Below are 49,156 nucleotides of genomic sequence, written 5' to 3'. Positions count from 1 at the left end.
TGTGACGGTTCGTACGTTCCGGTCAACGATTCGTACTCTGCGGTGACGATTGGCACCTAGAGGTACGAACCGTTGTGGGAAGTGCCGAAGCGTTGGTGCCAAGTGACGAACCGTCGTCGTTTATGACGAACCGCCGCGCGGGGTGCACGAGCGAACACACCTGGTCCGCGCCATCGCAGCGGCGCATGCGCGCCCGAAGCACCCGGGCCACGGCACCAGAGGCACTTGAATCACCGGAGGCACCGGCCGACACCGAAAGGGCGTGTCCAACGCCCGACCAGTGTTCATTGCTTGAAGGCGATGCACCCGTGGAAGCGGCGGCTTGCGTCGGTATGGCGAGCCGGACGCCATCAGCGTCCGACATCAGTACCTTCAGGTGTCGGAGCGGGCGCGTCGTCTCGATCGTGTATGGGGGTACCGTCCGGCCCGAGGGTGAGGATCTCGTCTTCGGTGACGATGGACATCAGGCGCGGATACTGGCGTTGCGGAAGAAGACGTATCACTACCCTCCCCCGGCGGGCGGAGTCGATCGCCTCGGCGGCGCGCTCTACCAGAATATCCTTAGTCCGTTGGGAGAGTTGATTGTTTGCTGCGGTGGCGTCACCGTGGTCATCAAGGAGCAAGATTTCGATGCCACGCGCTCTGGCGCAGCGGGCAGAGTTGGTGACCCGAGTGCCAGCGAAGAAGGGAGCACGGCGCTCGTCTCTTAGCTCGGCTTCAAGCGCCCGGGACTTGGTACGTATATCATCTGTAATTGGTTCCCCGTTCGCGAGGGTGGTGAGAATTGGCCTGAGTCGCAGGTAGACCGCGGCCATGGACCGCCGCATCATGTCTTCGTCCTCCTGGTGCGCGTGGCGTTCGGCGGCTAGAGCTGCACTGACGGCTTCGGCGGCGGCGGTGCGTGTGGCCACCTTGATTGACAGGCGCGCGGCCAGATACCAGATCAGGAGCGAGACGAGCTGTCCTGCGCTTAGGGTGAGGATAATCGTCGGGGGTCTGCCGGTGTTGAGGACCCATGCGCTGAACACGGTTAGGAATAGGGCCATACTGCCCCAAGCGTGTCCAAAGCGTTCCCGCCCGAGCAACCCACAGCACAGTATGGTGCCTGCACCTTGGCACCAACTGGCGTACCCGGGCCAGCCCGTGTTGTTGATCTGGAAGAGTACCAGTGCGTTTGCAAGACCTGTTGCCGCCGCAACCAATGTGGCTGCGTGGGACGGCAGCACTGCATGCGGCCAAGTCCTGATCAGGGTGAATGCCGCACCCCCAAGAATTACTAGGCTCGCAATCACAGGAGCGGAGTTGCGGTAGGAGCCGGCCGACACCTCAATAGCGGTGATCAGGATGTAAAGGGCGAACACGCAGCTTGAGACGATCCATGTCGACCGGGTCTCCATGCAAGACGCCAGGGAAAGCGGGGAGGTGCCGGCCGGGCGTGTCTCGGTTCCAGGTAGTGGAGTCGTATCTGCCGTAATCTGAGTCAGGGATGGCTTCGTGGAGCCTGTGGCGGGCCGGCTGATGCTCCAGGTGAGGGTCACCGTGGTGCCGTCACCGGGGACGGACTCGATCCTAGCGCTGCCCCCGACGGCTTGCATGCGGGTGATAATCGAGTCAGTGAGTCCTCGCCTACCGGGGGCAACCCTCGCGGGCTCGAAGCCGCGGCCGTCATCGGACACCGTGACTGTGATGCCTTCGGAATCACTGCGCAGAAATGCTGTGCGCTTGACGAAGGCGCCTGGATGTGGCGCGGCGTGGATGAGAGTGTTGCGTACCGCTTCTGCAGCGGCACCGTTGATCGCCTCCGCAGCCTCTGGCGGAAGTTCCAGATCGTGATCGATCCGGGTGGTTACGGTCACTCCGGATCCGGCCATTCGGTGCAGGTTCCTGCCCAGTTCGCGAAACAACGACGCGGAGCTTGTGGTTGACACTGCTCGCCTCGTAGAGACGAGACCTGCCAGTGCCTCACGTGCGCCGGATCGGAGTAGCGATGAATCGACTTGTTCGATGTGGACCGCCTTGAGAACGGAAAGAACGTGGTCGTGAATGAAGTCGTCGGCACGACGCCTTGCGCGCAAGCGTGACATCGCCGTGTGTAGTCGAAACACCTGGACGCGGTGTTGAGCCTCAGCGTCGTCTAGCGTAGCGGCCCGGTGCTCCAGCCACGTCAACATGCCCATGTTGCCCAGGGAGGGAGCCAGGAAGATCAAGACTTCCTCGATGCGTAGAAGCAAGGGATCTTCCGATGGATAACTTGCGATCAACACCGGAGCAAGCAGCACAATGTACAGGAAACGCATTTTCAGAGGCATGACTAGGGCTGCTGCGATAGTGACGCCGAGGTAGTAATTCACAAGGATGTTGGGGACGTGGATGAACGTGTCTTGTTGATCGTATGACGGAATGACCGGGAGCATCGCGGCGGCGACGACCAGAGAGGAATAGATAACCAGAGACAATGACAATGCCCGATTCCACAGCCGGTCGGGGGCCATCGCCGTCTGACTGTAGGTAAGCGAGGTGGCCTCCCCGCTCGCCTTACGGATTGCAATTGCGGCGGCTGTGCCTGCACAAACCGCAGGGAGAGACAGAAGCGGCAGCAGTATCCAGAATACAGGCTCGGCCGTTGCGCGCACCATGGCATCTATGGTGAACCCAACGTTTACGCCGACCGCTGCGAATACACCTCCCGCGACCACCGCTACAAGCCGCCGCATGTGCAGAGCAAAGGGGCCATAGGTTTGTATTGACAAGAGGCTGCGTCGCAAAAGTGCCTCATGGTCCAAGGGGCGCTCCGAGGTCGTCATTCGTAGTAGCTGATGAGTCCGATCTTTGCGGCCGCCTTGCTGAGTTCTACCCGGCCTCCGTCTTTGAGTAGACCCGCCGCGAGGAACTTGGCCTTGATCTGTGCGATGTAGCGGGTGACGGTGTTCCTGGACAGGTTGAGGCTACGGGCGACCCGGTCGGCCTGCACGCCGTTGGCATACAGGGAAATCACCTCTATCTCGCGGGGAGTGAGCTGCTTCATGAAGTCGTCCTCCATGTCTAAGGCGTTGGCCCAGTCGACACTGCCACTCGGTTCGCCGCGTAGCGCGGCCTTGATGGCGTCAATCAGTTCTTCGAAGGGCGAGGCCTTGTTGACGATCGCCATGACGCCCGCGCTGATCGCCTCCCGTATGCGCTTGGGGTCCTCTCCGGAGGTGTAGATGACGACGGGGATAGACCGGCGTTCCAGCTCTGCAATAACCTCCTCGGGCTGTGAGCCGTCGTTGAGCCGCAGATCGAGAACCGCGACAGCACGTCCTTGGGGCCAGACGACGTCACTCAGGCTTCGTGCCCATGTGACCTCCCAAGAAAGTCCGAATCGGGCGAACTCAGCCTGGCAGCCGGTGGCCACAATCTCGTGGTCATCGATGATGACTATATGACAGTCGATACTCATCATTCCCCCAAGGATTCATAGCCACCCGCCTGCCGAGGGAACAAGCGGGCGCGGGGAGGCCGTCCTCACCACACGAGACGACTGTAGACGCCTTAGCTAGTGGCCGCTCGGCGTGTCGTCAACCCACCAGTTCTTGCAGGCTAGCACTGACGCATCACATATGGAGCTGGTAGCACCTGCTCGCGTTCAGATATCGTCAATAGAGACATCGGGGAGTACCGAGAAAGAACGCCCACGACACCACATAGTCATGAACGGAGGCAAGGCAAGAGGCAAGGCAACGAGACGCAAAGAGAGACCGCATATCGACCATGTCATCCGGCCAGATCGCTGGTTAAGAACGAGGTGTTGTGGTTGGCGGTGGCTGCACACGGTCGGCAAGGAACGCGAACCACGTCATACTGCCCCGACGCGGTCGACCGACTTGCCCACGGTTGTGCTGGCGCCGTGACTGCATGTAACAACATGGGCCGGACGGTCGGGACCTCCCATATCATGCTTGGGAGCAACTCATAGTACGAGTATCTGATTGAATGGAGCATGGACATGGAACCTACCATTAGTATGCTGATTGCGTTGATCGGCACAATAGCAACAGTCTGGGGGGTGCTCAACAAAGCAAAACAACGCGAACAACATAAAGACGTTAACAAAGCGCAGACCGCAGTCACTGTGAAAGTCGGCAATGTGCCAGAGGAGTGCCCCGAGCACCCTCCTATGATAACGTTGCCGACCGTATCGCCATCCAGCATTCAACAAGGCACGGACTATGGGCGCGAACCACCATCAACAGCGGATCTCTTGGATTTTGAGCCGATTGCCAGTGCAGATCGGTACAAAGGTATCACAGACCCCGATCAGCTGGATTCTGCACTACTGGGAGACTTATACGAAGTGTCGTCAAACGGAATGCATTGGGAGGACCCGACTGACGGCGTAATCTCGGCACAAGATAAGGAGCGCAACGAATGATACCTCAGCGGTTCAGCGATAGAGTTCTTCGGCACGCAATGTCGGTCTATACGATTCCGACGTACCCCTTGATACTAGCGATCCAAGGTCCTCCCGGTGTGGGTAAGACGTATCAGACGAACAGGTGCCTTGTGGATGCGCGCTTCAAGGTCTTCCGTGCACCTGCGGCCACACTAAGTGGGCAACATGAGAGGGATAGCGTCGACAGATTCATGGAGCTATATGAAGCCGCTCGGAAGCATATTATTGAAAGAGACGCGCCATCTCCTGCGATTCTTATCGAAGACTTCGACCTAAGCGGGGCTGTGCGACTTGAGAACACCGAGTACACGGTCAATCAACAATTGCTTGTGTCCGCTCTCATGCACCTATGCGACGGAGTGGACTTGAACGGTAGGAACGCAGACCGCATCCCCATCTACTTTACTGGGAACAACTTCACCAAACTCCACCAACCACTCAAGAGGCACGGACGTCTGGATGTGTTTACTTGGCAGCCTGATACAGATGAGCGGGTTGCGATACTATCAGACATGGTGGGAGGTATGGCGGTCGATCCCGATGCCTGCGCACGAGAACTTGCGAGTGAATTGTCGGATGCTCCGATGTCCTTGCTGAGGTTCATTCTCGATGACATGCAAAGCATGTATATGTACCAGCAGATTTCCGCCTCATACGCGCTCGGCAACGTCCGGTGGAATCAAGCTAACTTCGAGACCTATAGAGATGTGCGGACGGAGCGTTTCGTCAACGATTTTCGATTTAGGTACAGGTCTCTCGAAAGTACAGTGGACTTCTTACACTCGGAGAAGGTGAAGGGTGATTCAAAAGGCTGTAAGCGCACCGGAATAGTCACAGATTTTTGCATGATGATACGCAAAAGGAGGGAATCTCGAGGTTTCTCGTTGCTCCCATGAATGACCCTCACAGAATCATATAGGGAGGCATGAACATGAAGGTTGTAGTTCCCGTAAGGCTACATGCTCTTCTCCGTAGGCAAGCGATCGCAGCAATGGCGCGCGAATTTGCGAGGTCCGTTGGTGTCGACTCGGAACACACGCTGAACACTATCAAGAGTGCGATTGTCGACGAACTGCTTCGGAGTGTCGAGATATTAATGTTCGACGCCAATGGAAGGGACCAAGGGTACGTCTTCTTTGAAATAGATTGGGCCGCACATAGAGTAGTGACAAGGTCTAATGGAAGTGAGAGTTCGTTTCATGTGGATATTACGAAGAATATCGCCGAGCAGATTGCGCCCGTGGTTGACTATGTCGCTTCGTATCTGAGGGCTAACATACAACAGCGAGATGTGGTGAGCCACACGGTTGTGTTTCGATGGGCGCCAAACGCTGATCCTTCGCGGCTTGCGGCTCTGCGATCTTCTCGCGGCCTTGTTGCTGTCGGTGCAGCGGATGATGAACTGCTTCGCTATTATCGTTCGAGGGCCAGGCGATGGAGTGACGGCGGGTTCTCGGAGATGTCAGTCGGCGGTTCCTTTCGATCGTTGTGAAACCATTTTTGTGCTGACATGTATGGCTTTCACACGTGATTTCTTCGCCGACGAGCATGCAGGCGCTCGGCAAGGTTGTTGCTGGGTTGAGGGTTGTTAGGAGTTTTCGGCGTGTTGGTGCGGGTCCGGCGCGATCTCCCGGAGACGATGGAGGCGTTCAAACATGCCGTTGCCTGGAAGGTTGCGCCGCTGTGTTGGCATCCCCATTGTCTCCTTGTCGCGTCAGCCCCCGACGAGACTCATCTCAGATGCCCGCGAAAGTGCTTCGGTGCCTCATCCGGGACTGCACGCGAAAGGCCTGGATCGTCGGGTGCATGAGAAGTGGGTTGTCAATGCGGGCCGGGTCGGAGATTATGGGGTGCGGCACCTTTGTCGGTCGGTTAGGGGGGTGTCAGGAGTTTGACGGTATTGGTGGGTCTTCCTGTCGCGGTCCGGTTGGCGCAGGCGATGGATTGTGCGGCGCCGCCTGGCGCTCTTCTTAGGCAGCGCGCATGGTCTTGCCGTCCATCGCGATCACTCCTGTGCCGCCTATCGCGCCGGTGCGGGTGAACAGCCACGTGCGCCACGACGAGTCGATCACGCGGGTCGGGAACAGTGATGAACACCCCCGCAATGGGCCGGCGCTATAGTCCGATGTACCCTGGAGTGCGACTCGTGTTCGCACCTCGATGCCGACGGTGCATCCCGATCACTCAGTGCCGCCAGGCGTCGGAGCGGGCGCGCAGGCCCGTCACCAGGGCGCGTGCACCCATGAACACCCAGGCGAAGGCCACCCACAGCCACACCAGACCGGCGGTCCCGCCTGCCGGTCGGCCCTGGGCGACGATCACGGCCAGCGGCAGATACGGCACCAGGGTCGCCATCTGCGCCCACGCCAGGTAGCGGCCGTCGCCCGCCCCCATCAGCACCCCGTCGAACAGGAACACCGCTCCCGCCAACGGCATAGCCGCGGCCGCCACCAGAAGTGCCGGGCGTGCCGCGCCGACCACCGCCTCCGCAGAGGTGAACAAGTGCGGCAGCCACGGGCTGCCGGCAGCCAGCAAGACGCCGATAACCGCCCCCGCGGCCACGCCCCAAGCCAGGCAGCGCTGCAACACCGCATCGACCGTCGGGCCGCCATGCGGCAGAGTCGGTACGGCGGATGCCTGCGGGGACACAGCGGATGTCGCCGGGTGCTCGGCCGGATCCCTACCGGCACGCAGGGAGTCCGTGTTTGTCGGCGCCGAGGCTTGATCAGCGGGCACCTGTGCCGCCCGCTCGGCGTCGGCCCGACCCAGTGCCGTACCCACCAGCGCCTGGGCGGCGATGGCGAGCGCATCCAGGGCGAAAGCGGTGAAGTTCCACAGAGCATTGACCACCTGATGCGCGGCGAGCGCCGTCGGCCCCAAGGCGGTGGCCGACCACACGGTTGCCAGAATTGCCGCTCGTAGCGACACGGTGCGAACCAACAGGGGCGCACCGGTGCCCAGTGACGCCCGCAGACCCGCCGCCCGCGGCGAGGTCGGCACGCCCGCCGCCCGTGCCGCCTTCACCACCGGACTCAGCAACGCCACCGCCATGGTGGTCTGTGCGATTGCCGTTCCCAGGCCGGAGCCGGCAATCCCCATGCCCACCCCGTACAACAGGGCCGCGTTCAGGGCCACGTTCCCGACCGCCCCGACGGCGGCAACCACAAAGGGAGTACGCGTATTCAGCAGGCCCCGCAACGTGCCCGTGGCGGCGTACACCACCAGCATGCCGGGCAGACCCGGTGCGGAGGCGCGCAGGTAGACGACGGCCGCGGCGGCTACGGCGCCGTCGGCTCCCATGAGCTTGACCACCGACGGTGCGCCGACGACGAGCAGGCCAGCCGCAGTCAGCCCCAGCAGCGCCGCCAACCAGGCGCCGTCCACCCCGGCCCGCAGCCCGCCGACCCGGTCTCCGGCGCCGAAGCGGCGGGCGGTGGTCGCCGTCGTCGCATATGCCAGGAACACGAACAGGCCCACGACCGTGGTCAGCAGACTGGAGGCCAGCGACAACCCGGCCAGGCTGGCCTCGCCCAGGTGCCCCACCATGGCGGAGTCGATGAGTACGAACAGCGGCTCGGCGACAAGCGCCCCCAGGGCCGGGACGGCCAGGGACAGGACCTGCCGATTCAGAGACGGGGCGGGCGGGCCGCCCGCGGGCACGCCGGCACCGGCCGGGGATGACCAGGCGGCCGGGGCTGAAGTCTGAGTTGAGGCGGAGGTTGAAGAGTCGGACAAAGGATACTCCCTGGGTCGGGCGGGCCAGTATTTCACGCCTGGCTCAGGCCGGGCGGGGCGTTGCGGCAAATGCGCCTGTCGGGTCGCTGAGGGATCACCGGGAGGCGGTCCCTCAGGTGGAGGTTCAGGTTCATCCACAGGAATACCCACTTATCCACAGATTCTGATTTCGGCTTTGAGCATACGGGCTGTGGCTTGCGGGCGCTGCGCCCGAAGGGCGGGATTCCGGTGGATTCTTCGGGATCTTGGCGGTGTGGTTTCGATCGGCGGGGGAGCCGGGTCCACATCCAAATCGGCGCGTCGCCCACAGGCGGAAGATGGTTATCCACACCCCAAGGGTCGTTGCCCACAGCCTGCAAGGGGTTGGCGTTTGCCACGGGTCGAACTGGCCGCTAATGTCGCCGCGCGGCCCGTCTGGGCGGGGCGTGGCAGGGAGGGACAGTGACGGACAGATGACCGACGTCGACACCATCGGAACCCGTAGCCGCGGCGAGGAACGACCGGTCGACGCCCGCTATGACGGCGCCTTCGACCGGGTACCGCCGCAGGACCTGGAGGCGGAGATGTCTACGCTCGGCGGCATGCTGCTGAGCAAGGAGGCCATCACCGATGTCATTGAGGTGCTGCGCGGACCCGAGTTCTACAAGCCCGCCCACGAGTCGATCTTCGATGCCATAGTCGAGGTCTACAACCGCTCCGAGCCGGCCGACCCACTGATCGTGGCCGATGAACTGTCCAAGCGGGGCGAACTCGAACGCATCGGTGGCGCCCCCTACCTGGCCACCCTCATAGCGACCGTGCCGACGGCCGCGAACGCCGCCTACTACGCGCGTATCGTCAAGGAGAAGTCGCTACTGCGAGGACTGGTGCAGGCGGGCACCCGCATCGCCCAGCTGGGCTACTCCACCGACGCCGGGGACATCGACGACCTGGTCACCCTGGCGGAGTCGGAGGTGTACGCCATCGCCCACAAGGAGGGTGAACGGGAGGACTATGTGCCCGTCGGGGAGCTGCTCAATGAGGCCAACCTCGAGATCGAGGCCGGTCAGGCCCGCGAGGACGGCCAAATGCGGGGTGTGCCCACGGGATTCGTCGAACTCGATGAGCTGCTGGGTGGTCTGCACGGCGGACAGATGATCATCGTGGCCGCCCGCCCGGCCATGGGCAAGTCCACGCTCGCCGTCGACTTCTGCCGCTCGGCCTCCCTCCACTCCCGTGGCGCCGACGGCAATCTCATCCCCTCCTGCTACTTCTCCCTGGAGATGGGGCGCATGGAGTTGATGATGCGCATCCTGTCCGCCGAGTCCGGAGTGGCCCTGAACAAGCTGCGCGGCGGCAGCCAGATGGATGAGCGCGACTGGCAGGAGGTCGCGTTGGCCTACAACCCCGTCTCCGAGGCGCCGCTGTTCATAGACGACTCCCCGAACCTGACCATGCCGGAGATCCGCTCCAAGGCGCTGCGCCTGAAGCAGCAGCACGGACTGGGGCTGATGGTGGTGGACTATCTGCAGCTGATGAGTTCCGGCAAGCAGGTCGAGTCCCGCCAGCAGGAGGTCTCCGAGTTCTCACGCTCGCTGAAGCTGTTGGCCAAGGAGCTGGACATCCCGGTGGTCGCCGTCGCCCAGCTGAACCGCGGCCCTGAGCAGCGCACCGGCAACAAGCCGCAGATGAGCGACCTGCGTGAGTCCGGCTCCCTCGAACAGGACGCCGATGTCATCATGCTGCTGCACCGGCCCGAGTACTACCAGGAGGAGGAGCGGCCCGGTGAGGCCGACATCATCGTCGCCAAGCACCGCAACGGCCAGACCCGCACCATCCCGGTGGCTTTCCAGGGACACCTGTCGCGCTTCGCCAACATGGCTCGCAACATCACTCCCGAGCCCGCCTACGAATGAGCGCGGGTGCGCGTGCCAGTGAGCGAACGCTGCCACCGTCTTACCCCAACGCCTGCCACCCAATCACGGCCAACATAGCCACCGTTCTTCGACGAACCATGACACCGTTTTACGAAGAAGCTTGCCACCATTTTTCGGTCTACCGTACGCTGGGGGCATGAGTGATCTGCTTACGCGGCATGCGCAGCCACGGGTAGAAGAGCTCCTGGAAGTCTTCCCCGCGGTTGAGTTGGTTGGTGCACGTCAGGTTGGGAAGTCCACGCTCGCATCCATGATCGCGGCGGCATCTGAGCGGCCGACGCGTATCGTGACTCTGGACGATGCTGAGACCCGCGCTGCGGCGACCGCGGATCCGCGCGGTTTCCTTCGTCTGGAACCTGAAGGGTTGCTGGTCATCGATGAGTTCCAGCGCGTTCCCGAACTGGCACTGGCACTCAAGGTGGAGATTGATTCCGATCGGTCCGCCGGACGCTACTTGCTCACCGGCTCAGTGACCACGAGTCCCCTCCAACCGGCGACAGACAGCCTGGCCGGTCGCGTCATCGGCACCCGCGTGTTCGGATTCAGTCAGGGTGAGATTGCCGGGCGAGAGGAAGACTTCGTAGCCGCAGTGCTCCATGGGGCGCTGGATGGCGACTACCGTTCCGCATTTGAGCGTGGCGACTACGTTGATCTGTTGGCTGCCGGCTCCATGCCCGAGGCGTATCGACTGCCTCAGCGCTTCCGTGCCGACTGGCTTGATAGCTACATCTCCCGGCTGCTCGGGCGTGATCTGCGTGAACTCTCCCGCCTGTCCGATCCGCATCGCCTGCGCTCGCTGCTGGTCGGTTTGGCGGCCACACAGGGGTCGGAGACCGTGGTCGCACGGATGGGGAGTGAGATCAACCTGAGCGCATCAACCACCGCCTCCTACCTAGAGCTTCTGCGAGCGCTCTACCTGGTTGAGCGACTGCCGCCTTGGACGCCGAATCTGCTCAAGCGTGAGGTTGGTCGATCGAAGTATCTGCTGACCGACTCTGCGCTGGCTATGTGGCTGACTCGGACTGGGCCCGACATCCTCAAGGATCTGATACGCGGAGGAGCCCTGGGAGGTCAGCTTGAGGCCTTCGTCGTTGCCGAACTAATGCGGCAACGTACATGGTCTGCGGAGCGTTTCACTCTCAGCCACTACCGTTCCCCAGAGGGACGCGAGATCGACCTGATCCTCGAGTTGGACGATGGTGGAGTCATTGCCATTGAGGTGAAGGCGGCGGCTTCGGTGGCAGTTGCGGATACCAAGCATCTGCGTTGGCTGCACGAGCGGATCGGGGATCGACTGAAGGCAGGTGTCGTGCTGACTACCGATGATCGGGCGCGCAGTCTGGGTGGTCCGCTGTGGGCGCTGCCGGTGTCTGCCCTGTGGGAGTTCCGTTGAAGGTGGGTGTCACCGTTGGCCGCCGAAGCCTGATTCGTCCCCGGAATCATGGGGACTGATGACTTCGGGCACCTGTAAAACAACCGGTTTTGGCGTCTAGGTAGAACTTGGTTGAATTCGGTGTCGGCGTTGCTGCTCACGGTGGACCGGAAGCCGGCTCGAGTGAGGGCTGGGCGGCTTTCCGGGTGTGGGACCTGCTGACGTTTTACGACCCTGGGGTACAAAACACGACCCCGGGGTGGTCGTGGAACGTACCCCGAGGTCGTGAATTGCAGGAGGTCGTGTCTCAGGTGCGTGTGCGGCGTTCCGTTCGGTCCGGCCGCGCGTCCGCTGGGCGCCGTCAGCCGCGGTAGAAGCCCTGGTAGACGTAGGTGAAGGGGATGTTGCCGTGCATGCCCGGGTTCACCGACGCGGAGACCACGTTCTTCGCGGTCACGCAGGCGTCCAGCGGGGCGGCGCCCCTGGCCAGCTCGGCGGTGACGGCCGCGGCCAGCGTGCAGCCCGCGCCGTGCATGCGCTCGGTACCGACCGCCGGCACCTCCAGTACCTCCAGGGTCTGGCCGTCGTAGAAGACGTCCAGGGCGGTGCCGGTGCCGAGCGTGGGACCGGCCTTGGCCAGGACGTTGGGCACACCCAGGTCGTAGATGCGCTTGGCGGCGTCCTTGAGCTGCTCGACGCTGGTGATCTCATCCACTCCGGCCAGGGTGGCGGCCTCGAACAGGTTCGGCGTGGTGACCTTGGCGCGGGGGAGGATCTTGGCGCGCAGGGCGTTGTCGACGTCGAGCGCGGCGCCGGGCTCCTGGCCCTTGCAGATCAGCACCGGGTCCACCACCAGATTCGGGAACCGGTACTGCTCCAGGGCGGCGTCCACCGCATCGATGGTGGCGGCGGTGCCGAGCATGCCGATCTTGACGGCGTCGATCCGGGTGTGTACCGAGGCGCAGGCCTCGATCTGGTCGGCAATCACCTGGGGGTCGACGGGCACGAACCGGTGGTCCCAGTTGTTCTTCGGGTCCATGGAGACGATGCAGGTCAGGGCCGTGCAGCCGAATACGCCCAGCTGGTGGAAGGTCTTCAGATCGGTCTGGGCGCCGGCGCCGCCGGAGGCCTCCGAGCCGGCGATGGCCAGGGCGATGGGAGGGGTAGCGGGGACGGTGCTGTTTGCCGTGGTGGTTGCCATGTGGTCAGCATGCCCCGGAGCCCGGGAGGTGTCCACACGGCGGGCCGCATGCTGGAACTCGCCTCGGTTGCCTGGCACCCACCGCACGGCTGACGACGGCGACTGTGCGGCCGCCGTCGTCGTCGGCCGGTGTGGGATCAGGCGGAGGCCACCGCGAAGCGCTCGCCCCGGTGAGCGTCGCGCTCGGCCTCGTCGACCAGTGCGAGGGCGAGGTCCGCGGGGGACAGGTCGGTGCCGACCGGGCTGTCCTTGCCTACTACGTAGGCGCCGGTGGACTGCTCCGAGGGGTAGGCCGGAGCGGGGGAAACCAGGGTCCAGGCCAGGTCGTCCCCGGCGGCGCGGAATGCCTCCAGTACCTCCGCGAAGGCCAGTGCCTCGGGCCTGGAGTCCGCGGGGAAGTCGGGGGAGTCGACCAGCCTGTTGCCGTCCTCGTCCAGCAGCGAGCCGGCGCCGCCGACGATCACCACTCGACCCGTCGGGCGGGCGGCGATCAGCGCCTTGAAGGCGTTGACGGTCGGCTGTACGGGGCCGCCGGTGCGGTCGGGGGAGACCGCGATGACCGTGGCGTCGGCGGCGTTGACCAGGTCGACCACGGCGGCGGTGTCGGCGAACTCGACTGTCACGTCGGTGGCAGCGCCCTCGGCGTGCCGACCGGAACGGGATGCGGAGGTGACGGTGTGGCCGCGGCGGGCGGCCTCGGTCACTACTGCGGCGCCGGTGCTGCCGGTTCCGCCGATGACGGTGATGTTCATGGAGCTCCTTGTGTTTGTGGTTTTGCGGTCGTGCGCCCTCGCACTCGCGGTGCGGCGGCAACGCTGCTACAGTATTAATTTGAAACCAAGTACCTCAAGGTAACTATGGAGTTGCTCGTGTCACATTCGCAGGGTTCTGCTGACCGTACGGACCCGGTTGTCACCGCAACCGCTGATCCTGGAGTCGGCCGCGGCGCCGGCGTGTTGGAAGCGGCGCCGGATCCTGTCTCGTTCCGGCCGCTGTCCGCCTACGATGTGCTGTCGCCCGACTGTCCGTCGCGGACGGTACTGCGGCACGTGGTCGACCGGTGGACGCCGCTGATCGTTGCCGTACTGGCGCGCGGACCGCATCGTTTCGGTGAGTTGCGCCAGGCGGTGGGCGGGGTGACTCCAAAGGTGTTGGCGCAGACGCTGCGTTCTATGGAGCGCGACGGTCTGGTGCTGCGTGAGCAGACGCCGGGTGTGCCGCCGCGCGTGGACTACACGCTTACGGGGCTCGGCGCCGGCCTGGCCGAACCGATCGCCGCACTGCGCGCCTGGGCGGAGGGCAACGCCGAGCAGGTGCTCGCCCACCGCGAGAGCTACGACCGCGCGCATCCCCGGTTAGAGGGGTAGACGGTCGCCGCGGCTTCGCTGTCCGAAAGTCCTCCCGCTCAGCCCTGGAATCGGGGACCATATAGGCATGACTGCTCCCACACATGCCGACCCGACTGGCGCCTACGCATCCTCCACCTGGTCCACCGTATCCGCGGCCGTGGACGTACCCCAGGAGGTACGTGATGCCGTAGACGCCGCATTGGACACCGCAGACATGACCCGCGCCGAGCGTGAGATCTTCACCACCCGCGTCGAGCGCTGGTATCCGGATGTCATTGATGGCCTGCTCACCCTGTACGGTCAGCCCGCCGCCGGGCGCACAGCCGTGCGCCTGCTCGCCGAGGCCGCTCGCAGTTACGCCGAGCGCAGCCCCGAACTGCGCCACCTCGACCTGGCCCGCACCCTCGACCCCGCCTGGGTGCAGGACCCCTCCCGTATCGGCTACTCCGGCTACACCGAGCGCTTCGCCGGCGACCTGCGCGGCGTGGAGAAGCGCATCGGCTACCTGCGGGAGCTGGGGGTCAGCTACCTCCACCTGATGCCGCTGCTCACTCCCCGTCCCGGTGACTCCGACGGCGGCTACGCCGTGGCCGACTACCGCAGCGTGCGTCCTGACCTGGGTGACATGGATGATCTCGCCCACCTGACCGGTGAGCTGCGCAAGGAGGGCATGAGCCTGGTCATCGACCTGGTGCTCAACCACGTCGCCCGGGAGCACGAGTGGGCGCGTCGCGCCCGCGCCGGCGAGCAGCGCTACCGCGACTACTTCCTCATCTACCCCGACCGTACCGAACCCGACGAGTACGAACGCACCCTGCCGGAGATCTTCCCCGACTTCGCCCCCGGCAACTTCACCTGGGACGAGGACCTCGACGGCTGGGTGTGGACCACCTTCAACTCCTTCCAGTGGGACCTGAACTGGCGCAACCCCCAGGTCATGGAGGAGTTTGTCGAGATCGTGATGGAACTGGCCAACCGCGGCGTGGAGGTGCTGCGCCTGGACGCCATCGCCTTCACCATCAAACGCAAGGGCACCGACTGCCAGGGCCAGCCCGAGGTCCACTCCATCACCGAGGTGCTGCGGGCGCTGACCCGAATCGCCTGCCCCGCCATCGCCCTGAAGGCGGAGGCGATCGTGGCCCCCACCGAGTTGCTGCAGTACCTGGGGCAGGGCCGCTACACCGGCAAGGTTTCCGACCTGGCCTACCACAACTCCCTCATGGTGCAGGTCTGGTCCATGCTGGCCAGCCGGAGCGTGAGTCTGGCGGTGCAGACGCTCTCTTCGCTGCCGATCGAGCCCTCCACCGCCACCTGGATCACCTACATCCGCTGCCATGATGATATCGGCTGGGCGATCGATGACGCCGATGCGGAGGCGGTTGGCCTGAACGGCTACCTGCACCGGGTCTTCCTGGCGGACTGGTACACCGGCCAGTACCCGATGAGCGATGCTCGCGGAATCACCTTCCAGTACAACCCCATCACCAACGACCGGCGCACGGCTGGCACCGCCGCCTCCCTGATCGGGATCGAGGCCGCCGCCGAGGCAGTGGCCGGCATTGACGCTAGTACACCGGCCTGGCGGGAGGAGGAGCTGCACGCCTGGTCGGAGCAGCGCTTCAACGCCATGCGCCTGGCCTACGCGATCATCTACGGCTGGGGCGGTATTCCGGTGCTGTGGAGCGGGGATGAATTGGCGCAGTTCAACGACCCGAACTGGGACACCGAGCCCGGCCACGAGTCCGACTCCCGTTGGGCGGGTCGCCCGCGCCTGTCCGAGGCCGCCGTCGCCGAGCGTCATGACCGCTCCACGGTGCCCGGGCGAGTGTTCACCGACCTGGCCCACATGGGCAGGGTGCGTGCCTCACTGCCGCAGCTGAGCGCGGATGTGCGCACCGTTGTCGCCCCCGTCGACGACGACGGCGTGCTGGTCACCTTCCGCGATCACCCGCGCGGCAGTTTTGTGGGTGTGTATAACGTGACCCCGGACTGGCGTTCCGTGCCTGCGGCGCGGCTGGCCGAGTACGGGGTGCTCGGGGCGGTGGACGTGCTCACCGACACGGTGCCCTCGGGCTCCACCAGCCTGGAGGGCGCCGGCGACGGCCAGGTGCCGGTGCCGCCCTACGCCGCCTGGTGGCTGGTGCGCTCCACCGACTGACGCGCGGGCCGGCGAGCGGAGCGCCGAGCGCCTGCTGCATGTTTTCGTGTCAGTGGTCCGCTGTACCGTCCGAGCATCAGGACCCTGACTCGGAAAGGTGGCGATCGACCATGCTCGAGAACCTCAACAACATCGTCTCTATCGTGGCCTCCCTCATGGGAATCGTAGGCACAGTATCTGCGATGGTCATGGGGGGAAGAGGCGCGAAAAAGGCCATGCAGGCAAAAGATGGAAGCGTAGGGACGTCGAATCAAAGTGTCACTATCACAGGTCGCGATAATAGCGTTCACCAGACAATCGACAACCGCGATCAGCGCAAATATATCACGAATGTGGAGTCCACTTCGGGTCAAGGTGCGTCGGGCGACGATGCGGTAGTGGTGCTTATCGGGGCTGGTCTGGCGATGGTTGTTGTTCTTGTTCTGCTCGGGCGGTACGGATTGCTCGTGTTGTGGACAATGCGGGTCGCCTTGCTGGTGATGAGTGCCTGCACGGTGCTTATGTGCGTGATTCCAGCGGTAAGGGTACGGAGTCGATTTCGGTGGCAGGATCTGTCGGGGTCTGGTATCAATATTGTCCTCGCACTTGTCGCCGCGTGGTCGCTTGAGCGGTCAAGTATCAACGAGCAACTTGTTCTCGCCGTCTCTTCAGGAAGCAACGTCTCGTCTTGGGCTTCTCGGGTCATGAGTCTTCCTAGTGAAGTTACATTGCTCGTGATTGCCGCATACGGGTTTCTCGGTATTGGTGCTGCCGGGGCGTTCCTCGCTCTGTGGAATACTACTCGCGGTGCTTTCGCCCGCGTGGGTGGCGGCGAGGTACGCCCGGTCATTTGGTTTGCCGTGTTGGGAAGCGTTTTTTGCGGACTGTCCATGATGGCGACGAGCAACGGGGCGCTCACCCTCTTGTCTGGAGTCCTCAGTTAGACAAGACACCGAAAGCTGGGGTGCCGGCGGTAGGTGTGAGCGGGTGCCGGACGGTCTAATCGGGCGCCGGTGCAGCCCTACACGGCGCGCTCCGGCGACTGACGACGGATCGCCACTCGCGTATGTATCGTAGGTCCGTGGCATGATCGCTATATGGAGAGCACCCAGGCACTGTCGAGCAGCGAGGCCTACACAATCGCCGAGCTACGCGCACTCGTGAAGTCGGGGCGGCTGCGCGTGCCTCAGTTTCAGCGCTCGTTCCGATGGGACGGGAAGGACGTGCTCAGCCTCTTCGACTCGATCCTGCGTGGGTTCCCCTTTGGCAGCCTGCTGCTGTGGCAGCGCGAGGCCGAGGCAGAAGATCTGCTTATCGGTGCCTTGCACGTTAAAGCCCCGCCGCGGTCGGATGCGCTGTGGGTGGTAGATGGCCAGCAGCGCGTCACCAGCCTGGTCAACGCGATCGATCCCGAAGGTGCGCAGGATCAGCGCTTCGCCCTGGGATACTCGCTGCGGCAGAAGGCCGTGGTGGGCGGCCGTTCGCTCGAGGAGCCGCTGGTGATCCCATTGCCTGACCTGTTCGACTTCTCCCGGGCTCTGGCCTGGCTCGCGGACAACCCCGACGCCGCCGATCAGGCAACACACGTTCAGGAAATGGCGGGCAGGCTCAACCGCGTGACCGTGCCGGCCACGGTTATGAAGCAGGCAGACGAGCAGACTCTCCGTGAGGTATTCGACCGGATCAACTCCCGTGGCAAGCGCCTGAATGCGGCGGAGATCTTCAACGCCATACACGGCGGGCCCGAGGCGGCAAACACCACCTCTGGCATTGCCGCCGGCGTGGATGCGCAGACCCGTTTCGGTCTGCTGGATGACAAGGTCGTGGTTCAGGCGATCCTGGTGCGTAGGCATACGGACATCACCAGGGACGTCCACGGAGAGTTCTCCGAAAGTCGGCGCCGCGTGAGCGACTTCCGCGAGGAGAGCGAAGCGGAGGCCTACCAGGCCACGGAGCGTGCGCTCGTGCAAGCGGCGCGCTTCTTGCAGGAGCGCTGCGGGATTCCGCACCTGGTGTTTCTGCCCTTCCGCTTCCAACTGCTGGTTCTCACCCGGTTCTTTGCTCTCTTCCCCGAGCCGGCCGACCGTAACCTGGAATTGCTGTCCCGTTGGCTGTGGCGCACAAGTGCGGGAGCCGATGCGCTGGGTATCAGTGGCTCGCAGGCGGACCTGCGTGACATGGCGGCGCGGGTGAAACAAGGCCAAGAGTCCGCCTCGGTGCAGCGGCTCCTCGAGGCGGTCGACCTCAGTGGAAGCCCGCAGCCGCCGGAACTGGCGGTTTTCCGCACGAATCGCTCGGACTCCAAGATGATTCTCGCGGCATTGTGGAGCCTCGGCCCGGTGGATGCGCGCACCAACGAGCCACTCACCATCGAAGCCTTGGCTGAGCAGCTGGAGGGGGAGACGACGCCGCGCGCCGTAGTAGCCGACCTTGTGCCTCCATCGGAGTTTAAGGAGCAGGATCCGGTGGCGGCGTCGAAGCTCATCTGCGTGCTGGATCGGCGCGAGTTGCTGACGGCCCTGGATGTACAACTGGACCTGGACTCCCTGCTGCTGGACGAGATCATGCTGGAGCGGCTGCAAAACAATGACTTCACTGAGTTCCTGCGGCTGCGCGCCGAGGCGTTGCGAACCTATCTGACCGAGTTCCTGATGGTGCGCACCGCCTGGGGACAGGAGGACACGCCTCCGCTGTCAGACTACGTGTTTGACGAGGAGGCGTAGCCGTGAGTGATTCAGTGTATGCGGTGCTTCTGCACGGCGAGCACGTGGCCTCAATTCACAGGCGCGACCAGCCTGATGGAGGGCCGTTCACGAAGTTCGTCTTTGACCGGGACTATTGGGATCGTCCCGGACGAATGGTCCTCGGGCGCTGGTTCGAGGACCATCCGCGCAAGCAGCCGCGCGCCACCAACCGGGTGCCGGCCTGGTTCTCCAACCTGCTCCCCGAGGGGCGCCTCCGCGACCTGATTGCGAAGGAGCAGGGTGTAAGTATGCACCGCGAGATAGACCTGCTCGAAAGGATCGGCACAGATCTACCCGGGGCGGTTGAAGTTGTGCCGGACGCGGATGGGAATAATGACGCCTCCCTTGAGGATGCGGAATTGATCCCGCCTCCGGAGTTCAAGCCGGCGGGCGCTATACGACGTGCATCTTTGGCGGGCATGACCATGAAGTACTCCATGAGTATGAGGGGTGAGCGTTTAGTTCTTCCGGCTCATGGGGAGGATGGGGACTGGATTCTTAAGATCCCCGATCCAACGTATCCGGGACTTGCCTCCAACGAACTGTCAGTCATGGAGCTGGCAGGCCAGGTGGGGATCGAGGTCCCTCAGGCCGTGCTGTGGCCTCGGGAGAGTATTGACGATCTGGGGCCGGGCGCCTGGCTCTCAGAAGAAACCGACGCCTACGCCGTACGCCGCTTCGACCGGTCGCCTGAGGGCCGCATACATATCGAGGACTTCGCGCAGGTCCTGAACCAGTACGGTACGGGCGAGGGGAAATACCGGTCCAGTGTGGAGACGGTCGCCGGTTTGGCATACCGCGGGCGGGACCACGCCTCCCTGCAGGAGATGGTCCGTCGCACGGTATTCAACCTGCTTGCCGGCAACGGGGACGCCCACCTGAAGAACTGGTCCTTGATCTACCCCGACGGGCGGCGCGCGCGGCTCTCACCCGCCTATGACCTTGTGTGTACCGCAGCGTATCCGAATCATGCGGAGCTCGGCCTGCCCTTCTTCGGCGCCACCAGGCTCGCCGAGGTCACCCGGGAGCACTTCGTCCGGCTCCAGGACAGGCTTGCCGTTGGCGATGAGGATGTGCTCGACGTCGTCGATGACACGGTGGACCGATTCTTCTCCAGCTGGGAGAGCATCGACGCCGCACCAGTGCCGGTGCGCGAGTGGATCACCGGCCACATGGAGCAGACGGCGAGCCGGCTGCGTCACTGACCGCTGAAGGCATGCACGCCAAAGTGAAGACGTCGGGCGAGCCAGGGGTCGGTGATGGCGTGGAAGCGGTCGGGGTAGGTGCGGCGCACGCAGTGAGGCGCGCCCTCAATCACGACGGTCTCGATCGAGGGATTGGCCCGGCGGGTGATATTGGTGAGGTTGTCGCCGCGCAACACCACGCGCTCGGTGCCGGTGACGATCAACGTCGGCACTGTCAGGGAGTCGACGACCTCCTGCCAGGGTGTCGGCGGTGAGACGCAGCCCTGCGCGATGAAGGCCAGGTCGACGCCGCAGGCGGCCTCCACGCTGGCGCGGGTCTCCCGCGGCGACCAGGTGGGGTTGTTGCGCATCTCCAACTCGAAGCGCGCCTGCGGATCGGAGGCGATCTGCTGCATCTCCCGCACCTGCCGGACGCCGTTCATCGCCATCAAGTGCCGCCAGATCGGCGTGACAAAGGCGGGGTCCTCCGCGACGACGGCGTCCACCAGATCGGGTCGGTGCGCGGCCACGTCCAGGCTGGTCACCCCGCCCATGGAATGCCCGACCACGGCCAGCGGCGAGCGCAATGGCCCCTCACCGCGCAGGCCGTGCGCGCGCAGATCCTCCAACACTGTCTCCAGGTCGGCGGCCAGGCGCGCGCCGGTGGCCGTCAGGCTGGCCAGGTCCGGCTCGTCCCAGCGTGGGGAGTCGCCGTGGCCGCGGGCGTCCAGGGCGACGATCCGGTAGCCGGTGGCCGTCCAGCGGTCGATCGCCTCCACCCAGCAGGCCGCGGAGTCGGTGATGCCGTGGGAAAGGACGAGCACCGGCGCGGCCTCGTCCTCCAGTGGCCCGGCCAGGTGACGGGCGAGCGGGGCGACGGCGGATGCCTCAACGATGGTCATACCCGGAGCTTATGCCGCCGCCGCTGGTGGTCCCGAACTCATCTGCCACGCCCGCTCACCGTCTACTACGACGGTTAGCGGGCGGTTCGTGTTTGTGGGTGTAGTTGGAGTCGGGAGTTCGCTCGTCGGCGTGCTTTGCGCTGACGTCGTCTACTACTCCGGTTCGGGGTTTACTACTCGGGTTTGGTGTCTGCTGAAGGGTTCTTGACCCTTCAGCGAAGGTCAAACTGGCGTAGTAGACGCCGAAGGGGCGTACCAACGATCTGTCCCTTCCCTTGACCCAACTCGCTCTACGCCCGCGACGCCGCCCGGAGGACGTCCCCGCCGGCCACAAGTCCTCGTCAGCCCCAGAACGTCCGTGCAGGCCCCACGCAGAGCCCGCCCGGACGCTCGCCCACGACCTCGCGCACCCAAGCACGACCTCCTAGTCCCGAGCATGACCACCCGCGGGCCCGAACCACCACACCCACAAACGCGAAAAGCCTGAAAAGCTCTGGAACCTACTTTCCGGTTGCTGTGCGGCGTTGAGCCGGTCGCGACGGCACAAGGCGGCGAGCACTGTCCTTCCTGCAACGATGGCGTACGGCATCCCCGGGGGAGGCATGATGGATTGTGCCGCGGCCGACGCCGTCCTACTGACATGGAGCACGCCATGACCGACTTCCTATTCACCCCGCCCCGGTCCCACACTCCGCCGGAGCTTGTTGAACCGGCTGATTTCCCCGCCTCCGAGCTGGCCGTGCCCGGTATGCGCACGCTGCCCGCGGTGGACGAACCCCGCTACGGGGAGGTCCACCTGAACGTGCCCTACGCAGAGAAGTCCGGCCGCACGCTCCACCTGCAGATCATCATGCCGCCGCGTCGGGCCGCCTTCCCCGACACCGCAACCGACGTCTACCCCACCATCCTGTATGTACAGGGCTCGGCCTTCCACACCCAGCAGCTCGGCCATGAACTGGGCAACCTGGTGGCCTTCGCCGCCCGCGGGTACGTGATCGCCATCGTCGAGTACCGCGGCAGTGAGGTGGCGCCCTTCCCCGCCCAGGCCAAGGACGCCAAGACGGCGGTGCGCTGGCTGCGCGCCCACGCCGCCGAATATCACGTCGACGTCAATCGCATGGCCATGTGGGGCGACTCCTCCGGCGGTCACACCACCCTGATGACCTGGGCCACCGGTACGGGCGGCGCCGACGACGATCCCGCCTTCTCCGACGAGCCCGTCACCGAGGCGCTGGGCCTGCGCGCCTTCGTCGACTACTACGGCCCCACCCACATCGGGCGGATGAACGAGTACCCATCCATTCAGGACCATTTGGAGGCCGACTCTCCCGAGGGCTGGCTCATTGGCCGAGTGCGGGTGGATGAGCATCCCGAACTCGTCGCCCCCACCATCATCATGGATCACGTGCCGCACGCCTCGCGGCGCGCTCTGCCGCCGCTGTTGGTGGTCCATGGGGACAAGGACCGTCTCGTCAACTTCTCCCAGTCGGTCTGGTTGGTGCAGGACCTGCAGGCCAAGGGCCAAGACGTCATCTTCTACCGGCTGGCCGGCGCCGACCACGGCGGCGCCCCCTTCTGGCAGGACGACGTGCTCGACGTCGTCGACGCCTTCCTCAAGGAGCACCTGAGCTGATCGGCGGCTCGCGGCTCCTTCGAGAACCCGAGGCCGTCTATTACGCCGGTCAGCGGTCTGCTGTGAATACCTGGTGGCTGTTCAGCAGACCGCTAACCGGTGTTGTTAGCGCCGAAGCGCCGTAGCAGACGGGGACGGTGGCCGCAGTGCGTCAGCCCTGCTCGGCGGTGGCACCGTCGGCGGGTGTCTGGCCGGGAGCGCCCATGCCCGTATCGCCCGAAGGCGCGGCGGGAGCGTCCTGGCCGCCCGGTCCGCCCGCGCCGCCCTGGCCGCCGGGGCCTCCCATGCCGCCCATGCCGGAGCTGAGCGCCGCGGCGGTGCCGGTGGCCGAACCACCCGAGGTGGTGGCCACCGTGTACTCCTCGCCCTCGGTAAGACCCAGCACGGTGAGATACTGGGAGGTGAATACGCTGGTCATCCCCCAGGAGGTGCCGTCGGCGCCGGTGACGGTGATCGTGTCTCCCGCCGACACGCTCGGGGAGCCGGTCACGCCGATCAGCTGGCTCTCGCCGTTGACGTCCACCGCCCCGTCCATGGAGCCGGCCTGGCCGGAGATGACGACCTGCCCGCCGGTCACATAGGCCGACCCGTTGGAGTCGATACCGTCGGAGTAGGTGAAGGACACCTGCACCTGCCCGCCGGAGATGGTCAACACCGAGCCGTCGTCGGACTCGGAATCGACGTTCTCATGGCCCTCAATCACATAGTCGCCGTTGGTGGCGTTGATGCCGTCGTCGCCGGAGGTGATAGTCAGCGCCCCGCCCGCGATGTTGATGAAGGCCCCCTGGAGCCCCTCGTCCGCGGCGTCCAGGGTCACGGTGCCGGAAGCCTGCGTGTAGCTGACACCCGCATTAACGCCCTTGGGCTTGTCGGCGTCGTCGACGGCGGACTCGTCCTCGTCGTCGGTAGCGGTGTCAGTAGCGGCCTGCTGGTCCTGCTGCCCGGGAGTCCCGCCGAAGTCCGCCTCCGGGGTGGCGTTGGCGTGGCCGCCGCCTGCGGCCACGCTGAGCGTGGTGCCCTCGACAGTGACGTCGGTGGTGGCGGAAACCCCGTCGTCGCCGGAGGTAATGGTGATGTCGGCGCCGCCCAGGGCGATGAAGCCCATGGTCTCGTCGTCGTCCTCGGTGGACTTCAGCCCGTCCCCGTCGGCGGTGATCGTGATGGTTCCGCCGGAGATGACCAGGTAGTCCTTGCCGCGGATGCCGTCGTCGACGGCGTCAACCGTGAGTGTGGGCGCGCCCTGGATCACCAGGCCGTTCTTGGAGGAGATGGCGTCATTGTGGCGGCCGGTCACGTTCAGCGAGCCGGTGCCGGTGAGCACCACCGTGTCTGAGGAGAACAGGGCCGCCGTGGGGGCGTCGGCGTAGGTCTCGCCGTCAACCAGCGTGTTCTCAGAGCCCGCTGCCAGCACGACGACGGCGCTGCCCGCGTCCTGAATGTCGATGGCCGGGCCGTCCGCATTGGTGATGGAGGCACCGCCCAGCACCAGGCGCACCTCGGCGTCGTCGGCGTTCACGATCACCTCGCCGTCCGTCAGTTCGCCGGTCAGGACGTAGGTGCCGGCGGCGGTGATCGTGATGGTGCCGCCGTCTACGTGCACGCCGGCGGCGCCGGCGCCGCCGACCTTGGCCGAGTCGCCGGACAGTGTGATCGTGGTGGCGGAGGCGGAGTCATAGGTGCCGGCGTCGTCATCCGCCGTGACGGCCGCCGTGGCCGCGGAGGTGTCGGCGTTGGCCGCCAGGATGTCGGACACGCTCGCCCCGGTGGAGGCCGCGGCCACCTTCGCGGTGATCGTGGTCCAGGCCGCGCCGGAGGAGTCGGCGGCGTCCGCCCCCGAGGAGGCGACGCCGGAGGTACTGCCGGTGGAGCAGCCGGCAACCAGCGTGATCGCCGCGAGGGGCAGCAGGAGTCCTGCCCGAATGCGGCGGGCACGCTTCGCATCTGGGCTGATGCGGCCGCTTCTGAATCCGGTTCTGAATCCGGTTCGGAACTCGGTGTGGTGCAGGTGCTTGAGCGGGTTGTTCATATGCGGTGTCCTTGTGAGTTCTTGTGAATTCTTCTGGGTTCTTCTTGGTCACTGTGAGTACTTGTGAATCCGTATGAGTGCGGGACGCTTGGAGGCTCCGCCGGCTGGGTCTTCCGGTTCTGCGTCAAGCGGCGAAGCCCAGGCGGTCGGGCGGAGCGGACCGGCGCGCACCGAGTTCGTGGGTGAGCACTCGGTGCCACTTGTTGGCGGGCAGCATTGGATGCAGCAGTGCCATGCCGGTGGCGTACTTGGAGATCCGCGCAGGCCGATGCCCCTGCGCCCATAGTCGCCGGTCGGCGGGCGAGGGCGTGGCCGGATTCTTCGTCTCGACGATCACCAGGCCGTCCGCCGACGCCGTCTCATCGTCCCGGCCTTCGGAGTCCAACGGCCCAACGGGGCTCCAGTGCAGACCGGTGTCGACCGTCATGCGGGCCTTGGCGAACGGCAGGTGCAGGGTGGTGCGCTCATAGGATGTCTCCATCACCGGTACCAGGTCCTCGGCGAGGATCGCCGCATGCGCCGGAGAACAGGTATCGGCGCGGGTCAGGCATCGGGTCACGAAGTCACGCCCCTCTGCGGTGAGCAGATCGGCCTCATCAAGTTCGTAGGGCATCCTCTCCTTGACGGTGGTGCCCCGTGAGCCCCGGGTCTTGACCTCCAGGAAGCACAGGCCGGAGTCCAGGTAGGAGCGGGTGCGCACCTTGAACCGACGACGACGTTTGCGGGCCGTCAGCAGGTAGGAGTCCAGTTCGGGGGTGTCGAAGTAGGTGGAGGCGTAGGTGAAGCATTGCCGACCATCGATCTGCAGCACCCTGGTCTGCCCGCTCAGGTGGTCGACGACCTCCTGAGCGGCCTCCAGGGGAAGCAGGTATTTGCGGTCCACACGGGTGAGCAGGCCGGAGGCGGCGTTGAGTTCCTCCAAGGTGGTCGTGGACAGCCCGCCGGTGTGCAGGTGCTGATTCATGACGGGTGACTCCTGTGGTACTGCGGTCTGAATATGCGGTGCGTGCGCCGTGGTGTGCTCAGCGGCCGACGGGCTCGGCCGCGGGCCGCACCACGGGCGGGAGGATGTGGCCGGCGGTTTGCGTCGAGGTGGCGGTGGACAGGCCCGCGGAGTGCCGGGGGCGGGAGGCGCGCGCCGACGTCGGGGCCGTGCGGGAGTGGACCGTCGCCCGCGATGCCCGGGGCGAGGAGGCCTGAGTCGGGGCGTCGACGGCGGCCCGGCCGGATGCGGGCGTCGTCACCTTTGAGTGGCCCGCGGGGTGCAGGCGGAAGCGGACGTCGACGAGCGTGGTGTCGTCCACCAGGTCCAGTTGCTGCACCTCCACCGAGCGCACCTGCGCGTCCAGCAGCTGCTCCAGATGGGCGATCAGGGTGTCCTCGTCGGTGATGGCGTGGTCCAGCATGATGATCTGGTGGCGGTTTCGGCGCAGTAGTGCCGGATGGTCGGCGATCCACAGCGAGGCGACGACCAGAGCCATGAGCAGCGCCGTCATCGCCGGCGGCGACGCCGTGATGCCTCCCAGCAGTCCCAGGGCCAGGGCCGCGAAGAAGTAGGCGACCTCGTGCTGGGCCAGCTCATTGGAACGCAGGCGGATGATCGACAGCACACCGAACAGGCCCAGGCCCAGACCGGCGCCGACCGACGCCGTCGACAACAGCAGTGTGACGGCCAGGACACCGACGTTGACGCCCGCATAGGCGGCCACCAGATCCTTGCGGGCATGACGCCGGGTGTACAGGGCCCCGACCAGCAAGACCAGGGCGATCAGGTCGATGATGATATAGGCGAGTGTGCTGACAGACATGGGTTTCTTCCTACTGGGGAGGACGGCGTGCGCCGTCTCGGACCGGTTCTGAGTCAAGGCGATGGCTCTATGCGAGGCCTGTGAAAGTCGTGTTGTGGGTGTATGTGACCGGAATCGCGCCGGGGCCCGCAGGGTGGCAGTGGCGGCGGTACCCGCGGGGTCGGCGGTGCCGTCAGGGCCGGGAGCGCACCGGAGCATGGCCGCAGCCGGTGGGTGCGGCCTCGGGAGAGGCTTAGACTGGCGCCCCGGCAGGACTCTGCCGGGCCCTGCCGCTCCGGCATACGGGGAGCCCTCCCCGCGGGCCGGTTCCCGTTACCCATGCGACAGGAGCCCAAGTGCCCAGCAAGCAGCCCTCTACCCAGCCCTCCGACCGCAAAGGCCGCCTGCGCGGCTGGAGCCTTCACGGTGACGGACGTTCGATCGCCCCCGGTGAGGTCGTCACCCCCGCCGAGCGCCTGAGCTGGCCCCGCACCGTCGGCATTGGTGTGCAGCACGTCGTCGCCATGTTCGGTGCGACCTTCCTGGTTCCGCTGCTGACGGGCTTCAATCCGTCCACCACCTTGTTCTTCACCGGGCTGGGCACCCTGCTGTTCATCCTGGTCACCTCCGGCCGCCTGCCCAGCTACCTCGGCTCATCCTTCGCGCTGATCGCCCCCATCGGTGCCGTCACTGGGTATGCCGCGGATACGGGAGTGCCGCTGGATGAGGCCAGGGCGTCCCTCGCGCAGGGCGGGATCATCTCCGTCGGCGTGCTGCTGGCCCTGATCGGCGTGATCGTGCACGTGGCCGGCACGGGCTGGATCGACCGCCTCATGCCGCCGATAGTCACTGGCGCGATCGTCTCCCTGATCGGCTTCAACCTCGCCCCGAGTGCCTGGAGCAATGTGAGGACCGCCCCGGTTACGGCACTGGTGACGATCGTGTCGATCCTGGTGATCACCGTGCTGTTCAAGGGCATCGTCGGGCGGCTGTCGATCCTGATCGGTGTGCTGATCGGTTACGCCACCGCCTGCGTGCGCGGCGAGGTCGACTTTACTCAGGTCTCCCAGACGGGCTGGATCGGAATCCCGGACTTCCGCGCGCCCGCCTTCGATCTCAGCCTGCTCGGCCTGTTCATCCCGGTGGTGCTGGTGCTGGTCGCGGAGAACATCGGACACGTCAAGTCCGTGGCCGCCATGACCGGGGAGAACCTCGACGACGTGACCGGCCGCGCCCTTCTGGCCGACGGACTGTCGACGGCGCTCGCGGGCGTGGGCGGCGGTTCGGGTACGACCACCTACGCGGAGAACATCGGCGTCATGGCAGCCACACGCGTGTACTCCACGGCCGCCTACGTGATCGCCGCGGCCACGGCCCTGGGACTGTCTCTGCTGCCGAAGTTCGGCGTCATCATCGCCACGATCCCCGCCGGCGTCCTGGGCGGGGCGGCGACGGTCCTGTACGGCATGATCGGCATGCTCGGGGTGCGCATCTGGGTGCAGAACCGCGTGGACTTCTCCGACCCGGTCAATCTCAACACGGCGGCGGTCGCCATGGTGATCGCGATCGCCGACTACACCTTCGTCTGGGGCGACATGACCTTTGCGGGCATTGCGCTGGGCTCCCTGGCTGCGATCGTCGTCTACCACGTCATGCGCGCGATCTCCCGCGCCCGGGGCACGAACCTGGAGGGGGCCTCACCGGCGTCGGCGCCTGCGGGCACCGAACTCGAGGGACCGGCCTACGCCAAGCGCGCCCGTCGCCTGTAGGCGGCGGGTGTCGGCCCGGGAGCGGCGGACCGTCGCCGACGACGAGTTGGGACGCCGGGCTGCGCGCGTCGCGGTCTGTGGGGGGAACCCGCGCGCGGAACGAATCATGCGCGGAGACCGGGGTTGTCGTGGTGGTCGATGGGTGGAGCCCGCGCGCGGAACGAGCCATGTACACGAGTTCGCCCCTCATACACGGGTTCATCTCAAAGACACGTGTTTTGGAGCTTTGCAGGTGTTTAACACGTGCAAAACTCCAAAACGCGTGTTCATGGCCGCAAACACGTGTTCGTGACGCCCGGATGGGCCGGTGGCCGCCAACGGAGCCGCGGGTCAACACCCGCCACGCTGAGCCATCTCCGCGGTCATCCCGACCTCGACGCTCCGTTTTGCGCGTCATTGGGGCCGGTCCGGCCGGTTGTTGACCGATTGTGACCGGACGCGGGACCGGCGCATCGACGCCGCGTCGGCGGCACGGTGAGGGAATGGTGAGGGATCAGGCCTCTGGCGGCGGCGGGGCGGGGAGAACGCGGCCGTCATTGGCCAGTTCGAGGACACGGGCGTGGATCGAAGTACGGCCCTGAAGCGCGGCGCGCAGAGCCCGGTGCAAGCCGGTCTCCAGGTACAGGTCACCATTCCAAGCGATCACATGGGCGAACAGGTCGCCGTAGAAGGTCGAGTCGTCGTCGAGCAGGCCGCGCAGATCCAGCTGCGCGCGCGTGGTGACCAACTGGTCGAGGCGGATCTGCCGGGGGGCGATGGCGGCCCAGTCGCGCTGCGCAGTGACCCCATGTACGGGGTAGGGTGCGCAGTCGCCGACGGCCTTGAAGATCACGCCCCCATGCTAACGGGAACGTGTGACATACCGGTATTCGAAACGGTGCGTCTCAGACCGGGGTGTTCAAACGGGTGATCGTGAGACCGTATGCGGGACTGCGGCCCGGGCCGCCAGACCTCGGCAACGCTCAGCGTCGCAGCAGCGGTCCGGTCAGGTAGTGCTGGATCGTGGGGCCGACCACCTCCACCAGGTGATCGACGGAGGCGCCGGCGAGCGGCTCCACCCGGTAGATGTAGCGAATCATCGCCAAACCGACCAACTGGCTGGCGGCCAGGGTGGCGCGTTCACGGGCGTCGGGACCGAGCATGCCGACCTGGCCCAAGGCCTGCATGACCGGGGCGGCGATCTGCTCAGTGGCATATGCCTGAACGGCCTCGGGGGCGCCGTCATCGGTGGCGACCCAACGCAGCAGCGACCGGAAGGTGGCGCCGCCGGAGGAGTCGTCCCACGCGGTCATCGCCAGACGTACCAGCCGTGGCCCCGCGGTGCGAATGTCTCCGGAGACCACCTTGGCGATCTCCTCACTGGCGCGGATGCGCAGATTCATGGAGGCGCCGAACAGGTCGCCCTTGGAGCCGAAGTAGTAGGACACCAGCGCCGGATCGACACCGGCCGCGCGGGCGACGCCGCGGATCGTCGTCTTGGCGTAGCCCTTGGCGAGGAAGGAGGCGCGAGCGGCGTCGAGGATCGCGTCGCGTGTGGGCTGCGCAGCGCCGGTGCCGCTTCTACCCGTGCGCGGGCCGCGGCGCCGCGCCGAAGCGGGGGCGGAGTCAGTGGAGGCGGGCGTGGCGGGCGTGGTGTCCCTTCCGACTGAGGATGCGGGTGCGGAGGGGGGAGCCGGGGCAGTCCGCTCCACGGCTTCCCGGGGTGCGGCCGCGTCTTCCATGCCTAAGAGGCTAAGCGATTGACTCACATCCACGTGCGGTGTTCGCGGCTCAGAAGGCCGAGTGAATAGCGGTTCGTGACCGTGGAGGGTGATTCCGCCGAGCATCTCGAATTAGAAAAGTTCAGGTGCACAATATTCAACGGTGTCCAGGGGTTTCGAGGGTGACTCCGACCCGATGTGCACCATCTCCGGGAAAAGTCGACTAGGACCAAAGGCTGGGGTTGTCATTATTTCAACACCGTTGAACCTGTGATCGAGCCCGATTACGGTTCCAAATGACCCCGGGCCTCGGAAGTCCGTGGACGCCAGCATTCCGCATGGGGTCGAGAGGTGAGCACATGATCGACAACGCCGACCGCAGCAATGACGTCGGGTCGCGCGCCGACGTCGCAGCCGCCGCGCCCGCGGACAATTCACCGGTGGCCAGCGCCGGCCCCTCCCTCATGGCAATCCCCTTGGGCATGCCCTCCTTCCCCGCCCGCCCCGCCACGAGCGCGCCCACGGCCGCAGTCGTCCGCCATGCCGATTCTGCCGACTACTCCGACGCCCCCCTGCGCCTGGGCCTGGACGTCGGCTCCACCACCGTCAAGCTCGTGCTCCTACCCGAACCGGTCGACGGCGAGCCCTTCCCCGCCCCGGTCTTCTCCGAGTACCGCCGCCACAACGCCGACGTGCGCGGCGAGGTCTCCCGCCTACTGGCCGAGGTCGCCGGCGCCTTCCCCGGCGCCCGCGTGCGCGGCGCCGTCACCGGCAGCGCCGGCCTGAACCTGGCCAACCTCATGGACCTGCCCTTCGTGCAGGAGGTCATCGCCGAGACCCGCACCGTCCAGGCCAAGAACCCCGACGCCGACGTCATCATCGAACTCGGCGGCGAGGACGCCAAGATCACCTACCTGCACCCCACCCCCGAACAGCGCATGAACGGCACCTGCGCGGGCGGCACCGGCGCATTCATCGACCAGATGGCGCAGCTGCTGCACACCGACGCACCCGGCCTGAACGCCCTGGCGGAGAACTACCAGACCCTCTACCCGATCGCCTCGCGCTGCGGCGTCTTCGCCAAGTCCGACCTCCAGCCGCTGATCAACCAGGGCGCCGCCAGCGAGGACCTGGCCGCCTCAGTGCTCCAGGCCGTGGTCACCCAGACCATCGCCGGCCTGGCCTGCGGCCGCCCCATCCGCGGCAACGTCATGTTCCTCGGCGGCCCCCTGCACTTCCTGCCCGAGCTGCGCAAGGCCTTCGAACGCACCCTGGCCGACCAGGTCGACTCCTTCACCTGCCCCGACGACGCCCAGCTGTACGTCGCCGTCGGCGCCGCCCTCCTGGCCGACGGGGAGCCGACGCCGCTGACCGAGTTCTCCGACCGCCTCGCCTCCCGCCGCGCCGCCGGCACGGGCGCCGGCCGCATGCGCCCCCTGTTCGCCGACGACGCCGAACTCGCCGCCTTCCGCGCCCGCCACGCCCAGGCCAGCGTGGAGCGGGTCGGCTGGCCCGCCCCGCCCGCCGACGACCAGACCGCCGATGGCGCTCCAACCCGCTACCAGGACTGCTTCCTGGGCATCGACGCCGGCTCCACCACCATTAAGGCCGTCGTCGTCGACGAGCAGGGCCGCATCGTGTGGGAGCACTACGCCGGCAACAAGGGCGACCCCGTCACCGCCGCCGTCGAGATCCTGCGCCGCATCCACCTGGAGATGCCCGAGCACGTGCGCATCGTCCGCTCCTGCGTCACCGGCTACGGCGAGGGCATCGTCAAGGCCGCGCTGCGCATCGACGAGGGCGTGGTGGAGACCATGGCCCACTATCGGGCCGCCGCCCACCTGAACCCCGGCGTCACCAGCGTCATCGACATCGGCGGGCAGGACATGAAATACCTGCGCATCCGCGGCGGCGCCATCGACTCCATCTCCGTCAACGAGGCCTGCTCCGCCGGCTGCGGCTCATTCCTGCAGACCTTCGCCCAGTCCATGGGCCAGTCCATCCAGGAGTTCTCCGCCTCCGCGCTCACGGCGGACAGCCCCGTGGACCTGGGCAGCCGCTGCACCGTGTTCATGAACTCCTCGGTCAAGCAGGCCCAGAAGGAGAACGCCACCCCCGGCGACATCAGCGCCGGACTGTCCTACTCGGTGGTGCGCAACGCCCTGTACAAGGTGATCAAGCTGCGCGACGCCTCCCAGCTGGGCGAGCGCATCAGCGTCCAGGGCGGCACCTTCCTGAACGACGCCGTGCTGCGCGCCTTCGAGCTGCTCACCGGACGCGAAGTGGTCCGCCCCGATATCGCCGGCCTCATGGGCTGCTTCGGCGCCGCCCTGACCGCCCACGAGACCTACGACGGCGTCCCCGGCACGCTGATGAGCCTGGCCGAGCTGTCCCGCTTCGGCTTCACCACCGAGACCGCGGTGTGCAAGCTGTGCCAAAACCACTGCAAGCTGACCATCACCACCTTCAACGACGGCCAGCGGCACGTGTCCGGCAACCGCTGCGAGCGCGGCGCCACCCAGGAGCGCCGCAAGATCAAGTCCGACATGCCCAACCTGTACGACTACAAGTACCGGCGCACCTTCGCCTACCGGCGCCTGCGCCAGGGGCAGGACACCCGCGGTGAGATCGGCGTGCCCCGGGTGCTGGGCATGTACGAGAACTACCCGCTGTGGTTCACGATCCTCACCCAGCTGGGCTTCCGCGTCATGCTGTCGGGCCGCTCCAACCACGAGCTGTTCGAGCAGGGCATGGACTCCATCCCCTCCGAGAACGTGTGCTACCCGGCCAAGCTCGCCCACGGTCACGTCCAGTCATTGATCGACAAGGGCGTGGAGACCATTTGGTTCCCCTGCGTCTTCTACGAGCGCGGACTCGTGGACGGCGCCGACGACCACTACAACTGCCCGATCGTGGCCACCTACCCCGAGGTCATCCGCAACAACGTGGAGGCCATTCGCGACGGCGCGGCGGGCGGGACGGACGCCGCTACCACTCCCGTCCCGCAGGGACCGGCTGCCAAGGGCGCAAAGGCGCCCGCCGGCCCGGGCGGCGTGCGCATGCTCGCGCCCTTCCTGAACCTCGCCGACCCGGCCAAACTGGCCGAGCGGCTGGTGGAGGTGTTCGCCGACTGGAACGTCACCCTCCCCGAGGCGCGCAAGGCCGTCGCGGCGGGCTTCGCCGAGGACGCCGCCTTCAAGGCGGATGTGCGCGCCGAGGGCCGCCGCACCCTGGAGTGGATGCGCGAGAACGGGCGCAAGGGCATCGTCCTGGCCGGCCGCCCGTACCACATCGACCCCGAGATCAACCACGGCGTCCCCGACGTCATCAACACCCTGGGCATGGCCGTCCTCTCCGAGGACTCGATCCTGCCCGAACCCGAGCCGTCCCCCGACGGCGCCGGGGACGGCGTCGAACACCAGGTGGCCGGTGGGGCGCTGTCTCGCGCCGTTGCCAGCATCCGCCGCGGCCTGGGTCGCGGCAAGGATGACCCGCAGGCGCCCGCCGACTGGTCCGACGTCACCGCCGAGGGCCTGGAGGCGCCGACGGCTTCGATCGCCGTCGCCAACGTCTCCCCGAAGCTGCGCGTGCGCGACCAGTGGGCCTACCACTCCCGCCTGTACCGTGCTGCCGAACTGGTCACCCGGGCCGACGACCTCGAACTGGTGCAGCTGAACTCCTTCGGCTGCGGCGTCGACGCCGTCACCACCGACCAGGTGCAGGAGATCCTCGAGTCCGCGGGCGGGGTGTACACCACCCTCAAGATTGACGAGGTCTCCAACCTCGGCGCCGCCACTATCCGCCTACGCTCGCTCGCCGCCGCCAGTGAGGCGCGCCGTCGGCGGCGTGAGGCAGGAGAGTCGGGGGGTGCCGTCGTCGACGAGCACGTACAGGAGCTCGCGGATCAGCCCGTCGAGATCGACACCACCACACCCGCCGCCCGGGAGGCCGTCGCCGTCGGCAAGGAGGAAACACCGACGCCGCGCGAGAACCCGGCATCCGCGGACGATGGTGACCACACGCTCGCCGGGCGCGTGGCCCGCAGCGAACGGACCCTGCCCGCCGCCACCACCCCGACGTTCACCGAGGAGATGCGCCAGACCCACACCATCCTCATGCCGCAGATGAGCCCGATCCACTTCCGGCCGTTGGTGCCACTCATGCGGCGGCTGGGGTACAAGGTCGAGTTGCTGGAGTCCGCCACCAAGTCCGACCTCGAGGTGGGGCTGCGCTACGTCAACAACGACGCCTGCTTCCCCGCCATCATGGTGATCGGCCAGCTCATCGGCGCCTTCGAGGACGGCTCCCACGATCCGGACAAGTGCGTGGTCGCCATCTCCCAGACCGGCGGCATGTGCCGTGCCACCAACTACGCCGCCATGCTCCGCAAGGGCCTGCGCGAGGCCGGCTACCCGCAGATCCCCGTATTAGCCGTCTCCCTGCAGGGCATCGAGGCCAACCCCGGCTTCAAACTCAGCCCCACCATGGCATACAAGATGCTGCAGGGGATCGTCATCGGCGACGCCCTGAGCACCTGCCTGCTGCGGGTGCGCCCCTACGAGGCGGTTCCCGGCTCCGCGCAGGAGCTGTATGAGCGCTGGAATGCCATCATTTGCGAGTTCTTCGAGCACAAGGGGCGTTCGGCCACCTGGGGCGGACGCATCGGCTACCGGCGTCTGCTGCGGGAGATGGTGCGCGAGTTCGACGCGCTGGAACTGGCGGATGTGCCCCGCAAGCCGCGCGTCGGCGTGGTGGGGGAGATCCTGGTCAAGTTCCAACCGGACGCCAACAACCACGTGGTCGATCAGATCGAGGCCGAGGGCTGCGAGGCCGTGGTCCCCGGACTGCTGGGCTTCTTCCTCAACGGCATGTCCACCGCCCAGTGGCGGGCCGACACCTACGGCATTGGCGCGGACACCGTCTACCAGAAGAAGGCGGGTGTGTGGTTCATTGAGCAGGTGCAGGCTCCGGCCCGTGCCGCCCTGGCCGCCGCGGGCGGCAAGTTCGACGTTGAGTCCCCGATCTCCGAAATGGCGGAGAAGGCGAGCCAGATCCTCAGTCTGGGCAACCAGGCGGGGGAGGGCTGGCTGCTGACCGCCGAGATTATTGAGTTGATCGAGCACGGCGCACCCAACATCGTGTGCTGCCAGCCCTTCGCCTGCCTGCCCAACCACGTGGTCGGCAAGGGCATGTTCCGGGAGATCCGCCGCCGCTACCCGCAGGCCAATATCGTCGGCATCGACTACGACCCCGGCGCCAGCGAGGTCAACCAGCTCAACCGCATCAAGCTGATGATCTCCACCGCCTTCATGATGCAGGAGGAGGCGGCTCGGGACGAGGCGTCGAGTACGCGGTCGTCGTCGGCCGCGGACGGTCCGCTCACCGGCATCGACAATGCCTCGGGTGAAGGCCGCACCACCAGGGACCTGATCGCTGACCTCGGCCCCGCCCCGGACGGCACGCCCACCTCGCCGGACGTCGCCGTCCCCGAGCGCGTCGGCGCGGGCAGGGCGTAGACCGAGGCCAAGGCGGGCGGCCGCTGCGGTCAGCTGCCGGTGCCGCGGGCGGAGCCGGTCAACTCGCTGCCGTCCACTGAGGTCAGGATGCAGGAGACCTTGCGGTCGCCCTGCTGCCAGGTGGTCTTCGTTGGACGCAGTGAGGTGACCGCGTAGCGGCCCTGCGAATAGGCGTCGTTGTAGCTGATACCGACGTAGGACTCGAAGGCGTTGTAGCAGATGTCCGCGACGTACTGCTCCATGACGTTGCCAACGGGGAAGCCGTCCGCGGAGATCGTGCCCTCGGCGTAGACCTCATACAGGTGCGGCGAGGCACAGTCGACCAGTGTTGCGCTGGCAACGGTTCCGTCGGATTCCGTGCCCTCGGACGCGCCGGTTGTCGCTGAGGCGGTGGCGGGCGGCGTGCCGGCGGCGCCGGTTGCAGCGGGGGTACCGGCGGAGGTCGAGTTGTCCCCGTAGATGAGGCAGTCGCCCACCTTGATGTCCATGGCGGATACGGTCTGCGCGGTCGGAGTCGCAACGGCAGTCTCGGGCGGTGCGGTCTGACTGGCGGCGGCCGATGCCGATGACGTTGGGGTGGCGGGGGCGGGGTCCGCCGTCGAACCGCCCTGGCAGGCCGCTAATCCCGGCGTCAGCAGCAGGGCGGCGAGGGCGGCGAACGCGGTGAGGGATCTATACATGCATCTAGGCTGTCACATGTAGGCCTGGACTCGAAAAGGCGTCGGATGCGGGTCGTTCACCCGGCATCCGGAGACTATGCCCGGCGCCGGGCGCCGCCATCTTAGCCCAGGCTCCCCTGGGAGCGGCAAAGTCACGCGAATCGGCCACTGCCTGCGGACCTGTCGTGGAATGCAGCACTTTCAGTCGACGGGCGCATCCGGCGCGGTGTGAAACCGCATGACCATGCGCTCGCCCTGGCGGCTGCCGGTGCGTAACCGTGGGAAAGTGCTGCATTTTGTGACAGCTCGGGTGGCTCCGGCGTCTGTGGCCAGCGATGGGGGAGATGCATGTCCGGCCGTGTCCGCGAGCTGAAGGTGCGTTTGCTCACATTCTCCACAGGATCATCCTGTTTGTTGAATATGTGTGAATATGGTTGACGTGATTTACGTATGGACCACGATGTCAGGGAGAGTCGTCTCCTGCTCGAGCTCAGTCGGTCCGGTGCGGTGAGGCGTGCGCGGCTGTGCCGATGAGGTGGACGCCTTAATCGCCCTGGACGCCGCGCTGCGGATCGGCCTGGTCAGCAGGACCATGCTTCTGGCCAGATTGGTCGGTCCGCGCAACGGTCGCCTGCGGGCGCTTTTGGGGCGGGCTGATCCGCGGGCTAGGTCCCTCCTGGAGACTATTGCCCGCTATGACCTGCAAGAGGCCGGACAGGAGCCGGAGGTCGCCGCTGATCTCGGCTTCGAGGTGGATCTGCTCATGGGGCGCCTGGTCATCGAGACTGACGGCTACACCTATCACGGCGATCGGGGGTCCTGGGAGAACGACCGCAGGCGCGACCAGTCGCTGCTGCGACGCGGTTATGTGCCACTCAGGCTGACCGGTGCGCAGGCGTTTGCCAGGCAGACGGTACGGCTCGTCGAGCCGGTGGCGCGTCGCCTGGGCTGTTGGCGCGAGGACTGAAACCGGGGTCCGGCGACGGGACGACCCATCGCCGGACCCCGGCTGTGTTGTGGTGCGGTGCGGTTACGCGTGGTGGCGGCCTGATCTCAGGCGCCGAGAGCGGCGGAGACGACCTGCTTGGCCTCCTCCTGGACCTGTGCCAGGTGCTCGGCTCCCTTGAAGGACTCGGCGTAGATCTTGTACACGTCCTCCGTGCCCGAGGGGCGCGCGGCGAACCAGGCGTTCTCGGTGGTGACCTTGAGCCCGCCAATGGGGGCGTCGTTGCCGGGGGCGCGCACTAGGCGGTCGGTGATCGGCTCCCCGGCCAGCTCGGTGGCGGTGACGTCCTCCGGTGAGAGGGCGGCCAGCTTGGCCTTCTCCTCCTTGGTGGCGGCGGCGTCGATGCGGGCGTAGGCGGAGGCGCCGAAGCGCTCCACCTGCTCCTCGTGCAGCTGGGAGGGGCTCTTGCCGGTGACGGCGATGATCTCGCTGGCCAGCAGGGCCAGGATGATGCCGTCCTTGTCTGTGCTCCAAACGGTGCCGTCCTTGCGCAGGAAGGAGGCGCCGGCACTCTCCTCGCCGCCGAAGCCGACGGAGCCGTCCAGCAGGCCGGGCACGAAGTGCTTGAAGCCGACCGGCACCTCCACGAGCTTGCGGCCCATCGCGGACACCACCCGGTCGATCAGGCTGGAGGACACCAGCGTCTTACCGACCGCGGCGTCCGCGGGCCAGCCGGGCCGGTGGGTGAACAGGTACTCGATCGCGACGGCCAGGTAGTGGTTGGGGTTCATCAGCCCGTCGGGGGTGACGATGCCGTGGCGGTCGGAGTCGGCGTCGTTACCGGTGGCGACGTCGTAGGGGGTGTTGCCCTCGGCGTCGGGGGTCATGGCGCCCCGCAGTGAGGCCATGGCGTTGGGGGAGGAGCAGTCCATGCGGATCTTGCCATCCCAGTCCAGGGTCATGAAGGACCAGGCCGGGTCGACCTTCGGGTTGACCACGGTCAGATCCAGGCCGTAGCGCTCCCCGATGGCGCCCCAGTAGTCCACGGAGGCGCCGCCGAGCGGGTCGGCGCCGATGCGCACGCCGGCGTCGCGGATGGCGTCGAGGTCGATGACGTTCTCGAGGTCGGCCACGTAGGTCTCGAGGTAGTCGTGCTTGATGACGTAGTTGCCGTCCAGGGCCTCGGCAATGGGCACGCGCGGCACGTCCCGCCAGCCGTCGGCCAGCAGCTCGTTGGCGCGTGCGGCGATCCAACTGGTGGCGTCGGAGTCGGCGGGGCCGCCGTGGGGCGGGTTGTACTTGAAGCCGCCGTCGCGGGGCGGGTTGTGTGAGGGGGTGACGACGATGCCGTCGGCCAGGCCCGGGCCGGTGGTGCGCACACCGGACTCGGTGGCGGCGCCATTGGCCAGCAGGATCGAGTGGGAGATGGCGGGCGTGGGCGTGTAGGAGCCGCGGGCGTCGATCGCGGTGGTCACACCGGCGCCGGCAAGCACCTCAATGGCGGTGCGCCAGGCGGGTTCGGACAGGACGTGGGTGTCGCGGCCGATGTAGAGCACGCCGTCGGTGCCCTGGGAACGGCGGTACTCGACGATTGCCGCCGTGGTGGCGACGATGTGGGCCTCGTTGAAGGCGGTGTCCAGGGACGAGCCGCGGTGACCGGAGGTGCCGAAGACGACCTTCTGTGCCGGGATCGCGGGGTCAGGGACGAGTTCGTAGTAGGCGTTGACGACCTCATCGACGTCAATGAGGTCCTCTGGCTGGGCGGGAAGTCCTGCGCGTTCGTGCATGGGTGCAGTGTGTCACGTACCACGGAGCATGTCCTGGGAATCCCGGAGATCGGACGTATTGGTCTTGCTGTGGCGGATGCGAAGGTGACTCGCGGAGGATGAGGACGTGATGAGCGGGGCGCCGGGACGCCGCGGTACGGGCTGCGGGAGCGCGGCTAGGATGTCGGCATGTCGACCGCTGCACAGACCGCCATCGCCACCACCAGCGCCCCGGCCGCCGTCGGCCCGTACTCCCAGGCCGTGTCCACCGGCGCGGGCAGCGGCGCCACCGTCTACATCTCCGGGCAGGTGCCGCTCGACCCGGCCACCGGAAAGCTGGTCGACGGTGACATCGCGGCCCAGGCCGAGCGGGTGCTGACCAACATCGGTGAGATCCTTAAGGCCGCCGGCCTGGGGTACGAGCACGTCGTCAAGACCACCGTGCTGCTGTCCGACATTGCCGACTTCGCTGCCGTCAATGAGGTCTATGCGCGCTTCTTCACCGGCGCGGTGCTGCCCGCCCGGGCGGCCTTTCAGGTGGCGGCGCTGCCGCTCGGCGCGGGTGTGGAGATCGAGGCCGTCGCGGTGCGTCCCTGAGAGGTGCCGCCGCGACGCCTGCTACTGACAAGCTACTGACAACTACTGTTAATTTCTTTACAGTAGATCTGTGGAGACGGCTGCGAGAGAGCCAACAGGCAAGATCGACTTCGATGCGCTGGCGGTGGCAGAACCGCGGCAGCGCGGGGTACTGCTCGTTGGTGCGCCGGAGACCCAATGGTTTGAACGCAAGTCGGTGCGCGTCGACGCCAAGCGGCTCGCTGCCGCGTTGATCGGTATGGCCAATGCCGAAGGAGGCATGGTGGCTGTGGGGGTCAGCGAGGGGCGGATTGAAGGTGTTGACGGCGAGACCCGCAAGGTCAACCGACTGCGCCGGGTCCCGGTTGATCTCATCGATCCTCCGCTCGTGCTCAGGGTGGAGGAGATGCCGGTAGAACGCTCAGACCGCACGCAGGACCATGTCCTGGTGTTTCTGGTGGAGCCGAGTCGTCATGCCCATCAACGCACCGACGAGGAGGCCTTCATGCGGGCGGGCGACTCGACCATTACGTTGAGTCGGACAGCCTGGCAGGAACTCGTCTACGACCGTGAGGCCGATGCCTATGAGGCGCAGCCCGCTCCAGTCGGCCGCGAGGGTGTGGACTCGGCTCGTGTAGATGTGCTGCGGGAGGCTATTGGCGCGGTAGGGGATGACCTGCACGTACTGCGCGCACGCTCTCTGGTAACTCCCGATGATCGATTGACGGTTGCCGGACTGCTCCTGGTGGGGATGCAGCCGCAGCGATTCCTCCCGCAGGCACTCGTGCGCGTGCTGCGGTACCAGGCCGATGAGACCGGTGTGGGAGCACGCCAGACGATGGTTGCCGACGGTGATCGCCGCCTGGAGGGCACGATCCCGGAGATGATCGAGGCCGCCTTCTCCTTGGTCGAGGAGTGGGCCCCACGTCGTCGGGCACTCGGCGTAGATGGCAAATTCGGTCCGGTGGATGTCATTCCTCGCGAGGCGTGGATGGAGGCGATCGTCAACGCAGTCATCCACCGCTCGTACTCGATGGCTGGTGACCACATCCGGGTCTCGATCTTCCCGCATCGTATTGAGGTCTCCTCGCCGGGCCGTTTTCCCGGACTGGTCGACCTGTCCCGGCCGCTTGAGATCGCCAGATATGCGCGTAACCCGCGTATCGCGCGCGTCTGCTCGGACCTGGGATTCGCTCAGGAACTGGGTGAGGGGATTCGTCGCATGGTGGGGCAGATGCGTCAGGCGGGTCTCGGCGATCCGGTGTACCGGCAGACGTCGACGAGCGTAATAGTGAGTCTGGATGCCGCCTCGCGAATATCGACGACGGTTGCCGACCGGCTTGGCCGGCCCGCGCTCGATGTCATGGCGTTGCTGCGCAGCACCGGGCCGCTCGGTACTGCGGACGTTGCTGACGCGATGGGTGTCACTCGCCAAACGGCGCTGAAACGCCTCAAGGCTCTGGAGGCCGAGGGGCTGGTGATGCGCACCGGTAGGTCGCCGCGCGATCCGCGATCTACGTGGATCATCCCCGGGGCCTGACCAGCAGGTGCGTACCGCCGAAGGGGTGGATCCCGCAGGCACCTGCTACTGACAAGCTACTGACAACTACTGTTAAGAAATTAACAGTAGTTGTCAGTAGTTGTCAGTCTCGGTCAGTGGGCGCCGGACCTCAGGCCCACTCCTCGACGTCGGTGGTCACGTCCCGACCGGAGGCGGCGGCCTCGTCGATGGCGCAGGAGAGCAGGTGGTCCTGGCAGGCCTGCGCCAGCGGGTAGGGGGCCGGGCCCTCGCCGCGCGCCCAGCGGCCGGCGTCGGCCAGGATGGTGGCGACGGCGAGGTCGTCCTCGCTCATGCGCGTTCCCACCCATGGGTTGCGGTAAAGGACCCGTCCGTCCAGGCTGGCATGGATCAGATCATTGCCCTCCAGGTTCAGGTCGCGCCCCGTGCGCTGGTACTCGATTCGGCTGGTCATCGCCCCGGCGTCCGGCACCCAGCGGGTGACGACGTCGTCGACGATCTCCCCCAGGGTGCCGCGCACGAGTACGCGACGGGACAGCAGCGGGTTGTGCCACTGGTTGGAGGTGAACTCGTAGACACCGGTGCGGTCGCCGTCGAAGGTGAGGGTGGCGAGCACTGTTTGGCCGGACTCGACCGTAGGCACGGCGCTCCAGCCGTCACGGTCGAGCGGCTGGAGGAGCGGGGCCGGGAAACTGCGGGCGGTGACGGTGACGGGGCCGCCCAGTGGGGCGGCGTCGTCGGCCAGGAAGTGCCGCAGTAGCGAGACGGCGTGGTAGCCGTGCGTGGAGGAGACCTGCGCCCAGGTGGGGGTGCCGATGATGCCGGCGCGGATGGCCGCGAGGCGGGCGGCGTGGCCGGGCATGAGCGGGTACTGCTCGGCGACCTGGACCAGGCCGGAGGCGCCGACGTCGCGCCACAGGGCGCGCAGCGAGTCGGGGTCGGGCGCGGGCGGGGTCTCCGACAGCACCGGGATGCCGTGGTCCACGAATTCGCGAATGAGCTCAGGGATGGCGGCCCAGCTGACCAGTGGCAGGACCAGCTCGGGGGAGCGGGCCAGCAGGCCGTCAAGGGAGTCGGTGGTGACGACGCCGAACTCTTCGGCGAGCGCCTGGCGGGACTCGCCGCGGCGGGCCAGGGCGCCCACGCACTCCAGGCGCTCGGGGGCCATGGCGGCCAGGCGCAGGAAGAAGCGGGCCCGCCAGCCGCCGCCGATGACGCCGAAGCGAACCGGCCCGCCCGGCGGCGGGGCCGGGCTCTGGTCGGGCATGGGGGCGCTGTAAGGGCGGGTCGGTTCGGGCGCGTAGGGGTGGTGCGGGAAGCGCGGCGGCGTGGGGGCTTGGTCGGTGGTGTAGACGGTGGTGTGGGCGTCGCTGCTCACGGCGGTCTCCTCGGGCTGCGGACTTCATCGTCGAGACGGCATCGACGCTATACCCCGGGCGAGGAAGGGGCAACAGGTGCTGAGGCGTGTACGGGGGTGTGCCTATACGAGCAGATCCTGCTCCGCTTGACGCAGCTATTCTTCCTTAAATGTGTATCCTTTGCGATGTCCTGCTTAGGAGGTCAGCATGCTTCGGTACCTGCGGGTGCAGAACTGGAAGTCCTACTACGAGCCGGTCGAATTCTCCATGGTGGCCACTCGTGAACGGCTCCATGGCGAGCGACTTGCCAAGATCGGCCGATCCCGGGTGCTGCCCGTATCGGCGATCTACGGCGCCAACGCGGCGGGCAAGTCCACCTTTGTGGAAGCCGTGGAGGCACTGCGGAATCTGGTACTCGATGCGCGTCCGGCGGGAGCCGCCCTGCGCATGACGCCGCATCTGCTCAAGGGTAAGGATGAGCCCACTGTCTTCGCAGTTGAGTTCGTAGTTCCGGTCCGCGACGGCAACGGTGCCGAACGGGACCAGGTGTTCATCTACGAGGTCGCCGCCGACAGGCGCAGGATTCACCGTGAGTCCCTGGTTCTGGTGCGTACGCGTACGGAGGAGTTCGTCTTCGATCGGAACGGCGACGACGTCGAACTGTATGGCGAGCTCGCCGATAATCCTCGTGCAGGTGCGCATGCGACCGTCGTCGCCGGCAACGAGACCTTCCTCGGGGCGGTCGGCTCCGACGGCGGACCGCTCATCGAGGCCGCTCGAGCCTGGTTCTCCCATCAGCTCACCGTGATCCATCCCGATGACCAGTACGTGTATCTTCCGGCGCGCATCGACGCCGACGACATGTTCGCCTCCGCCATGAACGAGGGACTGACCAGGGCCGACACCGGTATCTCTCGACTGGAGTTGGAGGCCATGGAGATGGCGGCGCTGCCCCTGCCCGCGGAGCGCGTGGACGAATTGGTCGAGATGCTTGAGGATCGGGGCGGCTCCGTGGTGATCGGCATGGAGGATAGGGACTGGGCTTTGCTGTCCCTCGATGAGGGGGAACCGGTGGCGAGACGATTGGTGACGCTCCACGAGGCGGACGAACCGCCGGGTGCAGCGCGGGTGTCCTTCAGACTTCAACTGCGTGAGGAGTCCGACGGGACGCAGCGCTTCATGAATCTTCTGCCGGTGTTCCTCCAGTTGCGCGAGGATGACATGCGCAGTGTTTTCGTCGTCGACGAGCTGGAGAACTCGATGCATCCCAAGCTCACTGAGGATTTTCTCCGTTCGTTTCTCGAAGGTCTTGATGCGGGTGACCGGCGTCAACTCATCTTCACCACCCATGAGGTGCAACTTATGCGCTCCGATGTGCTGCGCAGGGATGAGATCTGGTTGGCGGACAAGATGGATGGACAGTCGCGGTTTACCAGGGTCTCCGACTTCTCCGATGTCGGGGTGCGGAAGGATGCGGACCTGCTCTCCTTCTACATGTCTGGCCGCCTCGGCGGCGTGCCCAAGATCTAGGGCTTAAGGAGTAGCGGTGGGCAAGCGCAGGACACGACCCGCAGGTTGAAGGCGGCAGAACCGGCCGGGATCGGTGCCGCTAAAGGAGCAGTTGTTCTTTTGCGCCGAGGGGCAGATGGAGGAGCGCTATGTGCGCGCTCCGCTGCAGTACCGGTATGAAGGTGCCTTTGTGCCGCGGCCGAGCGCCCTGTCTGGTGGCCACGGCCGACAAGTTCCCGGGGCCGGGCTGCTGCCGGTGTGCCCCATCAACGAACTCGAAGTCGTCATAACCACCGCCGCTCCCGGCACCGCCTCGCTGCCGGACCTGGCGGGTACAGCTACGGAGGCGCTGTTCGCATGAAACTGCTCATCGTCGTCGGCGGCGGGTTCCGCGTGCCCCAGGTGATCGAGGTACTGGCGGCCGCTCGGGCGGGCTCCGGCACCCACGGGCGCGTGCTGGACGAGTTCGTCGCCCTCGAGCAGGGCGTGCTCGGGCAGGAGACCGTGGGCACCGGCGGCTAGGCCTACGCATTCCGCACCATCCCGGCGGCCATGGAGCTGGCCCGCACCGCCCGCGACCTCTCCCCCGAGGCCTGGGTAATCAACTTCACCAACCCCGCCGGCATCATCACCCAGGCCATGCGCACGGTGCTGGGCGGGCGCGTCGTCGGCATCTGCGACACCCCCATCGGGCTGGTGCGGCGGGCGGCGACGGCGGTCGGCGAGGATGCTGCGCGCGCGTCCCGGGTCGGGCCGGGGGCGGGGCTCGACTTCGACTATGTGGGCATGAACCACCTGGGTTGGCTGCGCAGTCTCGTGGTTGACGGCCAGGACCGACTGCCCGGCCTGCTCGCCGACGACGCCGCCCTGGACCGCATGGAGGAGGCGCGCATCATCGGCTTCGACTGGGTGCGCGCGCTCGGGGTGCTGCCCAACGAGTACCTCGACGCCGTGGGGGAGGTGCCGTGCGTCGTCGACGGCGACGGCGTGCACTCGCAGCGGGTGGGGGCGCTCGCGGGCGCCGAGCTCGGGCTGGTGGCCACGGTCAAGGGCTGCGAGGAGCTGGTGATCGACGCCGCCCTCAGCGGGGACGAGACCCTGGCGTGACGGGCGCTGGCCGGTCATCCGCTCATCGACTCCGTCAACGTGGCGCGGCGGGTGCTGGACGGATACCTGGAGCGCAACCCGCTGGTGGCCCGGACCTTCGGGCGGTGAGGGCAGCGGAATCTCCTATGCGTCCTCCTCCCATCGACGAGCGCGGTCAGAAGGCGAGCTATGTTCTCTCCGGTACTACACGGGAGACCAGTGCTGAAGGCGCGTATTGGAGTATCTGAAGTGCTGCTGCTGGTGGGCCTGCAATCTCTAGGAGTGCTCGGACTAAGTTGACACCGGTGGCGTGTCCGTAGGCAGGTGCATGGGGATTGAGCGCCGCGGCAATGTCTCCGAGGTCGGCTTGTGGAACACCCGTGGCGTCCCTGACGACTGTGGCGAGATGCTCCATGTCGGTGTGTTCGGTGGCCAGGTCGGCGATGGTGCGCGGGATGGTGGTGACGACAATTCCGTCGACTGCGGTGACACCACTATCGTCTAGTGTGGCCCGCCGGTAGTGGATATCGGACTGGCGAGTCTGCTTTCGCGTGGGAGCTGCGAAGGTGTGCCGTGCCGGTATGACTTCGCCGATGCCGTGCAGGGCCGCCGCGGACGCGTGGGACACGGCGGGGCTGCTCGGGTCGTGGGCGCGTTCGTCCGCGAAGCGCTTGGGATCGGTGCCGAGCCAGGCGGCGCGAAGATCCTGATGGGGATCGTGATCCGAGCCGGGCAGCGCGTACACGCCGTGGCGAACACGCGTCAGTGCTTCCGAGGTGGCCAGGCGGGTAAGTGTTGTTCGGTCGATGCCGACCCGCGCTGCCTGGGCCGTGGTGATCAAGCCACGTTGCGAACCGGCGACGGAGAACAGCGTACGTAGCGCATACGCGGTTCTCATGCGACCTCCTGCTGCGTTTGCTACATTAGCAGTGTAGCAAACGCAGCTCACGTTCAGGGGTTCGGGGTTGCTTGTAGGAGTCAGTTCTTCGCCTCTGGGCGGAGTTCCGCACCGTCCAGCCTTCTCATGAGGTGCGACAGGATGCTGAGGGCGTCAAGGCAATCCTCGTATGTGAGGGCGCCGGACTCTTGAAGCTCCTTAACCTCTTCATGGCTGATCGGGTGTCTGAATCCCTTGTACAGTCCGAGCGATATTTCGCGGTGTCCGTTTTCAATATTGTCGGCTGTTGTGTCGGTAAAGGCGTGGGTATGCATATACTTTTTGAATATGCTGAGCTTTTTGTTCTTGCCAAAGGCGCCTTCGATGACGTTGTGTTCAAGCTTTCGTGGAATTCCGGCTTTCGCGGATGCGTTGGCGATATATCGCTTGATCCCTTCGACTATCGCTGTATGGTAAGATCCGCCTTCGTAGGCGGTCTTGGACACTTCTTGGATCTCAGGGTGAAGGCGGCGCCAGACGTAGTCAGCGTATGGTGGTGCGAGACGATGGAGGTCTTCGATAAGAACTGCTTCCTGATCCGCTGTCAGGTCGAGGTCCTCGGAGCTCACATGCTCGAGTACGGTTTCAACCGCCGAGCGGCTCTCCTCTGACTTGATTGACGCTGTCCAGTCCTCCGTCGAAATCCCGGTCCTTCGCTGTCCGCGAGCCTTTCGCTCCTGCGACCGCCGGGCCCTCCACTCGCGCCCGACCCTTGTTAGTAGTCTCTCAAGGGATTCGCGAAGTTTCTCCATCTCCGGAGCGTCCCATACGAGTGCGCGGCGGTCGGTGGCGATCACGTCTTCGTCGAGGGTATCGACGAAGTCGACGTCCAGGTAGCCGGTGATGTACGAGTAGGCGTGACTGGACTCGGATGCGCCGAAGAACTCCGGTTCATCAACCATACGGCCGTGGGCGTACAGGGTGACGCCGCGCGGCACATTGCGCAGCGGCTTGGCCGTGGAGATGATGACACCGCTCACCCCCTGGTCCGCCAAGAATATGTCCCCTTCCGTGAATTTGTCGGGGAGCGTCCATTCGAACTCTTTGTCCAGAGACTGGAGGCGGAGTGACCGTGAGACGCTGGTCCGGTTTCCCTGCGCATCGGTCACCATCAACGTGAAATTGTCGTCGGCGTAGTTGAACAGCCGGGAGAGGCTGGAGGCGAGTTTCTCCCCGTCTATTGGGGTCTTTCGGCGTAGCTGCGTCAAGACGACGGTCGTGCCGTGTCGGTCGGCGTCGATTGGCACTACGTCTTCTTCAGGGCGGTAGTCGCCCTCGCTGGTGATCAGGTCGTCGTAAGACATGGTGATCCGCGTGGCCGTCGAGGACCCCATGCGTGTCGTCGTCACTTCAACGACTCGTCCGATGCCGAAGAGGGCGAGTTTGCCGAGCCCCTTCTTGCCGGACACCCAGCGCCTTCCGCTCTCGGTTTTCCCCGACTCAGGTGATTGGCGTCTGTTCCTGCCGATGCGCAGGTACTTGTCGGCGACGTCCTGCCTGGACATGCCATGGCCGTCATCTATGACGGTGATGGAGTGATCGGAGCCGACCTTAACCTCTACCTGGGTCGCGTCGGCATCGTATGCGTTGGCCACGAGCTCCGCCACTGCGTTAGGAACGTGGGAGTACATGCGGATGCCGAGGTGCTCGATCGTTCTCGGGTCGAAACTCAGGGTGAGTGGCGGGACCGCGGTCATGGTTAGAACTCCTTCAGGATCTGGCGGGCGATGGCGGCGCCCAGGGGGATGGGGACGGCGTTGCCGATCTGGCGGGCGATCGCGGTGCGGGAGCCGATGAAGCGGTGCGTGTCGGGGAAGCCCTGCAGGAGGGCGGCCTCGTAGTGGGTGATGGCGCGGTGCTCCACGGGGTGCAGGTAGCGGCCCTTCTCAGGCTTGAAGAACTCGGTGCGGATGGTGACCGAGGGTCTGTCCCAGTGCAGGCGTCCCATGACGTCCATGGAGCCGGTGGTGTGCCGCAGCCAGCAGGGCGCCTTCAGGTCGTCCGGGAGGTCGGCCCGGTTACCGCCCTCGGGGATGTTCTCGAAGCGTTCCAGAGACTTGGGCGTGTAGTGCCGCGACACGTGCAGCTCGCGCGGGGAGAAGGCCCCGGGAACCTCCCGCGACCCCACCTGCGTGCGGACCTCGTCGAAGCGCGCGTCCATGTCCGGTCTCGCGGGCACGCCCCGCAGCGCGTCCCGCACCGTCTCATAGGGCTTCAGATCATCGTTCCCGTTGGGGCTGTGCGTGGGTTCCGGGAAGCCGGGCGCGGTCATGTCCCTGCGGTGCCCGATGAGGACGGCGCGCTTGCGCGTCTGCGGGGCGCCGTAGTCGGCCGCGTTCAGCACGCGGAAGTCGAATGAGTAGTCCTCCAGGAACCCGCCGGGACTGGTGGCGCCCAGGAAGTCCCGGTACTGGGGGGACTTGCCGAAGGCGGGAACGTTCTCCACCACGAAGAACTTGGGCTCGGCCCTCTTGATGACCTGCGCGTACTGCTCCCAGAGCCTATTGCGCTCGTCCTCCGCGTCCTGCTTGCCGAGGGTGCTGAACCCCTGGCACGGCGGGCCGCCGACGACGACGTCGATCCCGCTCGGCACCGCGTCCTCGGCGAGCCAGTCCTGGATCGGGCCGGCGTAGACGTCCGTCTCGGGGAAGGTCGCGTGGTAGGAGGCGGCGGCGTAGGGGTCCATCTCCACCGCGGCGACGCTCCGGAAGCGGTCCGACGCCTCGTGGAGGCCCGCGGTCAGTCCCCCGGCCCCCGCGAAGAGGTCGAGGACGCGGATCGTAGTGGAGCCCATGGAAACAGGTTAGCCGGCGCATCTGACACTTATTCGAGGCGCACCGGTGGGCGGGAACTGTGATTCGTGTCGGAGGTCGGCCATAGAGTACGTACAGTTGTGAACCGCAGGGATGGAGACCCTCCTCCCGGCTCGACGGAAGGACGCCCGTGCCCAGGAAGCTCATCGAGGTGGCGCTGCCGCTCGACGCGATCAACAAGCAGTCCGCGCGGGAGAAGTCCATCCGCAAGGGGCACCCCTCCACCCTGCACCTGTGGTGGTCCCGGAAGCCCACGGCGACGGCCCGCGCCGTGCTGTTCTCCCAGCTGGTCGACGACCCCTCCGAGCGCCGCGAGGAGTTCCTGGATGCGGCCCGTGCGGCGGGTGAGACGGACCCCGATGACGCCGCGGACCGGGCCGTGGAGGCCGAGCGCCGCCGCCTGTTCAACCTCATCACGCGCATGGTCGACTGGGACAACCTCACCGACGAGCACCTCATGCGCGAGGTCAGGGCGGAGATCCGCCGCTCCACCGATGACCGACCACCCGCCCTCCTCGATCCCTTCGCCGGCGGCGGCTCCATCCCGCTGGAGGCCCAGCGCCTCGGGCTGGAGGCCCACGCCT

37 protein-coding genes and 1 pseudogene are annotated in these 49,156 nt (G+C 66.2%); 21 read left to right on the top strand and 17 right to left on the bottom strand.

All coding sequences use genetic code 11. From position 1 onward, the window contains the following. Positions 1-350: 350 nt before the first annotated feature. Together Q4A20_RS06100 and Q4A20_RS06095 are read right to left on the bottom strand one after the other, a co-directional pair. Complete coding sequence (locus tag Q4A20_RS06100; protein ID WP_303121343.1) at positions 351-2,636, bottom strand: ATP-binding protein; 2,286 nt, start codon at positions 2,634-2,636, stop codon at positions 351-353. A gap of 164 nt (positions 2,637-2,800) precedes the next feature. Continuing rightward, entirely contained in the window at positions 2,801-3,439 is a 639-nt protein-coding gene (locus Q4A20_RS06095) for a response regulator transcription factor (protein ID WP_303121341.1), read from the bottom strand. Between the two features lie 546 nt (positions 3,440-3,985). Between Q4A20_RS06095 and Q4A20_RS06090 the strand changes: the two genes are divergently transcribed. Both Q4A20_RS06090 and Q4A20_RS06085 read left to right on the top strand, forming a co-directional pair. Next, positions 3,986-4,411, top strand: a complete 426-nt coding sequence (locus Q4A20_RS06090; RefSeq protein WP_303121339.1) for a hypothetical protein — start codon at positions 3,986-3,988, stop codon at positions 4,409-4,411. Beyond that, positions 4,408-5,328: an AAA family ATPase gene (locus Q4A20_RS06085; RefSeq protein ID WP_303121337.1), complete on the top strand. Its 921-nt coding sequence runs from the start codon at positions 4,408-4,410 to the stop codon at positions 5,326-5,328. The genes Q4A20_RS06090 and Q4A20_RS06085 overlap by 4 nt, the downstream gene beginning before the upstream one ends. A 1,288-nt stretch (positions 5,329-6,616) precedes the next feature. On the opposite strand, the gene Q4A20_RS06080 is transcribed toward Q4A20_RS06085, so the two are convergent. Further along, complete coding sequence (locus tag Q4A20_RS06080) at positions 6,617-8,092, bottom strand: MATE family efflux transporter (protein WP_303121350.1); 1,476 nt, start codon at positions 8,090-8,092, stop codon at positions 6,617-6,619. Positions 8,093-8,619: 527 nt separating this feature from the next. Between Q4A20_RS06080 and dnaB the strand changes: the two genes are divergently transcribed. Next, entirely contained in the window at positions 8,620-10,062 is a 1,443-nt protein-coding gene (gene dnaB, locus Q4A20_RS06075; protein ID WP_303121335.1) for a replicative DNA helicase, read from the top strand. Between the two features lie 157 nt (positions 10,063-10,219). Next, a complete protein-coding gene (locus Q4A20_RS06070; protein WP_303121333.1) occupies positions 10,220-11,476 on the top strand; it encodes an ATP-binding protein in 1,257 nt (418 codons plus the stop codon). Between the two features lie 340 nt (positions 11,477-11,816). Here Q4A20_RS06070 and Q4A20_RS06065 read toward each other — a convergent pair whose 3' ends face one another. Together Q4A20_RS06065 and Q4A20_RS06060 are read right to left on the bottom strand one after the other, a co-directional pair. Then, positions 11,817-12,656, bottom strand: a complete 840-nt coding sequence (locus Q4A20_RS06065) for a hydroxymethylpyrimidine/phosphomethylpyrimidine kinase (RefSeq protein WP_303121331.1) — start codon at positions 12,654-12,656, stop codon at positions 11,817-11,819. Positions 12,657-12,793: 137 nt separating this feature from the next. Beyond that, entirely contained in the window at positions 12,794-13,408 is a 615-nt protein-coding gene (locus Q4A20_RS06060; RefSeq protein WP_303121329.1) for an NAD(P)-dependent oxidoreductase, read from the bottom strand. A gap of 111 nt (positions 13,409-13,519) precedes the next feature. Here Q4A20_RS06060 and Q4A20_RS06055 point away from each other — a divergent pair, with 111 nt between their 5' ends. From Q4A20_RS06055 to Q4A20_RS06035, 5 genes are all read left to right on the top strand, one after another. Beyond that, positions 13,520-14,023, top strand: coding sequence for a winged helix-turn-helix transcriptional regulator (locus tag Q4A20_RS06055; RefSeq protein WP_368502445.1), 504 nt, complete (start codon positions 13,520-13,522; stop codon positions 14,021-14,023). A 67-nt stretch (positions 14,024-14,090) separates the two neighbouring features. Continuing rightward, positions 14,091-16,163 carry an alpha-amylase family protein gene (locus Q4A20_RS06050; protein WP_303121325.1) on the top strand — a complete coding sequence of 691 codons (2,073 nt, stop codon included), beginning with the start codon at positions 14,091-14,093 and terminating at the stop codon, positions 16,161-16,163. Between the two features lie 110 nt (positions 16,164-16,273). Further along, positions 16,274-17,086 carry a hypothetical protein gene (locus tag Q4A20_RS06045; protein ID WP_303121323.1) on the top strand — a complete coding sequence of 271 codons (813 nt, stop codon included), beginning with the start codon at positions 16,274-16,276 and terminating at the stop codon, positions 17,084-17,086. Between the two features lie 153 nt (positions 17,087-17,239). Beyond that, entirely contained in the window at positions 17,240-18,865 is a 1,626-nt protein-coding gene (locus Q4A20_RS06040; protein WP_303121321.1) for a DUF262 domain-containing protein, read from the top strand. A 2-nt stretch (positions 18,866-18,867) separates the two neighbouring features. Beyond that, positions 18,868-20,091: a type II toxin-antitoxin system HipA family toxin gene (locus tag Q4A20_RS06035; RefSeq protein WP_303121319.1), complete on the top strand. Its 1,224-nt coding sequence runs from the start codon at positions 18,868-18,870 to the stop codon at positions 20,089-20,091. On the opposite strand, the gene Q4A20_RS06030 is transcribed toward Q4A20_RS06035, so the two are convergent. Next, positions 20,085-20,972, bottom strand: coding sequence for an alpha/beta fold hydrolase (locus Q4A20_RS06030; RefSeq protein WP_303121317.1), 888 nt, complete (start codon positions 20,970-20,972; stop codon positions 20,085-20,087). The two genes, Q4A20_RS06035 and Q4A20_RS06030, sit on opposite strands and share 7 nt — an antisense overlap. Before the next feature lie 652 nt (positions 20,973-21,624). Here Q4A20_RS06030 and Q4A20_RS06025 point away from each other — a divergent pair. Continuing rightward, the gene (locus Q4A20_RS06025) at positions 21,625-22,605 is read left to right on the top strand and encodes an alpha/beta hydrolase (protein ID WP_303121315.1); all 981 of its coding nucleotides are present in this window, start codon (positions 21,625-21,627) and stop codon (positions 22,603-22,605) included. Between the two features lie 151 nt (positions 22,606-22,756). On the opposite strand, the gene Q4A20_RS06020 is transcribed toward Q4A20_RS06025, so the two are convergent. The 3 genes from Q4A20_RS06020 to Q4A20_RS06010 all read right to left on the bottom strand — a co-directional run bounded on the left by Q4A20_RS06020 (position 22,757) and on the right by Q4A20_RS06010 (position 26,439). Continuing rightward, a complete protein-coding gene (locus tag Q4A20_RS06020; protein ID WP_303121313.1) occupies positions 22,757-24,631 on the bottom strand; it encodes a carbohydrate-binding domain-containing protein in 1,875 nt (624 codons plus the stop codon). A 124-nt stretch (positions 24,632-24,755) separates the two neighbouring features. Next, the gene (locus tag Q4A20_RS06015) at positions 24,756-25,595 is read right to left on the bottom strand and encodes a polyphosphate polymerase domain-containing protein (RefSeq protein ID WP_303121312.1); all 840 of its coding nucleotides are present in this window, start codon (positions 25,593-25,595) and stop codon (positions 24,756-24,758) included. A 58-nt stretch (positions 25,596-25,653) separates the two neighbouring features. Continuing rightward, complete coding sequence (locus tag Q4A20_RS06010; RefSeq protein ID WP_303121310.1) at positions 25,654-26,439, bottom strand: DUF4956 domain-containing protein; 786 nt, start codon at positions 26,437-26,439, stop codon at positions 25,654-25,656. A gap of 383 nt (positions 26,440-26,822) precedes the next feature. Here Q4A20_RS06010 and Q4A20_RS06005 point away from each other — a divergent pair, with 383 nt between their 5' ends. After that, positions 26,823-28,187 (top strand): uracil-xanthine permease family protein, encoded by a 1,365-nt coding sequence (locus Q4A20_RS06005; protein WP_303121348.1) that lies wholly within the window; start codon positions 26,823-26,825, stop codon positions 28,185-28,187. 493 nt (positions 28,188-28,680) lie between these two features. Here the strand turns inward: Q4A20_RS06005 and Q4A20_RS06000 are convergent, their stop codons facing one another. Together Q4A20_RS06000 and Q4A20_RS05995 are read right to left on the bottom strand one after the other, a co-directional pair. Continuing rightward, the gene (locus tag Q4A20_RS06000; protein ID WP_303121308.1) at positions 28,681-29,019 is read right to left on the bottom strand and encodes a type II toxin-antitoxin system VapB family antitoxin; all 339 of its coding nucleotides are present in this window, start codon (positions 29,017-29,019) and stop codon (positions 28,681-28,683) included. A 130-nt stretch (positions 29,020-29,149) separates the two neighbouring features. After that, on the bottom strand, positions 29,150-29,908 hold the full coding sequence (locus Q4A20_RS05995; RefSeq protein ID WP_303121306.1) for a TetR family transcriptional regulator: 759 nt from the start codon (positions 29,906-29,908) through the stop codon (positions 29,150-29,152). 338 nt (positions 29,909-30,246) lie between these two features. Here Q4A20_RS05995 and Q4A20_RS05990 point away from each other — a divergent pair, with 338 nt between their 5' ends. Further along, on the top strand, positions 30,247-35,403 hold the full coding sequence (locus Q4A20_RS05990; RefSeq protein ID WP_303121304.1) for an acyl-CoA dehydratase activase-related protein: 5,157 nt from the start codon (positions 30,247-30,249) through the stop codon (positions 35,401-35,403). 29 nt (positions 35,404-35,432) lie between these two features. Here Q4A20_RS05990 and Q4A20_RS05985 read toward each other — a convergent pair whose 3' ends face one another. Beyond that, a complete protein-coding gene (locus Q4A20_RS05985) occupies positions 35,433-36,083 on the bottom strand; it encodes a septum formation family protein (protein WP_303121302.1) in 651 nt (216 codons plus the stop codon). Positions 36,084-36,597: 514 nt separating this feature from the next. Here Q4A20_RS05985 and Q4A20_RS05980 point away from each other — a divergent pair. Then, on the top strand, positions 36,598-37,029 hold the full coding sequence (locus tag Q4A20_RS05980) for a hypothetical protein (RefSeq protein ID WP_303121301.1): 432 nt from the start codon (positions 36,598-36,600) through the stop codon (positions 37,027-37,029). 86 nt (positions 37,030-37,115) lie between these two features. Here Q4A20_RS05980 and pgm read toward each other — a convergent pair whose 3' ends face one another. Next, positions 37,116-38,795, bottom strand: coding sequence for a phosphoglucomutase (alpha-D-glucose-1,6-bisphosphate-dependent) (gene pgm, locus Q4A20_RS05975; protein WP_303121299.1), 1,680 nt, complete (start codon positions 38,793-38,795; stop codon positions 37,116-37,118). Positions 38,796-38,963: 168 nt separating this feature from the next. Between pgm and Q4A20_RS05970 the strand changes: the two genes are divergently transcribed. Together Q4A20_RS05970 and Q4A20_RS05965 are read left to right on the top strand one after the other, a co-directional pair. Continuing rightward, entirely contained in the window at positions 38,964-39,371 is a 408-nt protein-coding gene (locus Q4A20_RS05970) for a Rid family detoxifying hydrolase (protein WP_303121297.1), read from the top strand. A 70-nt stretch (positions 39,372-39,441) separates the two neighbouring features. Further along, positions 39,442-40,890, top strand: coding sequence for an ATP-binding protein (locus Q4A20_RS05965; protein ID WP_303121295.1), 1,449 nt, complete (start codon positions 39,442-39,444; stop codon positions 40,888-40,890). 130 nt (positions 40,891-41,020) lie between these two features. Here Q4A20_RS05965 and Q4A20_RS05960 read toward each other — a convergent pair whose 3' ends face one another. Continuing rightward, complete coding sequence (locus tag Q4A20_RS05960; protein WP_303121293.1) at positions 41,021-42,247, bottom strand: Gfo/Idh/MocA family protein; 1,227 nt, start codon at positions 42,245-42,247, stop codon at positions 41,021-41,023. A 187-nt stretch (positions 42,248-42,434) separates the two neighbouring features. Here Q4A20_RS05960 and Q4A20_RS05955 point away from each other — a divergent pair, with 187 nt between their 5' ends. The 5 genes and pseudogenes from Q4A20_RS05955 to Q4A20_RS05935 all read left to right on the top strand — a co-directional run bounded on the left by Q4A20_RS05955 (position 42,435) and on the right by Q4A20_RS05935 (position 44,843). After that, a complete protein-coding gene (locus Q4A20_RS05955) occupies positions 42,435-43,757 on the top strand; it encodes an ATP/GTP-binding protein (RefSeq protein ID WP_303121291.1) in 1,323 nt (440 codons plus the stop codon). Positions 43,758-43,848: 91 nt separating this feature from the next. Then, the gene (locus Q4A20_RS05950; RefSeq protein WP_303121289.1) at positions 43,849-44,097 is read left to right on the top strand and encodes a hypothetical protein; all 249 of its coding nucleotides are present in this window, start codon (positions 43,849-43,851) and stop codon (positions 44,095-44,097) included. Beyond that, positions 44,094-44,258 carry a hypothetical protein gene (locus Q4A20_RS05945; RefSeq protein WP_303121287.1) on the top strand — a complete coding sequence of 55 codons (165 nt, stop codon included), beginning with the start codon at positions 44,094-44,096 and terminating at the stop codon, positions 44,256-44,258. Before Q4A20_RS05950 ends, Q4A20_RS05945 begins: the two co-directional genes overlap by 4 nt. A gap of 15 nt (positions 44,259-44,273) precedes the next feature. Continuing rightward, positions 44,274-44,444 (top strand): annotated as a pseudogene (locus Q4A20_RS05940) (6-phospho-beta-glucosidase); the annotation flags it as partial. Between the two features lie 78 nt (positions 44,445-44,522). Beyond that, positions 44,523-44,843, top strand: a complete 321-nt coding sequence (locus Q4A20_RS05935; RefSeq protein ID WP_303121345.1) for a hypothetical protein — start codon at positions 44,523-44,525, stop codon at positions 44,841-44,843. Positions 44,844-45,009: 166 nt separating this feature from the next. On the opposite strand, the gene Q4A20_RS05930 is transcribed toward Q4A20_RS05935, so the two are convergent. The 3 genes from Q4A20_RS05930 to Q4A20_RS05920 all read right to left on the bottom strand — a co-directional run bounded on the left by Q4A20_RS05930 (position 45,010) and on the right by Q4A20_RS05920 (position 48,553). Continuing rightward, complete coding sequence (locus tag Q4A20_RS05930) at positions 45,010-45,720, bottom strand: type IV toxin-antitoxin system AbiEi family antitoxin domain-containing protein (protein WP_303121285.1); 711 nt, start codon at positions 45,718-45,720, stop codon at positions 45,010-45,012. A gap of 80 nt (positions 45,721-45,800) precedes the next feature. Further along, positions 45,801-47,456 (bottom strand): ATP-binding protein, encoded by a 1,656-nt coding sequence (locus tag Q4A20_RS05925; protein WP_303121283.1) that lies wholly within the window; start codon positions 47,454-47,456, stop codon positions 45,801-45,803. 2 nt (positions 47,457-47,458) lie between these two features. Beyond that, complete coding sequence (locus tag Q4A20_RS05920; protein WP_303121281.1) at positions 47,459-48,553, bottom strand: DNA cytosine methyltransferase; 1,095 nt, start codon at positions 48,551-48,553, stop codon at positions 47,459-47,461. A 149-nt stretch (positions 48,554-48,702) separates the two neighbouring features. Between Q4A20_RS05920 and Q4A20_RS05915 the strand changes: the two genes are divergently transcribed. Then, positions 48,703-49,156 (top strand): DUF1156 domain-containing protein (locus Q4A20_RS05915; RefSeq protein ID WP_303121280.1); only part of this gene is annotated, 454 nt, incomplete at its 3' end.

It is taken from the genome of Actinomyces sp., assembly GCF_030530635.1.
Lineage (GTDB): Bacteria > Actinomycetota > Actinomycetes > Actinomycetales > Actinomycetaceae > Actinomyces.
The sequence above is the reverse complement of the archived record's forward strand: the minus strand, read 5'-3'. Positions and strand labels throughout refer to the sequence as shown.

Bases quoted from the DNA above. Each gene is read 5' to 3' on its own strand.
- Q4A20_RS05920 (WP_303121281.1), bottom strand. From the start codon at position 48,553: ATGGGCTCCACTACGATCCGCGTCCTCGACCTCTTCGCGGGGGCCGGG.
- Q4A20_RS05985 (WP_303121302.1), bottom strand. From the start codon at position 36,083: ATGTATAGATCCCTCACCGCGTTCGCCGCCCTCGCCGCCCTGCTGCTG.
- Q4A20_RS05955 (WP_303121291.1), top strand. From the start codon at position 42,435: ATGCTTCGGTACCTGCGGGTGCAGAACTGGAAGTCCTACTACGAGCCG.
- Q4A20_RS06050 (WP_303121325.1), top strand. From the start codon at position 14,091: ATGACTGCTCCCACACATGCCGACCCGACTGGCGCCTACGCATCCTCC.
- Q4A20_RS05970 (WP_303121297.1), top strand. From the start codon at position 38,964: ATGTCGACCGCTGCACAGACCGCCATCGCCACCACCAGCGCCCCGGCC.
- Q4A20_RS06030 (WP_303121317.1), bottom strand. From the start codon at position 20,972: ATGACCATCGTTGAGGCATCCGCCGTCGCCCCGCTCGCCCGTCACCTG.
- Q4A20_RS06010 (WP_303121310.1), bottom strand. From the start codon at position 26,439: ATGTCTGTCAGCACACTCGCCTATATCATCATCGACCTGATCGCCCTG.
- Q4A20_RS06070 (WP_303121333.1), top strand. From the start codon at position 10,220: ATGAGTGATCTGCTTACGCGGCATGCGCAGCCACGGGTAGAAGAGCTC.
- Q4A20_RS06100 (WP_303121343.1), bottom strand. From the start codon at position 2,636: ATGGTGCGCGCAACGGCCGAGCCTGTATTCTGGATACTGCTGCCGCTT.
- Q4A20_RS06065 (WP_303121331.1), bottom strand. From the start codon at position 12,656: ATGGCAACCACCACGGCAAACAGCACCGTCCCCGCTACCCCTCCCATC.
- Q4A20_RS05990 (WP_303121304.1), top strand. From the start codon at position 30,247: ATGATCGACAACGCCGACCGCAGCAATGACGTCGGGTCGCGCGCCGAC.
- Q4A20_RS06095 (WP_303121341.1), bottom strand. From the start codon at position 3,439: ATGAGTATCGACTGTCATATAGTCATCATCGATGACCACGAGATTGTG.
- Q4A20_RS06015 (WP_303121312.1), bottom strand. From the start codon at position 25,595: ATGAATCAGCACCTGCACACCGGCGGGCTGTCCACGACCACCTTGGAG.
- Q4A20_RS06020 (WP_303121313.1), bottom strand. From the start codon at position 24,631: ATGAACAACCCGCTCAAGCACCTGCACCACACCGAGTTCCGAACCGGA.
- Q4A20_RS06045 (WP_303121323.1), top strand. From the start codon at position 16,274: ATGCTCGAGAACCTCAACAACATCGTCTCTATCGTGGCCTCCCTCATG.
- Q4A20_RS06060 (WP_303121329.1), bottom strand. From the start codon at position 13,408: ATGAACATCACCGTCATCGGCGGAACCGGCAGCACCGGCGCCGCAGTA.
- Q4A20_RS05995 (WP_303121306.1), bottom strand. From the start codon at position 29,908: ATGGAAGACGCGGCCGCACCCCGGGAAGCCGTGGAGCGGACTGCCCCG.
- Q4A20_RS05935 (WP_303121345.1), top strand. From the start codon at position 44,523: ATGAACCACCTGGGTTGGCTGCGCAGTCTCGTGGTTGACGGCCAGGAC.
- Q4A20_RS06090 (WP_303121339.1), top strand. From the start codon at position 3,986: ATGGAACCTACCATTAGTATGCTGATTGCGTTGATCGGCACAATAGCA.
- dnaB (WP_303121335.1), top strand. From the start codon at position 8,620: ATGACCGACGTCGACACCATCGGAACCCGTAGCCGCGGCGAGGAACGA.
- pgm (WP_303121299.1), bottom strand. From the start codon at position 38,795: ATGCACGAACGCGCAGGACTTCCCGCCCAGCCAGAGGACCTCATTGAC.
- Q4A20_RS06085 (WP_303121337.1), top strand. From the start codon at position 4,408: ATGATACCTCAGCGGTTCAGCGATAGAGTTCTTCGGCACGCAATGTCG.
- Q4A20_RS05925 (WP_303121283.1), bottom strand. From the start codon at position 47,456: ATGACCGCGGTCCCGCCACTCACCCTGAGTTTCGACCCGAGAACGATC.
- Q4A20_RS05930 (WP_303121285.1), bottom strand. From the start codon at position 45,720: ATGAGAACCGCGTATGCGCTACGTACGCTGTTCTCCGTCGCCGGTTCG.
- Q4A20_RS06025 (WP_303121315.1), top strand. From the start codon at position 21,625: ATGACCGACTTCCTATTCACCCCGCCCCGGTCCCACACTCCGCCGGAG.
- Q4A20_RS05945 (WP_303121287.1), top strand. From the start codon at position 44,094: ATGAAACTGCTCATCGTCGTCGGCGGCGGGTTCCGCGTGCCCCAGGTG.
- Q4A20_RS06040 (WP_303121321.1), top strand. From the start codon at position 17,240: ATGGAGAGCACCCAGGCACTGTCGAGCAGCGAGGCCTACACAATCGCC.